Genomic DNA, 56,959 nt, shown 5'->3' with positions numbered 1-56,959 from the left:
GGAGATGATCGAATATCTGATGGAGCACCATTACGCGACGACCACGCGCTACACGACCAACGCCTTCCTGCGGCTGAAGATGCAGGAGGCGCTGAAGAAGCGCGGGCTCGCGCCGCATGTGTTCGAGCGTCAGGAGGACGCGCACGCCTTCCTGGAGCGGCACGACATGTTCAACGCCGCGATGGGCGAGGTCGAAGAGGACAACGAGGCGGCGGCGGCGGCCTGAGGCCGCCGCTCGCGCGAGGTCTCAGTCCGGCAGCGTCTGTTTGCTTCGTCCAGCCATCTTCAAGGATGAGCCGGTCTCCCTCGTAAAGCCAATAGCAGACCTCCATGCCGTCGAAGAGGTGATCGTCGATAAGCGCCTTCACCTCGACGACGCCCTGGAAGGTGTCCTGAACGACCTCTCCGGCAGCGTTGAGATATGAGGTCTCGCGCGCACGCCCGATGTCCGTTCCCTTGACGCGAGCCTCATCCTCGTTTTCCGCAAACACCAGGTGGATGGCGAGTTCTCGCGTCGGCTGCGGCGCATCTTCGGCATGCACTGTCAGCAGGAATGTCAACGACACAGCAAACAAAGCCACCGTACGGTTCCGGCCCGTGTGACAGTCTTCAAGCGAGATGCGTGGCCGTGAAGAGGCTGGACGCACTCCTCAGTCCGGCAAGCCGAACGCGATCACCGCGCCGCCCTGGCGGAAGCCCCAGATCTGGCTGCCGCCGGCGGCGACCGCGACATACTGCTTGCCGTCGACCATGAACGCGATCGGCGGCGCGTTGACGCCGGCGCCGCAGTTGAAGCTCCAAAGCCTGTCGCCGCTCTTCGCGTCGAAGGCCGAGAAATCGCCATTGCCCTCGCCCGTGAAGGCGAGACCGCCGGCGGTAGCCAGCACGCCGCCGATCAGCGGCTCATCCGTCTTCTTCTGCCACAACAGCTTGCCGCCGGCCTTCAGGTCGATCGCCGTCATCAGGCCGTACATGCCGGACTTCGCCGGCTCGATGTTGAAATAGCGCACCGCGGGCTTGTCGGCGGTCGCCGGGATCTCCTGCGCCCGGTAGGTCGACGGCCAATGCATCGCGGCCACGTAGGCGATCCCGTTCGCCTCGTCGATCGAGGCCGGCGACCAGTTGACGCCGCCGCCCACCCCGGGGGCGATCACGATCCCTTCGGGCGTGGGCGCCCGGAACATGTTGGACTGCGGAATGAAGGGCTCCGACCGGAACAGCAGTTCGCCGGTCGCGCGGTCATGCACGAAGTACCAGCCGAGCTTGCTCGCCTGTCCAACCACCTCTCGGGTCTTGCCGTCCACCTCGAGGCTGAACAGCGACGGCGGGCTGGCGACGTCGTAGCCCCACATGTCGTGCGGCGTCTGCTGGTAGTGCCAGGCGAGCTTGCCGGTGCGCGCGTCGAGCGCGACCAGCGAGGAGGTGTAGAGGTTGTCGCCGGGGCGGCTTTCGCCGGCGACCTGGGGCGACGGATTGCCGACGCCGAAGAAGATCCGCCCGGTTTTCGGGTCGAGCGCGGGCGCGTGCCAGATCGACCCGCCCCCATAGCGCCAGGCGTCCTTATGCTGGGGCGCGGCGGCCTTCTCGGCCGCGATGTCGCGCTCGAGCGGAACCCCATAGGGCGTCGCCTGTCGGAACGCGCCTTCCCAGCCCTCCTGGGTGGTGTCGAACTTCCAAACCTCCTTGCCCGACGAAGCGTCGAACGCGGCGATGAAGCCCGGCCGTCCGTAGCGGCCGGCGACGCCCACCACGGCCCCGAGCGGCGCGCCCGGCCTGTCGCTGTCGAGATGCAGCCCGTAGCCAACGCCCGTGATGCCGACGATCACCTTGCCGTCGAACACCAGCGGGGCGGAGTTCGCGCCGATGCCGGTCGAGCCCGACACTGCGCCCTTCAGCGCCGGATCTGCCTTGCCGAGCGAGGCGCGGTCCTCGGTCGGCTCGGGCTCGTCCGACGGCTCGGCGAGCGGCACGTCCCAGACGACCTCGCCGGTGTTCTGGTCGAGCGCCACCAGCCGGGCGTCGACGGTGGCGACAAACACCTTGCCGTAGCCGATCGCAACGCCGCGGTTCGCCGGGCCGCAGCACAGCTTCTTGGTCCGCGCCTTGTGCTCATAGCGCCAGAGCTCGCGCCCGGTCTTCGCGTCGACCGCCATGACGTGGGAGAACGGCGCGGACAGATACATCACGCCGTCAGCCACGATCGGCGAGGTCTGGAAGGTCGCCGCCGTGCCGGTCTGGTAGATCCACTTCGGGACCATCCGCTTCACCGTGCCGGCGTCGATCTGGTCGAGCGGCGAAAATCGTCGGTCGGCATAGTCGCGGCCCGGCAGCAGCCAGTCGGCGGCGTCGGCATCGGCCGCCAGCAAGCGGGCGTCATCCACGGGGGCCGCCGCTGCCGGGACCAGGGGCGCGAGGGCGAAGACCAGGGGCAGGAGGATCCTGACGCGGCGACTCAAGGGCGGCATCCTCTACTCCGAAACGGCGGCCGAACCATCGATCAACATAGGGCGCGCGCCAAGAGGGACCTTCGCCGCGTGAAGGCGGATGTGCGATGCTCTCCTCGCTTAACCGAGACACCGCCGCCCAGGAGGCTCCCGATGCTCCCGCTGCTTGCAGCCCTGCTCATCGGCCTTGTGGCCGGCCTCCGCAGCATGACCGCGCCCGCGGCCGTCAGCTGGGCCGCGCAGCTCGGCTGGCTCGATCTGGACGGGAGCTGGCTCGCCTTTCTGGACTATGCCTGGACGCCCGTGATCCTGACCGCCCTGGCGGCGCTCGAACTCGTCGGCGACAAGCTGCCCCAGACGCCGAGCCGCAAGGTTCCGCACGCCTTTGCGACGCGCATCGTGAGCGGAGCGATCTGCGGCGCCGCGATCGGCTTTCCCGCTGGCGTGACCACATTTGGCCTGCTCGCCGGCGTCGCAGGCGCGGTTCTGGGCACGCTCGGAGGCGCGGCCGCGCGCGCGCGCCTCGCCGCGGCGTTCGGACGGGACATGCCGGCGGCCCTGGTCGAGGACGCCGCGGCCGTCGGCGTGACAGCCGTAGCCGTCGGAGCGCTGCTGTGACGGCCCGTTTCGACGCCATCATCATCGGCGCCGGCCAGGCCGGGCCCGCGCTCGCCGGCCGGCTGACTTCGGCCGGAATGACGGTCGCGCTCGTCGAGCGCCATCTGTTCGGCGGCACCTGCGTGAACACGGGCTGCACGCCCACCAAGGCGATGGTGGCGAGCGCCTATGCGGCGCATCTCGCGCGGCGCGCCGCCGACTACGGCGTGAGATTGCCTGATGGCGTGAGCGTCGACTTCGCCGCCGTGATGGCGCGCAAGGACGCCATCTCGGGCAAGTCACGCGACGGCGTGGAGTCCTGGCTGCGCGGGATGGAGCGCTGCTCCGTCTACCAGGGCCACGCGCGCTTCGCGTCGCCGCGCGAGGTCAGCGTGGGCGACGAGTCGCTGACCGCCGACCGCATCTTCCTGAACGTCGGCGGCCGGGCGCTCGCCCCCGACATGCTGGGGCTGAGCGACATACGCTATCTCACCAATTCCTCGATCCTGCGGCTCCAGAACCTGCCGCGGCGGCTCGTGGTCATCGGCGGCAGCTATATCGGGCTCGAATTCGCGCAGATGTTCCGCCGCTTCGGCAGCGAGGTGACGGTGATCGAAAAAGGCGCGCGGCTGGCGAGCCGCGAGGACGAGGACGTCTCGGACGCCATCGGGGAAATCCTCGAGCGCGAAGGCGTCGAGATCAGGACCGGCGCAGAGTGCATTCGCTTCGAGCCGCGCGGCGAGGAGATCGCAGTCGGTCTCGACTGCGCCGCCGGCGCTCCCGAGATCGTCGGCGACGAGGTGCTGCTCGCCATCGGCCGCCGCCCGAACACCGACGATCTCGACGTGGAAAAGGCCGGCGTGGAGCTCGACGGGCGCGGTTATGTGAAGGTCGACGACGAGCTCAGGACCACTGCGCCAAACATCTGGGCGCTCGGCGATTGCAACGGCCGCGGCGCCTTCACGCACACCGCCTATAATGATTTCGAGATCGTGGCCGCGAACCTGCTGGACGGCGCCTCCCGCCGGGTGAGCGACCGCATCCCTGCTTACGCGCTTTACACCGATCCGCCGCTCGGCCGGGTCGGGCTGACGGAGGCGGCCGCCCGAGCCGCCGGATACAAGGTCAGGGTCGGCGTCAGGCCGATGACCCGGGTGGCGCGCGCCGTCGAGAAGGGCGAGACGGCTGGGTTCATGAAGATCGTGGTGGACGCCGAGAGGCAGGAGATCCTGGGGGCCGCCATCCTGGGCGTCGGCGGCGACGAAGCCATTCACGGCATCCTCGACGTGATGAATCTCGGCGCGCCCTATCCGGAGCTCGAAAAGGCCGTTCCTATTCACCCGACGGTGTCGGAGCTCATCCCCACTGTGCTTCAGGAAGCATTGCCGTAACCGCATGGCAAATGTTCCCGGTCGCTCGGGAAATAGTCGCCGCGCGCACGCGGGTTTCGACTATGAGATAATAATAATGTTGTAAATCAGCATCTTAAGCGCGCAAACCGACACCGCCACATCAGTGTTCGATTGATGGCGACTCTGCGGACGTTCTAAGAAAATCCTGGCTGCCGGGACAGGCAGGATTGGTTGCGTCAGGGGGACTGCGGGGGATGAGGCTCAGAAGATCGGCGGTGCTGCTCGGGACGGTCAGCCTGGCGACGCTTGCGTCGCTCGGGCCGGCTCTGGCGCAGGACGGGGGCGCGACGGCGCTGGAGGAAATCGACGTGATCGGCACGACGCCTCTCGGCGGCGACGCGCTCGACAGCGACAAGGTCCCGGCCAACGTCACCTCGATCACGCAGAGCGACCTCGCCAACGTTTCCGACCGCTCCGTCTCGGCGGCGATCGCCCGCAAGACGCCGTCGGTCAGCCTCAGCGACGTGCAGGGCAATCCCTACTTCAAGGACTTCTATTTCCGCGGCTTCGTGGCCTCGCCGCTCAACGGCATCCCGCAGGGCATCGCGGTCTACCAGAACGGCGTGCGCCAGAACGAGGCGTTCGGCGACACGGTGAATTTCGACCTGATCCCCGAGACGGCGATCGACCGCACGGACATCTGGACCAACAATCCGGTGTTCGGCCTGAACGCGCTCGGCGGCGCGCTCAACATCAAGATGAAGAACGGCTTCACCTATCAGGGGCTGGAGACGGAGTTCCAGGCCGGCTCATTCGGCAAGTTCTCCGGCAACGCGCAGTGGGGCCAGCAGTTCGGCAACTGGGCGACCTATCTGGCGGTCGAGGGCGAGCGCGACGGCGGCTGGCGCGACTACTCCGCCTCGAACGTCAAGCGCGTCTATGGCGATGTCGGCTACAAGGCCGACGCCGCCGAGATCCACCTGAACTTCGCGCTCGCGGACACGCATCTTGGCGTGGTCGGGCCGACGCCGCGTGAACTGCTCGCCCGCGGCGGGCGCGACGCGGTCTATACCGGGCCGCAGACCACGGACAACCAGGCCGCGCAGCTCAACCTGACCGGCCAGTTCGACCTCGGCAATTCGTGGTCGCTGCAGACCAACGCCTATTATCGCCGGTTCAAGCAGAAGCATGTCGACGGCAACGACACCGACGTGCGGCCCTGCGAGGACAATCCCGCGATCCTCTGCCTCGAGGCCGACGACATCATCGACCCGGCGACGGGCCAGAACCCGGACGAGGACGATCCCCGCCTGATCGTGCGCGACCGGAACGGCAATCCGGTCCAGACGCCGGCGGGCTTCGCCGACCGTCCCGGCTCGATCGAGCGGTCGCGCACCAAGTCGCAGACGGTCGGCGGCACGGCGCAGGTGACCAACACCAGCGAACTGTTCGGCAAGACCAACCATTTCGTGGCGGGCGTCAGCTACGACCACGGCTGGAGCGACTTCAGCGGCTACAGCGAACTCGGCATCGTCCCGAACAACCTGCAGGTCATCGGCACCGGCGACATCTATCACACCACCTTCCCGGGCGGCATCCTGCCGACCGACGTGAAGACCCGGAACGATTATCTCGGGCTCTACCTCAGCGACACGCTCGACATCACCGACCGTTTCTCGGCGACGCTCGGCGCCCGGCTGAACTACGCTCATATCCGGCTTAAGGATTACAGCCCGTTCTTCAATGTCGACGTCAACGGAAACCCCGTGGGGGCCGGCATCGACGGCTCGCACAACTTCACCCGCTTCAACCCGATGGCCGGCGTCACCTACAAGATCACGCCAGAGATGACGGCCTACGCCGGCTACTCGGAAAGCAACCGCGCCCCGACGCCGCTCGAACTCGGCTGCGCCGATCCGTCGAACCCCTGCCAGCTTGAAGGCTTCCTGGTCTCCGATCCGCCCCTGAAGCAGGTCGTCACCCGCACCGGCGAAATCGGCCTGCGCGGCCACACGACGCCCGGCTTCGGCGGCCTGCTGAACTGGAAGATCGGCGGCTATCTGGCCTACAACAGCAACGACATCCTGACGATCCCGAGCTTCATCACCGGCCGCGGCTACTTCAAGAACGCGGGCGACACGCAGCGAGCCGGCATCGAGCTTTCGGCCGACTACCAGACCGACATGTGGGGCGTTTACGCGAACTACAGCTACATCGACGCGACCTTCCGCAAGGCCGTGACGCTGGGCTCGCCGAACAACCCCTCGGCCAACGGCCAGGGCGAAATCCGCGTCCACAAGGGCGACAAGCTGCCCGCCATTCCGGCCCATCAGTTCAAGGCGGGCGTGGCGTTCCGGCCGATCCCGAAGCTGACCCTCGGCGCCGACGTGGTGGCGATGTCCGGCCAGTACTTCGTGGGCGACGAATCCAACCAGGAGAAGAAGCTCAAGGGCTATGTCGTCTTCAACGCCAACGCGTCCTATCAGGTCACCGACCAGATCCGCGTGTTCGGCCTCGTCGACAACGTCTTCAACAACAAGTACGCGACCTACGGGACGTTCTTCGAAAACGACGACATCGAGTTCCTGAACCTCAACGGCAGCCGGAGCATCACCCCGGCCCGGCCGCGCGGCTTCTACGGCGGCATCGCCTACAAGTTCACCGCGGACGCCGCTCCGGTGCTGACCACCAAGGACTGAGCGAAGGCTCCGAAGGAGCGACGCGGAGAGGCCGGCCCTACGGGGCCGGCCTTTTTCGTTTCAGCCCGGCTGTCGGACCTCGCCGACGCGCTCTTGCTCAGAGCTCGAGCAGCCCATAGGGCTTGCCGCCGGGCTTCTCGATGTGATGCGCGACGTTGAACACCGGAACCCCGCCGGGCGTGCGGCCCTCATAGACGCCGCGATGCGCGTGGCCGTGCACGACCGCCTTCACGGGAAACCGGTCGATGATCTCGGCGAGCCGGGACGATCCCAGAAACGGGAAGATTTCGAGCGGCTCGCCCGCGATGGTGTCCGGGATCGGCGCATAGTGCAGCACGACCAGCGAGCGCTCGGCCGAGACCTTGCGCATCGCGTTCTCGAGCCGCATCGCCTCGCTGAGGCTCTCGGCCACGATCGCCTTGATGGCCGGTTCGCCGAACGCCCCCAGCATCGCCTTGCCGAACCCGCCCACAAAGCCCTTCACGCCGACGAAGCCGACGCCCTCGATCTCGGTCGCCTGACCGTCGAGCAACCGGACGCCGGCCTGGCGCAGGATGACGGATATCTCCTCGACCGCGTCGGACTCGAAGTCGTGGTTGCCCAGAACCGCCACCACCGGGACCGAACAGGCGCGCAGATCCTCGGCGAGCAGCTCCGCCTCGCCCGGTTTGCCGAGGTCGGTGAGATCGCCGGCGAGCACCAGCGCGTCCGCTTCCCGCGAGATCTCGGCGAACATCTCCTTGAAAGAGCTGGTCGCCTCTTCCTTCACGTGCAGGTCGCCGATCGCCGCGACCCTGAGAACGCCGTCCGTCATCGCCTCTCCGCCCAGCTCACTCGTTGCGCCAGTCGCCCTCGCCGCCGACGTCGGCGAAGCCCCACTCGGCGACGTCGATCGCGTAGTCCACGCGCGAGAACATGCGGCCGCGGCAGACCTTCATCTGCGGCCGCGGCAGCTCCCGCTGGCGCGCGAGCCGCCCGAGCAGTTCGTCCAGCAGCCAGTCCGGGACCGCGTCGCGCTCGGTGGGGTAGCACCATCGGAAATTGATCAGATGGGCGAGCAGCACCTCCCAGTGCAGCTCCATGTAGTTGAGCAGCCGCCTCCAATCGATGTCGCGCCGGGCCTTCAGGATGACGTGGGCGATGTCCGGCCCGTCATAGCGGTGACGCAGCTGGATGAAGCACTTCGACCAGATCAGCTCGGTCGGCGAGACGATCCTGAGCGTCTGCCCGAAGAGTTCGACCGCGCGAGCGTGCTCGAACCACTCGTCGCCGACCGGCATCGTGCCGTTCGCGGAGGCGAAGATGACGTCGAAGAACAGATCGCCGCGCCGCACCTTGCCGAGCCAGCGCTCGTCCTCGACCACGATCTCGAAGCCGCTTCTCTTGAAGTGGCCGAGGATGCGGGAGAAGTCGCTGGCCTTGCAGAATACGTCGAGATCCTTGGTCTCGCGCGTGACGCCCGTATAGGCGCTGACCGCATAGGTGCCGGCCAGGAGGAACGGAATCGACGCGGCGCTGAGCTCCGCCAGGGCCTCTTCGTAGAACGCGGCGGCGCCCGGCTGCGACAGTTCCGGCTCCGCCTTGGCTTCGATGTGACGCACGCGCTGCTCGCTCGCTCCTGTTCCGCCTGATGTTGCGTCTATCGCAACACCCGTCGGGCGAGCTGGTTCCGCCGCCCGCATGCGGCGGCGCGGCGCGCCCGGGAGCAAGGCGGCGCGACCCCGAAGCTGTCACCCGGCTGTCAGGGAGGCGCCGTATGGGATGGGGTCGTTTGCGACCTCGGCGCTCGTGCTGGAGTGAATTTGGTCAGGGTCATCACCTACGGCACGTTCGACCTGCTCCGCGCCGTTCACCTCGACTTCCTGGAGCAGGTCGCGGCTCTCGGGGACGAGCTTTTCGTCGGCGTCTCGACAGACGCCTTCAGCCGGCTCAAAGGCGAGCGCTGCGTGATCGGTTTCGAAGCCCGCATCCGGCTCGTCTCGGCGCTGCGATGCGTCACCGCCGTGCTTCCCGAATATGGCTGGGAGCAGAAGTCGATGGACGTGCGGCGGCTCGGCGTCGACGTCCTCGGCATCGGCGGCGAGTGGACCGGCAGGCTCGACTTCCTGAGGCCATGGTGCAGGGTGGTCTACCTGCCGCGGGCGGAGATCCTGAGCACCGCGCTTCCGCGCCGGGCGGTCCGCCAGCGCAGGCCGAGCCCGGTGGTGCTGCCGGCGCCCTTCGAGCCGCGCGCGTCAGCCTGAAGGCCTCGCGTCGGCGCGCGGCGCAAGATCGCGGCTCGCGCGTGTGACGATTTCGTCATACGCACGACACCGCGGTTTGCTTATCTGCGGTCCAGCGCAATCGGAGAACCGAGCCTCATGAACGCTCCCGTCCAGAACCGACCCGAAGCCGTGGTCGACGTCGGCTCGGCGCGCTTCGGCGCCGAGCTGCCGCTGGCGCTGATCGCCGGGCCCTGTCAGCTCGAGAGCCGGGCCCACGCGCTCGAGGTCGCCTCCGCGCTGAAGGAGATGACGGCCAAGCTCGGGATGGGCCTCGTCTTCAAGACCTCCTTCGACAAGGCGAACCGCACCAGCGCCTCCGCGCAGCGCGGGGTCGGGCTGCAGGCGGCGCTGCCGGTGTTCGCCGAAATTCGCGAGAGCCTCGGCCTCTCGGTGCTGACGGACGTTCATGACGCCGCGCAGTGCGCCCCGGTCGCCGAAGCCGTCGACGTGCTGCAGATCCCGGCCTTCCTGTGCCGGCAGACCGATCTGCTGCTGGCCGCCGCCGCAACCGGCCGTGCCGTCAATGTCAAGAAGGGGCAGTTTCTCGCCCCTTGGGACATGCGCAACGTCGTCGACAAGCTGACCAGCGCCGGCAACCGCCGCGTCCTGCTTACCGAGCGCGGCGCGTCGTTCGGCTACAACACGCTGGTCTCCGACATGCGCGCGCTGCCCGAGATGGCGAAGACCGGCGCGCCGGTGATCTTCGACGCCACCCACTCGGTGCAGCAGCCGGGCGGACAGGGCACGTCCTCTGGCGGCCAGCGCGAATTCGTCCCCGTGCTGGCGCGGGCGGCGGTCGCCGTCGGCGTCGCGGGCGTGTTCATCGAGACGCATCCGGACCCGGACCATGCGCCCTCGGATGGACCGAACATGATCGCGCTCAAGGACATGCCGGCGCTGCTCGAGCGCCTGATGGCCTTCGACCGGCTCGCCAAGTCCGCCTGACGAAGGTTCGGGCGCTCGCGCGCCCGAACCTCAGGCTTCGCGCAGGGCCAGCACAGGTTCGACGGGGAGCAGGCGGCGGTCCCAGTCGACGTTCCGCCGGATGATCCCCGCCGGAACGCCCGCGATCAGCACATAGGGCTCGTGGAACGACTTGTTCACGAAGGACTTGGCGCCCACGATCGAATTGTCCGGAACCCGCACGCCCTTCGAGACGACCGCCTCCAGCCCGATCCAGACGTGATCCCCGATCGTCACCGAGCCCGGCCTGTTGAGCCGCAGGCCGGTCGCGCGGTCGACGATGGAATGGGAATCCGACGTCCGGATCTCGATGCGCTTGGAGAACATGCAGTCCTGCCCGATCGTCACGTCGCAGCCTTCGACGCTGTAGACGGAGACGTGCTGGAACGAGGTCCGGGCGCCGATCCGGACGGTCTGGGCGTCGCCCTTGATGATGATCCGGCCGTTCAGGATGCAGTCGTCGCCGATGATCAGCCGGTTGCGCGAGCCTTTGACGGTGACCTGCAGCCCGGCGAGCTTTCCGGCTGCGCCGAGATCCAAGCGGTTCGATTCCCCCACCACGGAGAGCACGGACGGCATCGCCGACCGGTCCCCGGAATAGGTCACCCGGTTGTTCCTGACATCGCTCTCGTCCACGAGCTCAATGTTCACATGCACCTCCTCGGCCGACGGCGAAACATCAGGAATCCGCAGCTCATCGCGCCTGGCTGCAGGCGTCGGCATATCCGAGCCCCTTGAACGGCATGATGCCGGCGGCGCAGCGGGCCTCGGACGGGGCCGCGTTCCGGCCGTTCAGCTCGTTCGCGCCAAACCCTGACGCCGAGGCCCCGAACGCGAACACATAGCCGTCCTTCTCGGACCGGCAGCGATTGCCGGCGACCACGACGTCCGTGACCGGGCGGCCGAGCTTCTCCGACCGGGGGCCTGTTCCGACCACCGCGCAGGATCCGGAGGCGCCGCTGATGACGTTGTCGACGAAGCGGTTCCCGTCGTCCTCGATCACGGCGGCGATGCCGACGTCCGAGAAGACGTTGCGGGCAATGACGTTGTTCGGCGCCCTGTCCAGCACGTATTTGCCGTCGCCGTAATACGGATCTCCGCAGTCCGACGAAGACAGGATGCGGCTTTGCCGCGACGCGGCCCAGACTCCGACCAGCGAGTCCTGGATCTTGTTGTCCTCGATCCGGTTGCGCTCGCTCGGCATCGTGCGTTTGAAGTTCCGGCCGTGGCCTGACACCATCTCCTGGCAGTTCTTGTAGAGATAGACCGCGCCGCCATTGCCCCGGATCGTGTTGCGGCGGATGACGTTGTCGCTCGAGGAATCGATCGCGACGCCCTCGCGCCGGCCGAGTCCCCGACGGGCATGGCGCGGCGATCCCAGCCCGTTCGAGGCAAGCTCGCTGTCTTCGACGGTCGTGCGCACCGACTGCGGCCCGATATAGACCCCGACGCCGGCGTTGCGGCTGAGATGAGCGCCCGTTATCCGCACGTCCTGTGAGTAGGCCAGGACATAGACGCCGGCCACGTCGTTGTCGTTTGAGGTGACATTGTCGAGCGTGACGTTCCGGGTGCCCGACGCGTAGCGCTCGTCTGCCGAATACTTCTTTTCCCGCACCGAGGCGGGCGACTGCCAGCCGACCAAGACGCCGCTGTTGGTGGCGTTCGCGATGCGGCAGTTCCTGACCGTGACGTCGCGCACGCCCGCCGCAACGCCGATCTCCACGCCGAACCGGTGGCGCCGTCCGACGTCGATTAGCGCGCCGCGGCAGTCGAGCGTGGCGCCGCTCTGTTTCAGGACGATCGGCGCGTCGTAGATGCAGCCGCCGTCGAGAACGATGCTCCGCTCGGAGACGCGGGGCGGCGGGCACGCGGCCGCTCCCACGGGTTCCGCAGCGCCCTCTCTGGCTTGCGCGATCTGGGGGAAGATCAGGGCGCCGGCGACCACGACGACGGCGGCGGCCCGGCCGTCCGTCGGGCGGGGTACGCCATGCTGCGCTGCACTCCCGCCCGGGCCGTAGCTGTTCCTCAAATTCCCACCTGCCTCAGTCGTCCGCGCGACCGTCAACCGACTCGCAGAATGTCCCGACAGTATACGCGAGCTATGACAGGTTTATGACATTCACAGATCTGTCGTAACTGTCATAATTGCGGCGTAGACGCGCAGGTAATGTGAATCATACTTGTGTATGACAGAATTGAACGCTAATGGGTGAATATAGGCGACGCCCGGCGCGTGCGGCTTTTGCGGCCTCCGTGCTGTCGGCGCCCGAAGATCTCACTCAGGGGATGGCGCAATGGATATGGCAGTGCAGCAGCCGCTCGACGCGCTGGCTCAAGGCCGGGCGTTCGCTGCTTCCGTGGACTCCGCGCTGCGGACAGTCGATGTCGAGGTCGCGGGCGTCGCCCGCCTCCGGAAGTCTCTCGAAGGCGCGCTCGGTCAGGCCTTCGCGGAGGCGGTCGATCTGATCGGCGACGCCGCGGGCCGCACGATCGTCACCGGCATGGGCAAGAGCGGGCACATCGCCCGCAAGATCGCGGCGACGCTCGCCTCGACCGGAACGCCGGCCTTCTTCGTTCATCCCGCAGAGGCGAGCCACGGCGATCTCGGCATGATCACCGCGAACGACGTGGTGCTCGCGCTGTCCTGGTCGGGCGAGACTGCGGAACTTCGCGACCTGGTGAATTACGCGGGCCGCTTCCGGGTGCCGCTGATCGCCATCACCTCGAACGGCCGGAGCGCGCTCGGCAAGGCGGCCGATCTCGCGCTTGTGCTGCCGACGGTCTCCGAAGCCTGTCCGCATGGGCTCGCGCCGACGACGTCGACGCTGATGCAGCTCGCGATCGGCGATGCGCTCTCGGTCGCGCTGCTCGAGCGGCGCAGGTTCACGCCGCTCGAGTTCAAGCGGTTCCACCCGGGCGGCAAGCTCGGCGGCGTGCTGACGCTGGTGAAGGACGTCATGCGCTCCGGCGATGCGGCGCCCGTCGTGCGCTCGGGGACCGGGATGGCCGAAGCCCTGATCATGATGTCCGCCAAGAGCCTCGGCTGCGTCGCCGTGACGGACGCGGCCGGGGCGCTGATCGGGGTGATCACCGACGGCGACCTGCGCCGCCACATGGGGCCGCACCTCACCGACATGGTGGTCGACGCGGTCATGACCGAGACCCCGCAGACGATCTCGGGCGGCGAACTGGCCGCGACCGCGCTGAGCGAGATGCAGGCCAACGTGATCTCCGCCCTGTTCGTGGTGGACCAGGGACCGGACATCGGGGTCGTGCATATGCACGATCTGATCAAGCTGGGCGTCGCCTGAGCCGTGGCGGCCGCCCTGCCAGCCTTGCAGCGCCTCCCCGCGGCGACGCCGCCCGTCCCGCCCGCGGCTCCGGAGGGCGGCGGCCTTGACCGGCCGCAGGCGCCTTTCGGCGCCGCCGTGGTCGCGCTGCGGCGCAGCAGGGCGTCAGCCGGCGCCCGGGCGCGGCTGGAATCGACCGCGCTCGCGCTGATGAAGGCCAAGAACTTCGCGGCCGCCGAGCGCAGGATCGTTCGCCTCGCGCTGTCAGGCGCGATCAGCGACATCTGCTACATGGAGTATATCCGCAAGATCGTCTATCCGCGGCACGCCACCAGAACTTCAGACATCGACCGAAGCCGCTACCTCAACGCTTTTCAGTCGCACATGACAAGGGCGTTTGTTCTCGCCGCGAAAGACGATGTGGCGGGCGCCCAGGATCGACTTCATGAGCTCCTGGCGATCACAGGGCCGAACGCCGACGTCTGGCACGCGATCTGGTTCATCTGCCGCTATGGCGGCGAGATCGACGCCTCCGTCACCGCGGGGCAGAAATATCTGGAGCTGACGCCCGGCATCAAGTTCCGCTTCGCGAAAGGCCTCGCCCTCGTATCGGAGCGGATTCGCAGGTTCGGCGTGATGAAGCTCGCGCTCAGGCGCGCGATGAAGGACGCCAAGGCGTGCGAGAAGCACCCCAAGGAGTTCAAGCGTGAGTATGTTCGGCTCGCGCGGTTCTGGCTCGATCTCTACGACCTCGAGCGGGCCGAACACGTCGTCGCGCTGGCCCGGAAGCGCAAGCTTTCAGGTGTGGACGATCTCGCGGCTACGGTCGCGCTCGTCCGGCGCGAGGCGGATGGCTGGCTGGACCAGGTCGAGGCCGCGCGAGTGGACCTCCAGCGGCGCATCCGGGGTCTCAAGCTGCCGACGCCGCCGGACGCGATCGAGGTGGTGCTGTCGTCGGCGGCGCTCACCTTCAAGCCGAACGAGAACCCGCTGTTCCGGTCGACGCTCCGGTTCGCGCATTCCGAGATCTTCGCCGCCGCCAAGGCCACGGGTCGGCCGATCCGGGTTCGCTCGAAGCTCGACAGCCAGACGGTCGTCCCGGGCCGGAAGGGCAGATGCCTGGTGTCCTATCACACCCAGGACGCGCCGGGCCTGAGCATCCACTTCAAGGAGGCCTACCACCCCGGCTACATGACCTTCGATCCGCAGGGATATGCGGGCTGGTGTTCGGTCGCCGATCTCGACCTCAACGACCTGAACCTCGGCGCCATCAGCCTGGAAAAGGCCGAAGCGTTCTTCCAAGAACGCGCCACCACGCTGATCTCGAAAAACATATCGAAGTACGAACAGCCCGACGCCGCCCAGCAGGAGCTTCCGACGCCGTATCTGTTCGTCGGCCTGCAGATCATCAACGACTCGGTGCAGCGCCTCGCGCATGTGCCGATGCTCGACATGCTGCAGGAGGTTTCGGACTACTGCCGCGCCAACGGCCTGAACCTGGTGGTCAAGCGGCACCCGCTCTGCACCTCGCCGGCGGTGGCGGAGCGCCTGAAGACCGGCGAGGCGGCGGGCGAGTTCATCGTCTCGTCGGCCTCCGTGCACGATCTCATCCGCAGGGCGACGGCGGTCTGCGTGGTGAATTCCGGCGTCGGCTTCGAGGCGCTGTTCCACCTGAAGCCGGTCTACCTGTTCGGCAAGAGCGACTACCGGCACGCCTGCTTCGAGGTCCGCCGGCCGGGCGAATTCGCGACGATGTTTCGGGGCGAGCTGCCGTTGCTGCCCTCGGCGACGCTGAAGCGCTACATCTACTGGATACATCATTCGCACTTCATCGACTGCAACGACCGGACGCGCGCCGGCGCCGAGATCCGCGCCCGGGTCCTGAAGTATATCGACAGCAAGAAGAGCGTGAATTTCTTCGGTTCTCTGCGCCGCGTGTTGGGGTCGCGGTTCTTCTGACCAAAGAAGTCACTGAGGCGGGGCATCAAACGTGACGGGGAACGATATGATCCGGATGGTCTCCGAGGCGCCGCTCTACAGGCGCGTCCATCAGAAAGCGGACTGCGCGCGGCCGACATTCATCGTCTGCGACGTCGACGAGATGGAGAAGGCCAGCAAATGGTTCAAAACCGCGGCGGGTCGCAAAGCCGAGTTCATCGGCGGGCTTGAGGCGCAGCGGAATCTCACCGTGATCGGCAATGTCGACGTCGAGCGGCTGCGCGAGCGGCCGGATCTGGCGGTCGTGGCCTTCGGGCGGCAGATCCGCCGCAAATGCATCGCGCTCGCGCTGAACGGCTTTCGCAACGTGCTGTTTCGCGAGGACCAGAAGTATCGCGGCGGCCGCACCCAGTTCGACTACCTGGAGAAGAACAGGTCAGCGCTTTCCGAGCTGTTCGGGCTGCTCGCGGACGACGAGAGCCGGCTGACCTTGAGCTCGATCATCCGGCACCGGATCTCCGGCGACCATGGCTATCTGCGGATCGCGGACTATCCGGAGTACAGCCACCCGAAGGTCCGGGCGCTCGACGGCTACGGCGTGATCGACGCAGGCGCCTATGACGGCCGGACATCGCTCGATTTCTCCCGGCGCGTCGGCGCCGGCGGCAGGGTCTATGCGTTCGAGCCGGACAAATCGAACATCAGGCGGATCGAACAGGCGCTCGCCGAGGAGCTCACGCCCGAGCACGGCGCGGTCGAGATCGTCGAGGCGGCGCTCACCGACCAGGAAGGCTTCGTGCGCCTCAAGGCCAGCGGATCGGGGTCCTCCAACATTGACGAGGACGGCGACACCATCGTCCGGTCGACCTCGATCGACGGCTTCCTCGCCGAAGACAGCTCACGCCGCTGCGACCTCATCAGCCTCGACGTCGAGGGTTTCGAGCAGGCGGTGCTCCACGGCGCCCGCGACACGCTGAACAACAGGCGGCCGATGCTGCAGGTCAGCATCTATCACACGATGGAGCATCTGTTCGAGATACCGCTGGCGCTCGCCCGCATGCTTCCCGAATACAAGTTTTATCTCGGTCACCACAACAGTTACAGCACGGAGACCGACCTTTACGCGGCGCCCGTCGAGCGGATCGTGAGCTGATCATGCTTACGCGGCTGTCGGAGCCCAAGCCGCTCGCCTTTCCGGCGGGGGTGAAGGCGCTGGTGATGGATTTCGACGGGGTGTTCACCGACGACCGGGTGCTGGTCGACCAGGACGGCCGGGAGGCGGTGTTCGCCAGCCGCTCGGACGGGATGGGGCTCGACCGGCTGCGCAAGCTGACCGCGATCCGCACGCTGATCCTGTCGAAGGAGGTCAACCCGGTGGTCTCGGCGCGGGCGAACAAGCTCAGGATCGAGGCCCGGCAGGGCATTCTGGACAAGCTGCCGGAGCTCGACCGCTGGCTCGCCGAGAACGGCGTGACGCGCGCCGAGACGGTCTATATCGGCAATGACGTCAACGATCTCGACTGTCTGAACGCGGTCGGCTTTCCGGTCGCGCCGTGCGACGCGCGGCCCGAGGCGCTCGCGGCGGCCCGCCACGTCACCGCCGCGCCCGGCGGCCGCGGCGCGCTGCGCGAGCTCTGCGAGGCGCTGATAAGGGCTGCGGGCGGGGAGACCGCGAGATCTTCGCTGCGTCCGCTTGTGCTGATTCCGGCGCGGCTTGGGGCGACCCGGCTGCCGAACAAGCCGCTGGCGGAGATCGCCGGCGAGCCGATGATCGCGCATGTCTGGCGGCGGGCGCGCGAGGCCGGCGTCGGGCCGGTGGTGATCGCGACCGATTCGGCCGCCGTCGCGGAGGCGGTCGCGCGCGTCGGCGGCCGGGCCGTGCTGACGCGCCCCGACCACGCCTCCGGTTCCGACCGCATCTACGAGGCGCTGACCGCGATTGATCCCGACCGTGACTTCAACCTCGTGGTCAACGTCCAGGGCGACCTGCCGACGCTCGACCCGCAGGCGATCCGCAAGAGCCTGGCGCCGCTCGATGACCCCGAGGTCGAGATCGCGACGCTGGTCGCCGAGATCGGCCGCGAGGAGGAGAAGACCGCGCCGAGCGTCGTCAAGATGGTCGGCGCCGAGGTCGCGCCCGGGCGCTTCCGCTGCCTCTATTTCACGCGCGCGACGGCGCCTGCGGGGCCGGGGCCGCTCTACCACCACATCGGGCTCTACTGCTACCGGCGGGCGGCGCTCGAGCGCTTCGTGCGGCTGCCGCCGTCGCCGCTCGAACGGCGCGAGAAGCTCGAGCAGCTGAGGGCGCTCGAGGCCGGCATGCGGATCGACGCCGTCGCGGTGGATGTCGTGCCGCTCGGCGTCGACACGCCCGAAGACCTCGAACGCGCAAGAGAGATCATGGCGGGGGCTGCGGCCGCGACGCCATAGCGAGCCGCCGGACGGAGGTTCAGCGGAGCCGATGCTGAAGCGACTGACCGTGGTGATTGACAACCATGACGGCGAGGTCGCCGCCGCGGGACCGGCCAAATATCACGTGACGGTCGCGTTCGGCGACGTCCTCGGGCTCATCGCGGCTCCGGTTTCGGTGGCGCGGTCGATCGGGGTGCGGCGGTCGATTTCGGCGCCGATCGAGACGCCGGATCGCGCGCCGAGCGTGGTCTACGTGCTCTGGGAAGTCAGCTGCGACAGGGACCAGGGCAAGCGGGCCGTTCGCCTTGACGTCGATTCTGCGCTGTTCGCCGGAGAGGTCCGTCTGACCGTGCGATGGTCGACCCTCAGGGTGCTCGACGAAGGCTATGAGATCGTCTCCGTCGCCGTGGATGAGCACGCTTCGGCGTCTGTCCCGGCCTGGCCGCCAAGCGCGGGACGACTGCTGCTTGAAAGCATCGACGCGCTGATCCGCACGCGCCGCTAGAAAGCCGCTTCGGCGCCTTTCATCGCGAGAGATTGAACGGCTCGGGCTCCCCGGGCGGTGATATGAAGGGCGCAGCTCGCTTGAGGAGGCGTTCGTGCTGCTGGATCCCAATGATCTGCGAGATCCCGTGGGCCGCGCCTGCGAAACGATCGGCGCGGCCGTGGGGGTCTTCCTGATCGCGCTCGGCATCGATCTCGGGGTCCAGCTCGCCGAGATCTGCCTGAGCTGGATCGCCGGCGAGGATCATCCGGGCGGCCTCTATTGGGCGCGCAGCGCTACGCCCGAGCTGCTTTAGCGGCGGCGGCGCGGCGCTCTGTTCCGCCGCCGCTGAAGGAAGCCTGCCGGCGACCTCAGGCGGCCTGCTTGAGCGACTTCATGTCGATCACGAAGCGGTATTTGACGTCGCTCTTCAGCATCCGCTCGTAGGCCTTCTCGATGTCCTGGATCGGGATGATCTCGATGTCGGACGTGATGCCGTGCTGGCCGCAGAAGTCGAGCATCTCCTGCGTCTCCGCGATGCCGCCGATCAGCGAGCCCGCGAAATTGCGGCGCGAGAAGATCAGGCTGAACACCGCGACCGCCAGCGGCTCCTCGGGCGCCCCGACCTGGCAGAGCGTCGCGTCGCGCTTCAGCAACCCGATATACTCGTTGATGTCGTGCTGCGCGGCGACGCAGTCGAGGATGAAATCGAAGCTCGAGGCGTGCGCCGCCATCTGCTCCTTGTCCCTGGAGATCACGACGTCGTCGGCGCCGAGCCGCTTGGCGTCTTCGACCTTGTTGGGCGAGGTCGTGAACAGAACGACATGCGCGCCCATGGCGTGGGCGAGTTTCACGGCCATGTGGCCGAGCCCGCCGAGGCCGACGACGCCGACCTTCATGCCCGGCCCCACCTTCCAGCGCCTGAGCGGCGAATAGGTGGTGATGCCGGCGCAGAGCAGCGGCGCGGCGGCTGCGAGGTCGAGGTTCTCGGGCAGGCTCAGAACGAAGTCCTGATCGCAAACGATCGAGTCCGAGTAGCCGCCATAGGTGTTCTCGCCGGTGTTCTTGTCGACGCCGTTATAGGTTCCGACGAACATGTTTTCGCAATACTGCTCGAGACCTTCCTTGCAGCTCGCGCAGGTCCGGCAGCTGTCGACCATGCAGCCGATCGCGGCGTTCTGGCCGACCTTGAAGCGGGTCACCTCGGCGCCGACGGCGACCACCTTGCCGACGATCTCGTGTCCGGGAACGCAAGGATAGACGGTGTTCTTCCACTCGTTGCGCGCGGTGTGCAGGTCGGAGTGGCAGACGCCGCAATAGGCGATCTCGATCTTGACGTCGGTCGGACCGACGTCGCGACGCTGGAAGTCGAAGGGCTGAAGCGGCTTGTCGGCCGCGCCGGCGGCGTATCCGGTGCAAGCGAACATGGAGAGATCCTCGATTTTGAGTTTGGCGCCGCGGGCGCGGCGCAGTGAGGCGGGCTCCAGCCCAGTATAGTTCACCGGCCACGAAAATCGCGTGCGGCGATGCAAGGCGCTGTCCGAACAGCCGCAGGCCCTGCGTCCGCCGCGCGCGGCGGTCGTCGCCGATCAAGCGTCTGGTCCTCGACGATGCCTCCGCGCCCGACGGAAGTGGTGAGACGGCTGGGGCGCATTCGGATCTGCGACGTTTTGCCGTCGGGCTGGCGTAAACGGCTCGTCGGCCTGGACTTAGAGCCGGCTAGGCGAAACCGGGGCTCTCGCTTTCGCGAATGGCGGAGTGGTCACCCGACCATCTGGGGAACATTTCCCCGGAGGCCTTGTTTCATTGCCCGTCGGCGCCCGGCGCCGCGTCGCCCGACGCAGCCTGCCCGCCCGCCACGGCCGTACTGCGCGTAGGGGACCAGCGGTGAAGCATCCTTGCCGGAGCCTTCTCGGCGAAACCGCCGTCGCTTTCCGTTCTCCGCGAACGCCGCCTCGCGGCGGCCGAACGAGGTGCCTGCGCGGCGCTCTGGCCACGGCCGCGTTCCTTGTGGCCGCGTCCGTACCTGCGGCGGCGCAGCCCAGCCTCGAGCAGCTTTCGGCCGATGACCACAACTGGGTCATGGCCGCGAAGAACTACCAGAACACCCGCTTCAGCCCGATGGAGCAGATCAACGCCGGCAATGTCGCGCAGTTGAAGCTCGCCTGGACCTTCTCGGTCGGGGTCGACCGGGGACAGGAGGCCGCGCCGATCGTCGTCGACGGCATGATGTACGTCGTCGCGCCATATGCGGGGCCGTATCCGAACCGTGTCTTTGCGCTCGACGCTACGACGGGCGAGCTCAAGTGGAGCTACGCGCCGAAGCCCAATCCTTCGGCCGCGGGCGTCGCCTGCTGCGACGTCGTCAATCGCGGCCTGGCCTATGACGCCGGCAAGATCTTCCTGAACACGCTGGACGACCACACGGTCGCGCTCGACGCCAAGACCGGCGAGGAGCTTTGGGTCACGCAGCTCGGGGAGATCAACCGCGGCGAGACCGTCACCATGGCCCCGCTGGTGGTGCGCGGGAAGGTGATGGTCGGCAACAGCGGCGGCGAGATGGGCGTGCGCGGCTGGCTCACCGCGCTCGACGAGAACACCGGCAAGATCGTCTGGCGCGCCTACTCGACCGGTCCCGACAAGGACGTGCTGATCGGGCCGGACTTCAAGCCGAAATACGACTGGATGAAGGGCAAGGATCTCGGCGTCAAAACCTGGCCGGCCGAGCAGTGGAAGACCGGCGGCGGCACCGTCTGGGGCTGGGTCTCCTACGATCCCGAGCTCAACCTGATCTTCTACGGCTCCGGCAATCCCGGGCCGTGGAACTCCAATCAGCGGCCCGGCGACAATCTCTGGACCGCCACGATCTTCGCCCGTGATCCGGACACCGGACAGGCCAAATGGGCCTATCAGGCGAGCCCGCATGATCTGTGGGACCACGACGAGATCAACGAAAGCCTCGTGATCGATCTCGAGATCGACGGCAAGCAGCGCAAGATCCTGCTGCACCCCGGCCGCAACGGGTACATGTACGTCATCGACCGCGCGACCGGCGAGGTGATCTCGGCCGACCCGTTCGACACCATCACCGCCTATAAGGGCGTCGACCTCAAGACCGGGCGCAGCATCCCGAACGAGGAGCTCCACCCCTCGCTCAATCGGAACGTCCAGAACGTCTGTCCGGCGCCGCCCGGCGCGAAGGACTGGCAGCCGACCGCCTGGTCGCCCAAGACCAAGCTGCTCTATGTGCCGCACCAGCATTTGTGCGCGAACTTCAAGACCTCCGAAGTCAGCTACATCGCGGGCACGCCGTATCTCGGCGTCGAGGCCGACATGTACGCCGGCCCGGGCGGGAACCGCGGCGAGTTCATGGCCTGGGACCCGGTCAAGCGGGAGAAGGTCTGGGCCATCAAAGAGAATTTTCCGGTTTGGAGCGGCGCGCTCGTGACCGGAGGGGACGTCGCCTTCTACGGAACCATGGATCGCCTGTTCAAGGCGGTCGACGCCCGCGACGGCAAGCTGCTCTGGCAGTTCCGGGCCGGCTCCGGCTTCATCGGCCAGCCGATCACCTATATGGGCGCGGACGGCACGCAATATGTGGCGATCATGTCGGGCGTCGGCGGCTGGCCGGGCGCGATCGCGAACGCCGAACTTGATCCGCACGTCCGCAACGGCGCGCTCGGCTTTGTGGGCGCCACGCAGGATCTGCCGCTTTATACCGCCGGCGGTAGCAGCCTGATGGTGTTCGCCCTGCCGAAGCCCGGCGACGGCGCCCCGCCGAACGCGCAGCCCGCTCCCCGGCCGGAGGCGCCGCAATGATGCGAGGGCTCAGGACATCCTCCCCCCTGCCGCGCGCCCGAGCCATCCTGGGGCTGACGGCGGGGCCTCTGGTCTGCGCGACTCTGTTGCTCCCGCGCCTCGCAGTCGCGCAGCAGCCGGCCGACCAGCCGGCGCCGTCCTCCGGCGAACCCTCCGGAAAGGTCGTCGAGGAGCCGACGCCGAGCGGCAGCGCAGGCGGCGGCCCGACACAGGTCGAGGAGGACACGGGCTCCTATGCCGGCGGCGCTCCGGCAGCCCGGCTGCTGCAGACGCCCGTCACCAATGTCTTCCCAGGCGTGGTGAAGCGGAAGCCGGGCGTCGCCAACCCTGTGGCCGGCGACGCAGAGGCCGCGACCCGCGGCATGCAGTATTTCAACGCCTTCAACTGCTCCGGCTGCCACGCGCCTAATGGCGGCGGCGGCATGGGCCCCTCGCTCAGCAACGCGCCGTTCATCTACGGCTCGGAGCCAGCGAACATCTACCTGTCGATCTATCAGGGACGGCCCGGCGGAATGCCGACATTCGGCGGCACGGTGCCCGACAGCGTCATCTGGGACCTCGTCACTTACATCCAGGGCATCAGCAAGCCCTGGCCCGGCCAGAAATGGGGCGTGACCGTCTCCGCCGAGACGATGAAGGTCGAGCAGGTCCCGACCGAGTTCGGCGCCTCGATCGATCCGTGGTCGCAGACGCAGAGCTTCAGCCACGGCCAAAGGCCGAATTCGGCGCGCTGAGAGTGCAGCGCCCATGACCCGGCCCCATCCAGTTTCGAACCCAAGACGAAGACGGTCCCGCTGGCCCGCGGCCTGGACCGCCGCGGTCACGGCCGACGCGCTCTGCTCGGTCGCAGCCTCGGCGGAGACGCCGCTCGGTTATCTGGAAGGCTTCGGCGTCAAGACGCGCGAGATCGCGCATCTGACCTGGGCGCTGCTGATCCTGTCGATCGTCGTGGTGGTGATCACCAGCGCGCTGGTGGTGGTCGGCGCGCTGCTTCGCCGATCCCGCGCCCCGGTCGGGAACATCGAGCAGGAGCCGGTGTCGCGCAGCGGCCGGGGCGTCGCCTGGATCACCATCGGGGTGTCGGTCTCGACGGTCGCGCTGATCGGCTCGATGGCGTGGACCGCCTACACGATGGCCGCCATCCGCGCGCCCTCCCAGAATCCTGCGGTGACCATCGAGGTGACCGGCCGTCAATGGTGGTGGCAGGTCCGATATCAGAGCGACGATCCATCGCGCGTCTTCGACACCGCGAACGAGATCCACGTGCCGGTCGGCAAGCCGGTTCGGGTCCGGGTGAAGACCGCCGACGTGATCCACTCCTTCTGGATCCCGGCGGTCAGCGACAAGATCGACCTGATCCCAAACCAGACCAACGAGACCTGGTTCCAGGCCGACAAGGCGGGGATCTATCGCGGCCAGTGCTCGGAATATTGCGGCAAGCAGCACGCCCATATGGGGCTGGTGCTGGTCGCGGAAGACGAGGCGAGCTTCAAGGCGTGGTGGGACGGCCAACTCACGCCCGCCGCCGAACCGGAAAAGTCGGAGCTCGTGCGGGCGGAAGGCGTCTTTCTGCAGCGCTGCGGCGCCTGCCATGGCGTGCGCGGGACCAGCGCCGGCGGCAGGTTCGGCCCCGATCTGTCGCATCTGATGAGCCGGCGCACCATCGCCGCCGCCACGCTGCCTAACGATACCGGACATCTCTCCGGCTGGGTCGCCGACCCGCAGCACGTCAAGCCGGGCAATCTGATGCCGAACCTCGGCATTTCCGGCCCCGAGCTCGCCAGCGTTCAGACCTATCTGGCGACGCTGAACTAGCGGAGGAGCTGAGCCTTGGCCGTCATCGACTACGATCGTGCGCCGGAGTTCGCGACCGCAGGCTACGACTCGCCCGCCGCCTCGAGGCTGCATGCGCTATGGGAGACCAAGCCGGGGCTGATCGGCTGGCTGTCGACCGTCGACCACAAGGAACTCGGCGTCCGCTATCTGGTGACGGCCTTCGCCTTCCTGCTGCTCGGCGGCCTGGAGGCGCTGATCATGCGGCTGCAGCTCGCCCAGCCGAACGAGCATCTGCTGAGCCCGGAGCAGTACAACCAGATCTTCTCGATGCACGGCATCACGATGATCTTCCTGTACGCGCAGCCGATCCTGTCCGGGTTCAGCATCTATCTGTTCCCGCTGATCCTCGGCACGCGCGACATGGCGTTTCCGCGGCTGAACGCCTTCTCCTATTGGGCCTATCTGGCGGCCGGGCTGTTCATGTATGCGAGCTTCCTGATCGGGGCCGCGCCGAACGACGGCTGGTTCAACTACGCGCCCTACGCCCTGAAGCAGTTCAACCCGAACCCGAACATGGACTTCTACGCCCTCGGGATGATCCTGCTCGGCGTGTCCACCACGGCGGGGGCCGTGAATTTCCTGGTGACCTTCCTACGCCTCAGGGCGCCGGGCATGTCGATCAACCGCGTCCCGATCCTCGCCTGGGGCACGACGACCACCTCGGTTGGTATCCTGTTGTCCGTGCCGGCGGTGAGCCTCGCCTTTTTCCTGCTATGGCTCGACCGGCAGTTCGGAACCCACTTCTACAATCCCGACGGGCAGGGGCAGCCGCTGCTCTGGCAGCACCTGTTCTGGATGTTCGCCCATCCCTGGGTCTACATCATCGTGCTGCCGGCGATGGGCATCGTCTCCGACGCCCTGCCGATCTTCTGCCGCCGCCCGCTGGTCGGCTACACGGTGGTGGTGCTCGCCACGATCACCACCATGGTGCTCGGCTTCGGCGTCTGGCTGCACCACATGTTCGCGACCGGACTGCCGTTCCTCGCCCTGTCCTTCTTCAGCGGCGCGTCGTTCATCATCACAGTGCCGAGCGCCGTCGCGGTGTTCGCGTGGATCGCCACGATCTGGGCGGGACGCCCGGTGTTCACCACCGCCTTCCTGTACTTCGCCGGCTTCGTCTCGATGTTCGTCATCGGCGGCGTCTCGGGCGTGATGACGGCCGCGGTGCCCGCCGACCGTCAGCTGACCGACACCTATTTCGTGGTCGCGCACATCCATTACGTGCTGATCGGCATCAATCTGTTCCCGGTGCTCGGCGGGCTGCACGTCTGGTTCCCGAAGATGACCGGTCGAATGCTGAGCGAGCGCCTCGGCCGCTGGTCCTTCTGGACGGTGTTCATCGGCTTCAACATGGCGTTCCTGCCGATGCACTGGACCGGCCTCGCCGGCATGCCGCGGCGCATCTACACCTATCCGGAAGGGATGGGCTGGGACACCGTCAACCTGATCACGACCATCGGCGCGTTCGTACTCGCAGCCGGGATCCTGATCTTCCTCGCCAACATCGCGCTCAGCCGCCGGAACGGCAGGGTCGCCGGCCCGAATCCGTGGGACGGGCCGACCCTGGAATGGTCCACGCCGTCGCCGCCGCCGCCCTACAATTTCCCGGTCATTCCCGCCGTCGCAAGCCGCCACCCGCTCTGGGAGGACCGGCTCGACGAAGGGCTCGGCCGCTCGTCGATCCGCCGCGGCGTCGTGCTCGACCACGGCAAGGAGGCGCTCGCGACCTCGACGCTGGACGGCGAGCCGGACGCGATCCTCAAGATGCCGGAGGACTCGCTCAGCCCCCTCGTCGCCACCATCGTAATGACGGCGGCCTTCGCCGGCCTTCTGCTCCACTGGTGGATGTTTGCAGGCGTCTGCGCCGCGCTGCTGCTCGCCGCCACCATCATCTGGCTGTGGCCGGAGCGCGAGCTCGGCCAGCGGGCGGAGGCGTCGCATGGCTGACGCGACCGATCTCGAACGGCTGCCGATCGGCAGCATCGGCCATCGCGCCTCCGGCTGGTGGGGGATGCTTGCGGTCATCATGACCGAAGGGGCTTTGTTCTCATACCTGCTGTTCAGCTACTACTACTTCGCCGTGCAGTACGGCCGCGCGTTCCTGCCGCCGGACCTGCCGAAGCTCCATCTCTCCGTGCCGAACACGGCGCTGCTGCTGCTCAGCAGCGTCGCGGTGTGGTGGGCCGAGCAGGGCGCGAAGCTTGGCGACCGTCGGCGGCTCGCGCTCGGGCTGGCGGCCGCCCTGATCATGGGCGTGGGGTTCGTCGCCGTTCAGGCGCTCGAATGGAGCGAGCAGTCCTTCACCATCGCCTCGAGCTCCTATGGCTCGCTGTTCTTCACGATCACCGGGTTCCACATGGCGCATGTGATCGCGGGCGATATCGTGCTCGCGGTCCTGCTCCTCTGGACCCTGCTCGGCTACTTCGACGCGCGGCGCAACGCGGCCGTCTCGATCGGCGCGATCTACTGGCATTTCGTCGACGCCGTGTGGCTCACGCTGTTCTTCACCTTCTACGTCACGCCACGGTTGAGCTGAGCCATGACGCGCTCCGTCCTTGACGCCTATCCGGTCGAACATCCCGCCCCGCATGCGCATCACGCGCGCATCGAGTGGCTCGCCGCAGCCCTGTTCACCGCGCCCGCCGCGTGGTTCCTGCAGCTGTGCGCCGTTTACGCGCTGGGCAGCCACGCATGCTATCCCCGGGCCGCGCCGCTCCAGGCGGCTCTGCCGGGCTGGGAATGGACCTGGGGCGCGTCGCTTGCGATCAACCTCGCGACGCTCGTGCTCGCGGTGGCCGCGACCGCATTTTCTTACTGGATCTGGCGCCAGACCCGCGGCGAGTCCGAGGGCGGACACCACCACGCCGTCGAGGCCGGCGAGGGCCGGACCCGCTTCCTGGCGGTGTTCGGATTGTGGTCCGGCGTCTGGTTCGCGCTGGCGATCCTGTTCGACACCATCGCGCTGATGGGCGTGCCGTTATGCGGAAGCTGACCCGGATTCTCGTCGTCGCCGCCGCCGGCCTGGCCTGCGCGTCGGGCCCGGCCGCGGCGCATGCGGGGTATGGGCGCCCGCTGTCATCGGCCCTCTGGGATTGGACCTTCGAGCCCTGGGTGACGATCTCCATGGGCGTCGCCTCGATCCTTTACCTGCGCGGCGTTCTCAACATGCGCGCTCGCTCGGAGCGGCTGATCCGGCTGCGCGAGCTGGCCGCATTCCTGGCTGGGCTCGTCGCGCTGCTGATCGCGCTGGAATCGCCGATCGACGCGCTCAGCGCGGACCTCTTCTCCGTGCACATGGTCCAGCATCTCATCCTCATGCTCGTCGCCGCGCCGCTGTTCGTGCTGGCGCGGCCTCATCTGGTGTTCCTCTGGGGCTTTCCTCCGGGCGGCCGCCGCAGGCTCGGGCGGTTCTGGGCGGCCGGGGCAGGCCGTATGATCCAGGCCCTGTCGTCGCCGGTCTCGGTCTGGCTCTGGTTCTGCGGCCTGTTCGCCTTCTGGCACCTGCCGGGCCCTTACGAATGGGCGCTGCGCCATGAGGGCTTGCACATCTTCGAGCACATCTGCTTCTTCGTCAGCGCCTTCGCTTTCTGGTCGGTGGTCATGGAGCGCGACACGGGGCGGCTCGGCTATGGCGGCCGGCTGATCTTCGTCGCGACCGCGGCGGTGCTGAGCGGGCTGCCCGGCGCGCTCATGGTGCTGACCGACAGGCCGTTCTACGGGATCCACGCGCAAAGCGCCGCGCTCTGGGGCCTGACGGCGCTGCAGGACCAGCAGCTCGCCGGCCTGATCATGTGGGTCCCGGCCGGGTTCGCCTATGTGGCGGCGATCATGATCCTGTTCGTCAAATGGATGGCGGCGGCCGAGGAGCGGGCTGGCGCCCGCGCCGCGCGGTTCGCCGGCCTCGCCTCGACGGCGATCGCCTGCCTGATGGTTCTGTCGGGATGCGACGACCAGAGCGTGGCGAGCGAAGCCCACAGAATTCCTGGCGGCGATCCCGAGCGCGGCGCCCGCCAGATCGTCGCCGCCGGCTGCGGGACCTGCCACATGATCCCGGGCGTCGACGGCGCCGAGGGCCTCGTCGGGCCGCCGCTCGACCACATGGACCGACGAATCCTGCTCGCCGGCCGGCTCAGCAACACCCCTGACAACATGATCCTCTGGCTGCGCCGCCCGCAGCTGGTCGAGCCGGGGACCGGCATGCCCGACACCGGCCTCTCGGACCAGCAGGCGCGGGACGTCGCCGCCTATCTCTACACGCTGAAGTAGGCGCGGCTCCGGGCCAACTCCGGCAAAAATCCCGCGTGTGGACGCGCGGCGGGTTCGAGTTTCGGCTGCCTTCCGCTAAGCTGGGCGCATGAACCTGATGCGTGCTCGCATCCGGGCGGCGCCGATTGTTCGCTCCGCGCCGTCCAACGGGAAGTTGATCGTCACGGCGGGGACGACCGTCGTGCGCCCTGCGCCTGCCGGGCTACAGTGGGCAGAGCCCTCTCCCCTACTGGAGCACGGCTCACCGAAACCGCGTCTTGCGCTGAGGACCCGTGCCAAGAGGACTTGGTCGGCGATGGTCGCTAAGCTCGCTGCTCTGGCTGCTCTGTTCGTTGTGGGCCTGCTGCTGATATTGGCTGGCCTTCACCAGCTGAACATCCACTATGGGTTCGATAACCCGGTGTTGGTCAGCTTCGGCGCCATGATGGCTTTCGGCCTCCTGGCCACCATCGTGGTGTGCGCCGTATTGAGCGATGAGCGCTAGACCGACCCAAGCCTCAAGGCCGCGGTTTCGCGCAAAGGGACGACCACATGAACATAGCAGCCTCCGCGAAGCTCCAGGCCAGGGTGGTGTTCGCGCTCATCGTGCAGCGCATCCGCACCCAACATGCCGGATCCCGCGCCGGCTACATCTGGGCGATTCTCGAGCCGATCATCTGGATTTTCGTTCTGAAGTTCGCGATCCGCGGCAAGGACAACAACCACCCGCCGATCGGAACCAGCTACGAGGTTTTCTACGCCACCGGCGTCGTGATCGCGCGCGGCTGGCGCACCACCTCCCAAAGCGTCGCCCGGGCAGTTCGCAAACGAACAAAATCAGCATTGCTGTTCAGGATAGATGCGGCTTACGCCGCCTGGCTTCTGAATACGGCGACATCAGCCGTCGCAATGCTTCTTATTCTCTTCATCCTTGGGTTGTTTGGCTACGACGTTATGCCGAACAGCCCCCTGATATGCATCGCGGCGTTTCTTGCCGCAGCATTGTTCTCATTCGGCTTCGGCCTGATGCTGGCTCTGCTGCTGACCGCCGCTCCCGGCATCTCTCATTTCCAGCACATCATCATGCTGGTTATCTTTATAACGTCCGGATTTTCGATGATTATCGATAGGGTTGCACCTCAGCTGCGTCAGGTGCTTCTCTGGAATCCGCTTGTCCATTGCATCGAGTGGTTCAGAGAGGGATTTTATAAGGGATACGTATGCGCAAATCTTGACCTTTTCTACTTGTTCTCTGTGTCAATTACGTTCATTTTGTGCGGCCTGGCAGGAGAGCGGGTGACGCGCCACCACTTCAATCGCGCCCCGATCCGCTGAGACGTCCGAGAGCTCGCCTCTCGCCTGAAAGGTCCAATCGGATAAACCGCCTACCGGCGGCGCCTGATTAGGACTCGCCCCGGCAGCGTGCGCATGCGGCGTTGATGTCTTGGGCGGGAGGGCTCCGCTCCCGCCCAAGTCCCGCGCGACGTCTCCTTGCGCCAGTCACTGCGTCGGTGGTTCTTACATACCCGCGGGACCGGCGCGGCCCAGAATGCCCGGGAGAGCCAAAAATGCGTCTCATGGAGGCCGCACCTGGCGGAAGCGTCGGCGTTCGACGAGTTGATATGGCTCTGGCATGCCAGATGTGATGGCCAGCGGCCGCAATCGCTGCTAACGTTAGAGCCGTTGCAAACTGCTGCTCCATATTGAGACGCGGGTGAAATGACCGGAGCGCCGCCTGCGGCGCGCCGCGGCGAGGTCCGCGATCCCGGGTTGGTGGTGTGAGGCTTGGAGAACCGCTCTCGATGTGCGATCCGCGAAGTTCCATAGATTGGCCGGCCGTCATCACCGACGCCTATGCGGCGGAGGCGCGACCGCCTCTGACGGAGCATCTTCGGGAGGAGATTCGCACCGCGCTCGGCGAAGCGCTGGCGCCTCAGGCGGGCGAAGAGACGGCGAACGTGGTTCAGCGGGCGAATGAGGCGCTCGACGCCTTCGAGGTCCGGCTGCGCTCGGTGGTGGGGCCGCGCGTCGACCGGATCGACGAACAGGCCGGCGCCGTGGCCATGAAGCACCGCTCCGAGGCTGATCATCCGTTGAGGGCCTTCGGGGGTCAGTAATTTCTGACGATTGCGCGCCGGTGCGGTAGAACCGCTCCGAATTTCCAAATGCGGCGAACGTACGTAGCGATATGAGCCAGGCTAACAACCAGAACGTCCAGCGTTTTTCGCATCCCGGCCGCGGCCGGAACGCCGCTCGCCCGGTGCCAAAGGGCCGCCAGGTCGAACCGCGCGCCAAGGTCGAGATCGAGACGCTGCTCGGCGACCGCTCGCGCCAGCGCGACCTTCTCATCGAGCATTTGCACCTGATCCAGGACACTTATGGGCAGATCAGCGCGGCCCACCTGGCGGCGCTCGCTGACGAGATGCGGCTCGCTTTCGCCGAAGTGTACGAGACGGCGACCTTTTACGCCCACTTCGACGTGGTGCGGGAGGGCGAGGCCGACATTCCGCAGCTGACCGTCCGGGTCTGCGACAGCATCACCTGCGCGATGTTCGGCGCGGAGAAGTTGCTGGAGACGCTGCAGGCGGACCTCAAGGGCGACGTGCGCGTCGTGCGCGCGCCCTGCGTCGGCCTGTGCGACCACGCGCCGGCGGTCGAGGTCGGCCACAACTTCCTGCACCGGGCGACGCCGGAAACCGTGGCGGCCGCAGTGGCCGCCGGCGACACCCACGCGCATGTGCCGGATTATGTCGACTACGACGCCTATCGCCGCGACGGCGGCTACGCGACGCTCGACCGGCTGCGCAGCGGCGCGCTCTCGATCGACGAGGTTTTGACGGCTCTGGACGACGGCGGCCTGCGCGGCCTCGGCGGCGCCGGCTTCCCGACCGGCCGCAAGTGGCGGTCGGTGCGCGGCGAGCCCGGCCCGCGTCTGATGGCGGTGAACGGCGACGAGGGCGAGCCCGGCACCTTCAAGGACCAGCTCTACCTCAACACCGACCCTCACCGTTTCCTCGAGGGCACGCTGATCGGCGCGCATGTCGTCGAGGCGACAGACGTCTACATCTATCTGCGCGACGAGTACCCGATCTCGCGCGAGATCCTGACGCGCGAGATCGCCAAGCTGCCTGCGGGCGGTCCGGTCATCCACCTGCGGCGCGGCGCCGGGGCTTACATCTGCGGCGAGGAATCGTCGCTGATCGAGTCGCTCGAGGGCAAGCGCGGGCTGCCGCGGCACAAGCCGCCTTTCCCGTTCCAGGTCGGCCTGTTCGGCCGCCCGACCCTGATCAACAACATCGAGACCCTGTTCTGGGTCCGCGACCTGATCGAGCGCGGCGCGGAGTGGTGGAAGAGCCACGGCCGTAACGACCGCGTCGGGCTGCGCTCCTATTCGGTCTCCGGCCGCGTGAAGGAGCCCGGCGTGAAGCTCGCGCCGGCGGGCCTCACCATCCAGGAGCTGATCGACGAATATTGCGGCGGCATGGCCGACGGTCACGTGTTTGCGGCCTATCTGCCGGGCGGCGCCTCCGGCGGAATCCTGCCGGCCTCCATGAACGACATCCCGCTCGATTTCGGCACCCTCGAAAAGTACGGCTGCTTCATCGGCTCGGCCGCCGTGGTGATTCTTTCGGATCAGGACGACGTCCGTGGAGCCGCCTTGAACCTGATGCGTTTCTTCGAGGACGAGTCCTGCGGCCAGTGCACGCCTTGCCGTTCAGGCACGCAGAAGGCGCGCATGCTGATGGAACAGGGCGATTGGGACACCGAACTGCTGGGAGAGCTGTCGCAATGCATGCGCGACGCCTCCATCTGCGGATTGGGCCAGGCGGCCTCGAACCCGCTGACGAGCGTGATCCGGTTCTTCCCGGATCTGTTCCCGGCGCCCCGGTCGATCGCCGCCGAGTGAACGAACAAACCTGCGCCGCCGCTTCGGGCGGCTCTGATCTATTTCCGACGCCAGATGTTGGAGCGGAATCATGAACGACGACGGCCACAAGAGCAGCGACGAGATCGGTTCGTCCAAGGCGGAGTTCCGCGCGCCCGGCGTGCAGGACGCCGGCGGCCAGGCCTCGGGAGATCGCCCCGACGCCGGCGGCGCCTATTCGGTAGGAACCAAGTCGGGCGGCCAGGCGTCGCCCGGGCCGAGCGGGCTCGACGGCATCAAGAAGCGCGCCGACGCCGCTCCCGGCATCGTTTTCGAGCTCGACGGGCAGCAGGTCGAGGCGCAGCCCGGCGAGACCATCTGGTCGGTGGCCAAACGGCTCGGCACGCACATCCCGCACCTCTGCCACAAGCCGGAGCCGGGCTATCGGCCCGACGGCAATTGCCGCGCCTGCATGGTGGAGATAGAGGGCGAGCGCGTCCTTGCCGCCTCGTGCAAGCGCACGCCCGGCGTCGGGATGAAGGTGAAGACGGCGACCGAGCGCGCGACCAAGGCGCGGGCCATGGTGCTCGAGCTCCTCGTCGCGGACCAGCCCGAGCGTGAGACCTCCCACGACCCGACGTCCCACTTCTGGGCGCAGGCCGACTTCGTCAATGTAGACCAGAGCCGCTTCCCGACCGCCGAGCGGTGGTCGAGCGACATCAGCCACCCGGCCATGAGCGTCAATCTCGACGCCTGCATCCAGTGCAATCTCTGCGTTCGGGCGTGCCGCGAAGTCCAGGTCAACGACGTCATCGGCATGGCGTACCGCTCGGCCGGCACGAAGGTCGTGTTCGACTTCGACGATCCGATGGGCGGCTCGACCTGCGTCGCATGCGGCGAGTGCGTGCAGGCCTGCCCGACCGGCGCGCTGATGCCCGCCGCCTATCTGGACGCCGAGCAGACCCGCACCGTGTATCCCGACCGCGAGGTGGACTCGCTCTGCCCCTATTGCGGCGTCGGCTGCCAGGTCTCGTACAAGGTCAAGGACGAGAAGATCGTCTACGCCGAGGGCCGCAACGGTCCGGCCAACCAGAACCGGCTCTGCGTGAAGGGGCGGTTCGGCTTCGACTACGTCCACCACCCTCACCGGCTGACCGCGCCGCTGATCCGGCTCGACAACATGCCGAAGGACGCCAACGACGAGGTCGATCCCGCCAACCCGTGGACACACTTCCGCGAGGCCACGTGGGAGGAAGCGCTCGACCGCGCCGCCGGCGGCCTCAAGGCGATACGCGATCAGCACGGCCCCAAGGCGCTGGCCGGCTTCGGCTCCGCCAAGGGCTCGAATGAAGAGGCGTATCTGTTCCAGAAGCTGGTGCGGCTCGGCTTCGGCTCGAACAATGTCGACCATTGCACGCGCCTCTGCCACGCCTCCTCGGTCGCGGCCCTCATGGAGGGTCTAAACTCCGGCGCCGTGTCGGCGCCGTTCTCGGCCGCGCTCGACGCCGAAGTGATCATCATCATCGGCGCCAATCCGACCGTGAACCATCCGGTCGCCGCCACCTTCATCAAGAACGCGGTGAAGGAGCGGGGCGCAAAGCTGATCGTGATGGATCCGCGCCGCCAGGCGCTGTCGCGCCACGCCTACAAGCACCTCGCCTTCCGGCCGGGCTCCGACGTCGCGATGCTCAACGCGATGCTCAACGTCATCGTGACGGAGAAGCTCTACGACGAGCAGTACATCGCCGGCTACACCGAGAACTTCGAGGCTCTGAAGGAAAAGATCGTCGAGTTCACGCCGGAGAAGATGGCGAGCGTCTGCGGCATCGACGCCGAGACCTTACGTGAGGTCGCGCGGCTTTACGCCCGCTCGCGCGCCTCGATCATCTTCTGGGGCATGGGCATCAGCCAGCACGTGCACGGCACGGACAACTCGCGCTGCCTGATCGCCTTGGCGCTGGTCACCGGCCAGATCGGCCGGCCCGGCACCGGACTGCATCCGCTCCGCGGCCAGAACAACGTCCAGGGCGCCTCGGACGCCGGACTGATCCCGATGGTCTATCCCGACTATCAGGATGTCGAAAAGGGCGCGGTCCGCGAGCTGTTCGAGGAGTTCTGGGGCCAGAAGCTCGACCCGCGGAAGGGCCTGACGGTCGTCGAGATCATGCGGGCGATCCACGCCGGCGAGATCAAGGGCATGTTCGTCGAGGGCGAAAACCCCGCGATGTCAGACCCTGACCTCAACCATGCGCGCCACGCGCTCGCGATGCTCGACCATCTGGTCGTGCAGGACCTGTTCCTCACCGAGACCGCGTTCCACGCCGACGTGGTGCTGCCGGCTTCCGCCTTCGCCGAGAAGGCGGGCAGCTTCACCAACACGGACCGGCGCGTGCAGATCGCGCGGCCGGTGGTCTCGCCGCCCGGCGACGCGCGGCAGGACTGGTGGATCATCCAGGAGCTCGCCAAGCGGCTTGGGCTCGACTGGAACTACACGGGTCCGGCGGACATCTTCGCCGAGATGGCGCAGGTCATGCCGTCGCTCAACAACATCACCTGGGAGCGGCTGGAGCGCGAAGGCGCGGTGACCTATCCGGTCGACGCGCCGGACGAGCCCGGAGACGAGATCATCTTCTACGCCGGTTTCCCAACGCAGAGCGGGCGCGCGAAGATCGTTCCGGCGCACATCGTGCCGCCCGACGAGGTGCCGGACGCGGAATTCCCGATGGTGCTGTCCACCGGACGCGTGCTGGAGCACTGGCACACCGGGTCGATGACCCGTCGCGCCGGCGTTCTCGACGCGCTGGAGCCGGAGGCCGTCGCCTTCCTGGCGCCGAAGGAGCTCTACCGGCTCGGCCTCGAGCCCGGTCAGTCGATGCGTCTGGAAACCCGCCGCGGCGCCGTTGTGGTCAAGGTCCGCTCCGACCGCGACGTGCCGATCGGCATGGTGTTCATGCCCTTCTGCTACGCGGAGGCCGCCGCCAATCTGCTGACGAACCCGGCGCTCGACCCGATGGGCAAGATCCCCGAGTTCAAGTTCTGCGCGGCGCGTGTGACGCCCGTCGAGCCGGCCATCATGGCCGCCGAATAGCGGACGCGCGATAAGTCAGAAAAGGCGGGAAGCCGAACGGCCTCCCGCCTTTTTTTGCGTTCTGAGCTGTCCTGGCGTGCGAGGCGGCGGTCGCTGGAGCCAGCTTGGCTACGTCCAGCGAACGCGGACGCGACGGGGACCGCGTCAGCGCGCCGCGAAAAACTTCAGATCGAGCGCTCCGAGGGCGAGCAGCGGGCTGGGCAACGTCACCCCCGCGCGCCGCATGCTCTGAACCGACGCGCGGCAGCCCGCGGGATCGTTGGCCGCCGCCGCGGCCTCGGCCTGCGCCACAGCCTCCGGACTGGGCTTGGTCGGAGGCGCAGGCGTGGTGGGGGCCGGCGTCGGCGCCTTCGCGGCGCTGTTTGCGGCGAGGCGCGCGTCGGCGGGCTTCGCGGCCGCGTCGCCGCCGGAGGCGCCGGAGCCGGAGCCCGACGCCTTGGAGTCATTGCTGACCGGCCCGCTGAGGCCCGAATTCTGCTGCACGCCACCGGCTGCGCCGCCCGGCTTCTCCTCGCCCTTCCCCGTCGGCGCGGAGACCGCCGTCTGCTGCTTCGGGTCGACCGGCGTGGTCGCCGGCGGGTTCGCAGGCGCGGGCGGCTTCACGAAGGCCAGAAGCTCCTGGCACAGATCCGCAGGCTGGCCATGGGGCGCGGGCGTTGCGGCAGGCTCCTGCGCCACGACCGGAGCGGCCGCGAAGGTCGCCGCGACGAGGACGACGACAGAAAGACGCTTGGTCATATCAGGTCCTCAAAACTGCCTCTGATGAGCGGGCGCGCGCCGAAGCGGCGGCCAGTTCAGGAGCCCTTGGAGTCCGCGCGGGCGTCCTCGGCCTTCTCTCTCGTCTCGTTCGTAAAGTCGGCCGGCGTCGGATCGCCGTTCCACTTGTGTCCGACGAGGTTCGTGCCCGGCTCGGAGATTCGGACGCCGGAGGTGGCGAACTTCTGATAGGCGAGTTGCTGGCTGCCGCTGAGCACGACGCTGGCGACGAAGCCGATCGCGACGGCGGCGACGAGCGCGATAAGGAACGCCTTCATTGTTCACTCCGATCCCAAGCGCCGCGGCTGCGCTGCCTTGCCTGTCCGCCTATTCGGCGGGTTGCGGATGACCTTTGAGGCGGGGGCCGCCGCCGGCCTTCGCCTGCTGCTCCTCGACCCAGAGATCGTGATGCGCGCGCGCCCACGCGAGGTCGACCTCGCCGCTGCCCATCGCGGAGAAGGATCCCTCGATGCCGACCGTGCCGGTGTAGATGTGCAGAATGATGCCAGCGATGAACAGCGCCCCGATCGAGGCGTGGACGATCTGCATCAGCTGCATGCCGTTGACATCGACCAGCGCGAACGGGAACAGCATGGCGATGCCGGTGACGCCCATCGCGAGGCCGAAGCCGACCACCATCCAGAAGATGACCTTCTGACCGGCGTTGAAGCGCTCCGCATGCGCGTGACCGCCGAGCACGCCGCCGCCCGCCTTGAGCCACGCCCAGTCGATCCGGTTCGGGATGTTGTCCTTCACCCAGACGAACAGCATCGTCAGGACGCCCAGCATGAACGGCCATGCCAGGTAGACATGCGCGTATTTCGCAAGCTGTGAGGCCGTCCCGAAAGCGTCCGGACCGATCAGCGGCATGAGCAGGCGCTTGCCGAAGATGTAGTTCAGCCCGGACAGCGCCAGCACGATGAAGCAGGTGGCCGTCATCCAGTGGTTGAAGCGCTCGAACGCGTTGTAGCGCGTGATCTTCTCCGCGCTGCGCGGCGACGCCATGCGGCCCTTGATCAGCAGGAACGCGGCCAACACGACGATCATGCCGAGGATCACCACGCCGGCGATCCAGGGCAGCGAGCGCTCATGGAAGGCGCGGTATTCGCGACCCTGCGGCTGGATCAGGTTTGCGGCCTTCTGGTCCGGAATGCTGACGCGGCCGTGGATCTTGGAATCCTGCTTGAACAGGTATTCCTCGTTGACCGAATCCGCCGTGGGGTTGTCCCCGGACGGGTTTTCGCCGACCTGCGTCGGGTTCTGCGCGAAGGCCGCGCCGACCGCGACCGGCGCGCCCGCGAGCGTCACGGCGACGACAAGAGTGCTGAGAAGCTTCAACGCTGAGCGCATCGGCCGTCCTCCCGAACGCGTCTTCATGGCCGCGCGGGCGCGAGCGCCCGCAGGGCGGTTCAGATCGTCACCGTCTCGCGATACGCCGTCTTCCAGCCCCAGGCGCCGGAGCCGTAGCCCCGCTTGACCACCCGCTGCTTGTAGATCTCGGCGATCATCTCGCCGTCGCCGGCGAGCAACGCCTTGGTCGAGCACATCTCGGCGCAGAGGGGCAGCTTGCCCTCGGCCAGCCGGTTCGAGCCGTATTTCTCGTATTCGGCGACTGAGAAATCCGGCTCCGGCCCGCCGGAGCAGTAGGTGCATTTGTCCATCTTGCCGCGCGAGCCGAAATTGCCGACGCGCGGATATTGCGGCGCGCCGAACGGGCAGGCGTAGAAGCAGTATCCGCAGCCGATGCAGATGTCCTTGGAGTGCAGCACCACGGCGTCGGCCGTGGTGTAGAAGCAGTTCACCGGACACACCGCCGCGCAGGGCGCGTCGGTGCAGTGCATGCAGGCCATCGACACCGACCGTTCGCCGGGCCGGCCGTCGTTCAGCGTCACCACGCGGCGCCGGTTGATGCCCCACGGCACCTCGTGCTCGTTCTTGCAGGCGGTGACGCAGGCGTTGCACTCGATGCAGCGGTCAGCGTCGCAGAGGAACTTCATCCGGGCCATTGCGCGTCGCTCCTCATGCCGCTCGGATCTGGCACAGGGTGGCCTTCGGCTCCTGCATGCCGGTCACCGGATCGTAGCCGTAGGTTGTGATCGTGTTGACGCTCTCGCCCAGCACGACGGGGTCGGCGCCCTGCGGGTAGTAGCGGCGCATATCTTCGCCCTGATACCAGCCGGAGAAGTGGAAGGGCATGAAGGCGACGCCTTTGCCCACCCGGTCCGTTACCAGCGCCTTGACCTTCACCTTGGCCTTCTCGGGGCCGTCGACCCAGACGAACTGGCCGTCCTTGATGCCCCGGTCGCTGGCGTCGCCGGTGTTGATCTCCACGAACATGTCCTGCTGCAGCTCGGCGAGCCAGGGGTTCGAGCGCGTCTCCTCGCCGCCGCCTTCGTACTCGACCAGCCGGCCGGAGGTCAGGATGATCGGGAAATCCTTGGCGACGTTGCGCTCCACCGCTTCCTTCTGGACCGTGAAGCCGATGTTCGGCAGGCGGAACTGCCGCTCGTCAGGCCGCGTCGGATATTTCGACACGAGGTCGGGCCGCGGCGTGAAGACCGGCTCGCGATGCACCGGCACCGGATCGGGCAGGTTCCAGGCGTTGGCGCGGGCTTTGCCGTTGCCATAGGGCGTGACGCCATGGTCGAGGCAGACGCGCTGGATGCCGCCGGAGAGGTCGTTGGCCCAGCTCACGGCGTCGATCTTGTCGCCGCCGATCTTCTGGATCACCGCCATCTCCTCGGGCGTCAGATCCTTGTCCCAGCCGAGTTTCTTGAACACCGCCATGGTGAATTCAGGATAGCCGTCGGTGAGGTCCGACCCCTTGGAGAAGCTGTCCTCCGCAAGCAGCGTGACGCCTTTGCGCTCCGTGCCGAAGCGCGCGCGGAAGGTGCCTCCGCCGTCTTTCACGTGCAGGTTCGTGTTGTAGAGGACATGCGAGCCGGGATGCCGGATCTCGGGCTTGCCCCAGCATGGCCATGGCAGACCGTAATAGTCGCCGCCGACCTCCGGATCGTCCTTCGGCGCCCTCAGCGTCACCAGGTCGAACTTGTGCTGGTTCTTCATATGCGCCTTGAGCCGCTCCGGGCTCTGGCCGCAATAGCCGGTTGACCAGCCGCCGCGGTTGATCTCGCGAAGCAGGTCCTCGGCCGAAGGAACGTTGTTCTCGACCTTGATGTTTTTGAACATCTTGTCGGCGAGACCGAGCTTCTTGGCCAGCAGGTAGAGCGCCTCGTAGTCGGTCTTTGACTCGAAGGCCGGCTTGACGATCTGCTCGCCCCACTGCAGCGAGCGGTTCGAGGCCGTGCGCGAGCCGTTCATCTCGAGCGAGGTGCAGATCGGCAGCAGGTAGGTGTTGTCCTGCCGCGCGTTGAGCGCTGCGAAGGTGGTCGGATGCGGATCCGCGACGACCAGCAGCTCCAGCTTGTTCATGCCCTCGATGGCTTCGGGGATGCGCGTCACGGTGTTGCCGCCGTGGCCGAACACCATCATGGCCCGGATCGGGCTCTTCTGGTCGATCTGCTCGGCGGGGAGGTTGACGCCGTCGAACCACCGGGTCGAGGTGATCCCCGGCGTCTCCATGTTCTCCTTGCGGGTGCGGGCCTTGCGGCCGGCCATCGCCGGAACCTCGTCAAAGCGCGACTGCAGCCAGTCGTACTCGACCTCCCAGACCCGCCCCCAGTGCTTCCAGGCGCCTTCGACCAGCCCGTAGTAGAGCGGCAGGGTCGTCACATCGAGCCCGAGGTCGGTCGCGCCCTGCACATTGGTGTGGCCGCGGAAGATGTTGGCGCCCGTGCCCGGCTTGCCGACGTTTCCGGTCGCGAGGCACAGGATGCAGAAGGCGCGGACATTCGCGGTGCCGACCGTGTGCTGGGTCGCGCCCATGCACCAGATCAGCGTGGCGGGCTTCTGCTTGGCGAACATCTCGGCGACGCGCTTCAGCTGCTCGCCGGGCACGCCGGTGACGCGCTCGACTTCGTCAGGCGTCCACTTCGCGACCTCCTTGCGGACGTCATCCATCGCGTAGACGCGCTGGCGGATGAACTCCTTGTCCTCCCAGCCATTCTCGAAGATGTGCCAGAGCAGGCCCCAGATCACCGGGATATCGGTGCCGGAGCGGATCCGGACATATTCGGTTGCGTGCGCCGCCGTCCGCGTGAAGCGCGGATCGATGACGATCATGTTGGCGCGGTTGAGCTCCTTGCCCGACAGGACGTGCTGCATCGAGATCGGATGCGCTTCCGCCGGATTGCCGCCCATGATGATCATGGTCTTGGAGTTGCGGATGTCGTTGTAGGAGTTCGTCTGGGCCCCATAGCCCCAGGTGTTCGCGACGCCCGCGACCGTGGTCGAGTGGCAGATGCGCGCCTGATGGTCGACCGAATTGGTGCCCCAGAACGCGCCGAACTTGCGGAACAGATAAGCCGCCTCGTTGGTGAACTTCGCGGAGCCGAGCCAGTAGGTGGAATCGGCGCCGTTCTTCTCGCGGATGGCGGTGAGCTTGTCGCCGATCTCGTTGATCGCGTCGTCCCAGGAGATCCGCTTCCACTCGCCGCCAACGAGCTTCATCGGGTATTTGAGCCGCCGGTCGCTGCTGACGAGCTCGCGGATCGCCGCGCCCTTGGCGCAATGCGTGCCGCGGTTGATCGGACTGCCCCAGGAGGGCTCCTGACCGACCCACACCCCGTTGACCACCTCGGCAGTGACCGTGCAGCCGACGGAGCAGTGGGTGCAGACGTTCTTCCTGATGACGACGTCGTCGCCGACCGCCGAGGAGCCCGCGGCCTGCGCCTTGCGCACCGCGCCGAGCTGAATCGAGCCGGCCGCCGCCAGCGCGCCCGCCGTCAGGCCGGACCTGCGGAGGAAGCCGCGGCGGTCGACCGCGCCGGCCGCCAATCCCGCGGCCGCCGCCTGGAGCCTGGTGGGAGCCGCGCCGCCATTCTTGCGCTTGATCAGCATGGCCGCCTCACTTGCTCTTGGCGTTGAACGCGTTGTTGGGCAGCGTCTCGTAGGCGTTGGTGCGGTAGAACGCCTTCACGTCATCGCTCTCCCGGTACCGCGCTTTGGTCTCTTCATTGCCGGGGTCGTAGGCCTGCGCCTCGGTCGCCGCCATCGGAGACGCCACTGCGGCCGCGGTCGCTACCGCGCCGCCGCTGAGCGCGCGGAAGAACTGACGGCGTCCAAGCCCCTGGTTCCGATCCTGCCCCATCGTCCTCACTCCTCCTCGGGCCGCTCGCGCCGGCGCATTGCAGGGAGCGCGTCGCGGTTCACGCCGCAACGCGCAGGACCTCACGCATCCATCGCGAACGCTTCCGCCTCGATCTCGATGAAGGCCCGGCCGAGCGCGCCGACCGAGCGATAGAAACGGGCGGCGTTCGCCGTCTCGAGATCGGCCAGAAACCGCTCGACCCAAGGCTGTAAATTCCGCTCGAAGAATCTTTGTTCCTCGCCGGGCCCGGCGTCGAAGCGGCCGGCCGCGAGACCCGCCATGGCCTCGAACAGCACCGCGACGTGATCTTCCGGCTCGCTCGCGAGTTCCTGTCGCTCGATCGCGAGCGCGGCGAAGTCGCCGCGGACCCGCGCCAGCGGCCGCTCGTTGAGAAAGCCCGTCAGATAATAGGACCCGTAGGGGAGCAGTTCGCCCCGCCCGACGCCGATGAAGAGGTTGAAGAATTCGCGCTCGACCGCCGCTGCGTCGGTCTGTGCGGCGGCGCGGGCGAGGTTCGCCGTAAGCCGGCCAAGCGCGCTGTCATCCCCGGAGAGGCGGGCCAGCCTGTCCAGCAATGGCTGGTCCGGCGCGCGGCCCAGAAGGACGGCCAGCAGATCGTAGTGCCGAGCGCGGAGCTGATCGACGTCGTCGACATGCCCGCAAGGCAGCGCGGCGAGCCCCGCTTCGCCTGGCACCCGGGCGTCCGACTCGGCCGCACCCACTTGGTCCGCTCCCCAAAGCCCCTGACGGGGCTCCGTTTTTAGCCTTGTTTTGAGGCATGATAAGAAGCGTTCGAAACTTGCGCAATCACGATTTCGGGTGGCGCGCGATCGTCAGGCGGGCGTGGCGCCGCCATGACGCCGAAACCGGCGCGGCCCCGTCTCGGCGGCGCGATCCGGCGCCTGCGGCGGGCGCGACGGGCGCAGATCAGCCGGCGCGGCCTCGCCGGCGGGCACCGCCGCGCCGGGCGCGGCGTCCGCCCGCGCGACCGGCACCTCTTGGAGATCCGGCGGCTCCGCCGCGAGCGAGTCGGACGCCGCATCCGCGGCCGCGGAAGGCTCTTGAGTCGGAGGCCCCTCAAGGCCGGCGGCGCTTTCTTCCTCCGCTTCCGCGCGCCGGCCACGGCCGTCGAAGACGCAGCGGGCCAAGGCCTTTACGTCGTCTGTCGGCAGCAAGGGTCCGAGCCCCGGCACGCCGCCGGGCGTGTTCCAGTCGTAGGCGTATTCACGGGCGTCGTTGAGAAAGTCGCGGATCGCGGGATCGACCGTCCACATCCGCCGGAGCGCAGCGTTGCGCAGCAGCGCCGGCACGCCGGCGCGCAGGAACGGCCCAAGGTCGCTGGTCGAGCTCAGCTCCTCGATCGGCGGCAGCGCCGCGATCTCCTCGGCTGTGATCTCGGCGACCGCTTCAGCCGGCTCGGCGCTCAACGAGTCGAGCGGCGGCGCGGCCTCTTCGGCGATCTCGCTGCTCGGATCGAGCTCGGGCGCCGGCGATGTCTCCTTCTGCGGAGAAGGCGCGGCCGCCTCGGCCTTCCGCCGGGACCAGCGGGAGAGGAAATCGCCGCTCACTGCTCCCCTCCGCCAGACCGGTTGTGGCCGCCGCGCGCCAACGCCTCGGGATCGGCGCGGTCGCGCTTCCGCTTCTCGAACTTGCGCTCGACGTGGAAGGCTTCGACGAAGGCCAGCACCTTCGCCTGCAGCTCGCGGGGCATCGGCACGGCCTCCACGACCTCGCCGTTCCCCTCGGCCATCGCCTCCCCCTCATAGGGGTCCGCCGTGACGGCCGCGACCGAGCAGCCCTCGCCATCCTCGCGCAGAAGGATCCAGAGCTTCGGCGGGTCCATGACGAGGTTGTCGCGGTAATGCGACGTCTCCGCCGGATGGAGCGACAGTTCATGGACGCCGGCGAAGAAGGTCTCGCCGTCCTCGTCCTCGGCGAGCTTGGTCCAGGGCGCGGCCTCCGGGGCGGCCGGAAGCGCCGCGACTGGGAGCCAGGCGTAGCTCGCCCATGGGCCCTTGAGACGCCGCCGCGCGACGATGACGCCGATCTCGAAGCGGCTGTCCGGCAGAGCGGGAGCTGGGCCTGGCGCGCCGTCCATTAGGCCGCCGCCCTGTTCGACGCCAGCGGCAGGCCGGCGATCAGGTTGTGGGGCTTTACGCGCAGGCTCTTCTCGGGGGTCATCGCAAGCAGCAGCGACAACGGTCGGTCGCCGATCCGGCTGTCGACGTCCCGCGCATCGGCGAAGGACAGGCTGAAAAGCCCGATCACCCGCTCCTGCTCATGCGCCGCGATCTCCTCGCCGCGCCAGAGCGCGTTGCCGATGCGGGTCGCCTCCGCGTCGAGGCCGACGAACCAGCGCCAGTCCGGGTCCTCCAGCCGGTCGAGCGGAGCGACGCGGACCTCGACGTCGAGCAGATGCCTGATCCAGACCTCGATCACCGTCGCAAGACCGGCGCGGCTCTTCGCGCTGGAGCCGAGGTTGAGCGCCATGGTGAAGGCGTCGGAGCGGCTCCAGTAGCTCCAGGCGTTCTCGTCGTTGAGCACGTCGAGCTCGTGCGCCGCCTCCTGCCCCAGCATGGCGACGAGCGGCGAGAGCGGCGCCGTCCCCTCGCGCGCGGCGATGATCTCGGCGTCGGCGAGCAGAGTCGCGCCGTCGAGCCGCGTCACCCGCTGTTCCCGGAAGAAGAGCTCGGCCGCGCGCAGCACGTAAGGATCGTCACAGCCGTCGAGCGCATTGCGCAGGATCAGATGGACGAGCTGGTTGACGAACAGCGACGGCACGCCCTGCAGGCCCTCCCGGACCAGCGCGAGATAGGCCGCCTCGATCGAGCGGGCGGCCAGCAGCCGGTCGCGGAAGGCGAGCATCACCTCCCAGTTCTCGCGCGCGTCCGCGTCCTCGATCGCAGCAACCTCCTGCGGCGCGACGGGCCGCCGCGGCTCGGCCAGCAGCGCCGCGTAGAGCGCGCGCTCGGCGGCGCAGGCTTCCGGCGGCGGCGCCAGCTCCGGGCGCGCCAGATAGGCGAGGATCAACTCGTCTGTGACGGCGAGGCCGCCGCCTTCCGTCCGCTGCGCCAGATGATGGCCGCTCGACACCCAGAACTCGGTCATCGCCGCGCCTCCCCGGCGCGCTGGAGGGCGAGCAGGTCGACATGCTCCTCCGGCTGCTCCTCATCGTCAGCCTCGATGAGGCGAAAGGCGCGGAGCCCGGCGTGCAGCCTGTCCTCGCCGGGCGCGCGCCGGCGCAGCGTCCTGAACGATTCGCGGATCTCGCCCTCCTCCGAGGTGCGGTGCATGGCGATCAGGGTTCCGACCGCCGGCCGACACAGCGAGGCCGCGACCTCGACCTCCTCGCGCGCAGCCGCCCGGGCTGTCTCCAGATCCGGCGCGCCGAGACGTTCATGGATGTGGCGGGCAAGATCCTCCACAGCCTCGTCGCGTTCGGCCTCGCTCGCCTCGACGATCACCACCAGGGTCGAGAAGCCGAGCGAGCGCACGCCGACGAAGCCCGCCCGGAAGGCCGCGCGCTGCTTGCCCGCAAGCGCGGCGACGTCCTGGTCCCAGAACAGGAACGAGCCCGGCACCGCCCATTCGCCAGGCTCGGCCGCACGTTCGAACACGAAAGTGTCGGAGGGATCGAAGCGGATCGTGCGGGGGAGCCTGAGGGCGGTCACAGCCGCACGCCTCCGGTCTCGGGGTCCCGCCAGCGGACGGCCTTCAGCGCGGGCGCGAGCGCAAGCCGCTCGCCATCCGGGCCGACCAGGCAGTCGCCGTTCAGGTCGATCCGCCGCGGCCGTCCGGGCGGCTCGGGCATGTAGCCGAGAAACCGCGCCGCCAGCGCGTCGAAACCGTCTTCGGTCCAGATCTCGAACGCCTTCATCAGATTGCGCGCGAAGCTCTCGAGGATGAGCTCGCGGGCGCCCGGCCCGAAGCTCTCCTCCTCCAGTGAGGTCGAGCCCGGGGTGAGGCCGGGGTCCCCGGCATGGGCCTTGGAGGCGATCAGCATGGCGCCGAAGACCAGCCAGTCGGGCGCCGCCTGCTCGGAGCAATCCTGCGGCCAGCCGAGCCGACCGCCGCCGAGTCGCGCGCCGTCATAGAGCAGCGTGTCCGGCCAGGCGATCGCGACCGGCATCTCCGCCGGTCCGGCCGCCCCGACAGCCTCGGCGAGCGCCAGCATCCCGGCGAACAGCGCCCGGCGGGCGGAGGCGAGCGGTTCGTCCGGCGCCAGCACGACCGCGAAATCGATGACGTCGTCCCGGTCCGTGACCACGAACGCGCCCGCCCCAGCGACGCCGGCCATCCGTCGCGCGGCGGCGAAGGCGTCCTCGCCCGCGGCCGCTTCGGCTTGCGAAAAAACCGGCGGCAGCGTGAGGCGCGAGGCCGGCCGGCTGGGCGCGAGCAGCGTCATGAGCGGCGGCCGCGTCGGGGTTGATTGCAGACTGCGGACACGCCCAGACCCCTGATGCCGATATCGGATCGCAGTTTCGAACGCTTCAAAGTATAGAGGACGCTTGGCGCTCCGCGAAGGGGCGCGCGTCGAACCTGGGACGCCGCCGCACCCGTGACCGACCGTATCGTGTTCGCCTGTTCCTGCGAGAAGACGATGCCGCTCGACGAAGCGGCGATCGCGCCGGCCTGCGGGGGGACGCTGAGAACCGCCGACCAGCTCTGCGGCCGTGAGCTGGATCGCTTCCGCGAGGCCGCTGCGGGCGGCGCCCCGATCACTGTTCCGTGCACGCTTCAGGCGCCCCTGTTCGGGGAGGTCGCGGCCGAACTCGGGGCCGAAGATCGCGTCGCCTTTGTGAACATCCGCGAGAACGCCGGCTGGTCGGCGGACGCGCGTCGGGCCGGGCCGAAGATCGCCGGCCTGCTGGCGGGGGCGGCCGAGCCGCTGCCTGAAGCCGCGATGGTATCGCTGGAAAGTCAGGGGGTGGCGCTCGTCTATGGGCGTGACGAGAGCGCGCTGGACGCCGCAAAGCGGCTCGCCGAGCATCTCGACGTCACGGTCCTGCTCAGCCGGCCCGGCGACGTCGCGCCGCCCTTGCGCTACGATTTTCCGGTGTTCCGGGGCACGATCCGGAACGCGGCCGGACATCTCGGCGCCTTCCAGGTGAAGGTCGACGACTATGCCCAGCCGGCGCCGTCGTCCCGCGCGCGGCTCGTCTTCGGCGCCCCGCGCGACGGCGCGACGTCGGCCTGCGACCTGATCGTCGACCTCTCCGGCGCGGCGCCGCTGTTTCCCGCCCATGAGGTCAGGGCCGGCTACCTCAGGGCCGATCCGCGCGATCCCGCCGCCGTCGAGCGCGCGGTCGCGGAGGCCTCCCATCTGGTCGGGACCTTCGACAAGCCGCGCTATGTCGATCTCGACGCCGGGATCTGCGCGCATTCGCGCTCGCGGATCACCGGCTGCACCCGTTGCCTCGAGGTCTGCCCGACGGGCGCGATCTCGCCGGCGGGCGATTCGGTCGCGATCGATCCTTACGTCTGCGCCGGCTGCGGGAACTGCGCTTCGGTCTGCCCGACCGGCGCAGCCGGCTATGCGCTGCCGACCGCCGACGCGCTGATGCGGCGGCTGCGGGCGATGCTGCTCGGCTATCACGCGGCCGGCGGCCGGGCGGCCATGGTCCTGTTCCATGACAGGGACCATGGCGAGCCGCTGATCCACGCGCTCGCCCGCTACGGCGAGGGATTGCCCGCCGACGTGCTGCCGGTTCAGGTGAACGAGGTCACGCAGATCGGTCCGGAGCAGTTTGCGGCGCTGTTCGCCTATGGGGCGGCGGGCGCCCATGTCCTGACCCGGGCGCGGCCGAAGCACGACCTCGACAGCCTTGAGCGCGGCGTCGCGCTCGCCAACGCCCTGGCCGTCGCGCAGGGCTATGCGGGCCAGGGGAGAGCGCTCCCGGTCTCGATCATCTCGGCTGACGATCCCGACCTGCTCGCAGCCGCGGTGGCCAGCGCCGCGCGCGGCGCGCCGGCGCCCAATCCGGCGAGCTTCATGCCGTTCGGCGGCAAGCGCGAGACGTTCCGGTTCGCGCTGCGCCAGATGCACGCGGTGGCGCCGGCGCCCGCGGCCTTCGTGCCGCTCGAGGCCGGCGCGCCGTTCGGCGGCCTCGCATTCCGCACCGAGGCCTGCACGCTCTGCCTCGCCTGCGTTGGCGCCTGTCCGACCCAGGCCCTTTCGGACAATCAGGAACGGCCGCAGCTGACGTTCAAAGAAGACCTCTGCGTGCAGTGCGGCCTGTGCGCGGCCACCTGCCCGGAAAACGTCATCAGCCTGAAGCCGCAGATCGACTTCGACGCCTGGGCCGCGCCGCGCCGCACGCTGAAGGAGGAGGAGCCGTTCGAATGCGTCGTCTGCGCGAAGCCCTTCGGCACGCGCAGCACGATCGAGCGGGTGATGGAGAAACTCCACGGCCGGCACTGGATGTTCGCCGGCGTGGAAGGCGAACGGCGGATCCGCATCCTGCAGATGTGCGACGACTGCCGCGTCGGGGCCGCGCTGAGCGAGGGTTTCGATCCGCACGCCGCGCCTCAGCGCGCGAGGCCGCGCACCACGGAGGATTATCTGCGCGAGCGCGCAGCGCCGGTCGAGCCGCAGCTCAACGCGACTCGGTCGCCTTCCGAAGGAACTGAACCAGCGCTTCCCGATCCGCCGCGCTCGTGATCCGCTGTTCGGGCATCTTCGTTCCGGGCGTGTAGCGCGCGGGACCGACCTCGAAGAGTTCGGCGATGGTGCGCTCGTTCCAGACGATGTCCATTTTCCGGAGCGGCTCGGAATAGCGGTAGTCGGGCGCGGTCGCGATCCGGCGCCCGAACACGCCGGCGAGACTCGGACCGGCGCGCTCGCCCTCGCCGCTTTTCAGCGTGTGGCAGGCGACGCAGGCGCGGAACACTTCCGCGCCGCGGTCGCCGGCATATTCGGCGAGCGGATCGGCGAGCTGGGACATGGCTGTAGGGCCGAGGGTCTCGCCCGTCTCGGCGCTCCAGCGCCGCACCAGCCGGTCGCTTCCGCCGGTGACGATCTCGGCGCCGCCCGGCCGCCAGGCGAGCGACCAGACCGGCAGCCCGGGGCCTACGAGCCTGTTCAGGATGCGTCCCGTCGCGCGCTCCACGATCGCGACCGCGCCGCCGGCGGTCGCGGCCGCGATCCGCACGCCGTCGGGCGACATCGCGAGCGCGATGACGGGCGCAGGCGCGATCTCGACCTCGGTCCGGACCGTCCCGTCCGACGCCAGGAACCGGAGCGTGAAGTCGGCCCCTGCGGCTGCGATCTCGCCGTCCGGCGCGACCGCGAGCGCATTCACCGGCGACGGCAGCTGGGCCACGGCGGGGGCGGCCGCGTCGCCCGCCTGCGGCCAGATCCGGACCGTGGCGTCGTAGCCTCCGGTGACCAGCCGCCCGTCGGGCAGGAAGGCGACCGCGTTGACCGGACCCTTGTGGCCCTTGAACACGCGCTCCGCGCCGCCGGCCAGCGGAAACGCCCGGGCCGTCCCGTCCCAGGAAGCGGAGGCCAGCGAGGACCCGTCGGCAGAGACCGCAAGCCCGGCGATCGGACCCTTGTGAGCTGAGATGACCCGGACCGGTTCCCCGCCGGCGCTTGTCCAGAGCGCGATGCGTCCGTCCTCCGACGCGGTGGCGAAATCTCCGTCCGGCAGCGCCGCGACTGCGTTCACCGCGCCATCGTGGAAGCGCAGCACCTTGCGGGCGACGCCGGCGTCTATATCCCAGAGGATCGCTGTCTGGTCGAAGCCGCCCGAGATCGCCGTCCGGCCATCCGGCGAGACCGCGACCGCCCGCACGGGACCGCCATGGCCGCGCATCTGCGCCTCGGCCGGCGCGCCGAGCAGCAGGAGGGCCGCCGCCAGCAGCCAGAGCATTACGCGCTTCGTTCGCACCGTGCCGTCGTCTCGCTGATGCGGTCGGGGCGAGCATAGACGATCCCGGCCGACCGCGCGCCCCGCGGGCGCGGCCTTGATCATCGGGCCGCCATGACGCATCGCTTGGCGATGATCTCGCGCGCCGCCCCTCCCCGATCCGCCTCGTCCGCCGGCAGCGCGCGCAGCGCATGAGCAGAGCGGCCTCCCGCGCGCTCGCGCCGCTCGACGAGGCGCTTGCGCTTCTCGCCCGCCTGGCCGCGCCGGTTGCGCCCCGAACGACGTCGCTCGCCGGCGCGATCGGCCTGGTCTCGGCGGCAGACGCGCTGGCGCCCGCAGACGTCCCCGCCTGCCGCACCGCGCTGCGCGACGGCTGGGCCGTCGAAGCGGCGTTGGTCACCGGCGCTTCTCCCTACGCGCCGGTCACGCCGCGGCGGCCGCCGGTCTGGGTAGAGGCCGGAGCGCCGCTGCCGGACGACGCCGACGTCGTTCTGCCGCCTGAAGCGCTCGTCGGGCGCGAGATCGTGGAGGACGCCCCTGCCCTCGAAGGCGTCCGCGGGATCGGCGACGAAATTCGCGCGGGGGCGTTGCTGCTCGCGGCCGGAGAGCGCCTGACGCCGATGCGCCATGCGGGGCTTGCGGCGGCGGGCGTCGCGTCGATCGCGATCCGGTCGCCTCGCCTGCGCCTGATCATGACCGGCGCTCCCGCCCCCGCCATGGCCGACGCCCTCTCGGCCGCTCTGGCCGCGATGAGCGCGGCGGCGGGCGCCTTGGTCGAGGCGGTCGCGGTCCCCGATGACGCGGAGCGGATCGCGGAGGCGATCGGGTCGGCGGGCGCCGACGCCATTCTGGTCGTCGGCGGCACCGGCGAGGGGCGCACCGATCGAAGCGCGGAAGCGCTCGAAACAGCCGGTGATCTGATGCTCCACGGGCTTGCCCTGAGGCCCGGTGAGACGGCCGGCGTCGGCGCCGCCGCCGGGCGGCCCGTGCTGCTGTCGCCCGGACGCCCCGAAGCCGCTCTGGCGGTGTTCATCACGCTTCTGCGCCCCCTCCTTGGAATGCTGTCCGGCGCCGAGGAGCCGGCGGCCGAGCGCGCGTTGCTGACGCGAAAGATCACCTCGACGATCGGGCTGGCGGAGGTGGTGTTCGTGCGCCGCGTGGCCGGCGGCGCAGAGCCGCTCGGAGGCGCCGGGCTGCCGATCGCGCAGCTCCTGCGGGCGGACGGCGCGGTTCTGGTCAACCCCGGTCGGGAAGGCTATCCAGAGCGCGCCGAAATCGAGGTGACGCCGCTTTGACCGAGCATCATCCCGCGAGGGACGACGCCTTTCTCGACCGTCTCGCGGCCGCCTCCCGGCAGGAACAGTTCCTGACGGTCGCCAGCCGCGAAGAGGCGCTTGAGCGGTTCCGGACCGCCGTTCCCCACCAGGCTCTGTCCTCCGAACAGGTTGATCTCGGCCTGGCTCTCGGCCGCGTGCTTGCGGTCGACGTGGCGTCGCCGATCGACGTGCCGCCCTTCGACAGGGCGCTGGTGGACGGTTTTGCGCTTCGCGCCGCTGACACCGAGGGCGCGAGCCAAGCGACGCCGCGCCGGCTTCGCCTGAACCACGAAATCCTCGCCTGCGGCGTCGCGCCGTCGCTCGCCGTCGCCGCCGGGACCGCGACCCCGATCGCGACCGGCGGCGTGATCCCGCGCGGAGCGGACGCCGTCGCGATGGTGGAGCACACCGAACTCGACCGCGAAGCGCTCACGATCGATCTGGCCCAGGCGGCCCGGCCCGGACAGTTCGTCGGCTATGCGGGCGCCGACATGGCGATGGGCGAGACGGTGCTGCGCAAGGGGACGCAGATCACCGCGCGCGAGATCGGCATGCTGGCCGCCTGCGGGCTTGCGCGGGTCGCGGTGGTGCGCCGGCCGAAGGTCGCGGTGCTCTCGACCGGAGACGAACTCGTCGCACCCGGGGAGGCTTTGCGGCCCGGCGCCATCTACGATTCCAACGGCGCGATCGTCGCCGCTTCGGTCGCCGAGAATGGCGGCGAGCCGCACCTGCTCGGCATCGTCCGGGACGACGAGGCGGCGCTTGAGACGGCCCTCGCGGGTGCGATCGACTCCCACGATCTGGTGGTGCTGTCCGGCGGCACCTCTAAGGGCGCGGGGGACGTGTCGCACCGGATCCTGTCGCGGCTCGGCGCGCCGGGCGTGCTTGTGCACGGCGTCGCGCTCAAGCCCGGAAAGCCGCTCTGTCTGGCGCTCTCCAGGGGCAAGCCGATCGTGGTGCTGCCGGGCTTCCCGACCTCGGCGATGTTCACCTTCCATGAGTTCGTCGCGCCGCTGGTGCGGGCGCTCGCAGGGCTGCCGCCACGCGAGGAACAGGCGATCGAAGCCACGCTGCCCCAGCGCACCGCGTCCGAGCTCGGCCGAACCGAATTCGTCATGGCGTCGCTCGCGCATGCGCCGGACGGGCTCGTCGCGCTGCCTTTGCCGAAGGGCTCGGGTTCGGTCACGGCGTTCTCGCAGGCCGACGGCTACTTCTCCATTCCGGCGAACCGCGCCGGTCTTGAAGCCGGCGAGACGGTCTCGGTCATCCGGCTCGGCGCCGGGGTGCGGCCCCCGGACCTCACCATCATCGGAAGCCATTGCGTCGGGCTCGACCGCGTCATCGGGATTCTGGCCGACCGAGGCGTTCGGGCGCGGGCCGTCTGGGTCGGCTCGGCCGGCGGGCTCGCGGCGCTGAAGCGCAGCGAATGCGACCTCGCCGCCATGCACCTGCTCGATCCGGAAACCGGCCGCTACAATGCGCCCTTCCTCGGCCAGGGGCTCGCGCTGGCGCAAGGCTGGCGACGCCTGCAGGGGATCGTGTTCCGGCCGGGCGACGAGCGCTTCGAAGGTCGTTCGGCGGCCGAGGCGGCGGCCGCGGCGATCGCGGACGAGACCGCCGTGATGGTCAACCGCAACACCGGGTCGGGCACCCGCGCGCTGGTCGACGGCCTCATCGGCGACGCCAGGCCCCCCGGCTTCTGGAACCAGCCGCGTTCGCACAACGCGGTCGCCGCGGCGGTGCGCCAAGGCCGCGCCGACTGGGGGGTCGCCATATCGAGCGTCGCGCAGGCCTACGGGCTCGGCTTCCTGCCGCTCACCGAAGAGCATTACGACTTCGCCTATGCGCCCGGCGTGAAATCCGAGGCGCTCGCCATCTTCCTCGACGTCCTGTCCGAGCCTGAGACGTCGGTCGCGCTCAGGGCGCTCGGCTTTTCGCCGGCCGCGGGCTCATGAGCGGCCCGCGCGTCATCGGACTCGCCGGATGGAGCGGCGCGGGCAAGACCACGCTGCTGGTCAAGGCGATCCCCCTGCTGGTCCGGCGGGGTCTGCGGGTCGCGACGCTGAAGCACGCGCATCACGCCTTCGACCTCGACCAGCCCGGCAAGGATTCCTTCCTCCACCGGCAGGCCGGCGCGAGCGAGGTGATCATCTCCTCGGCGCGGCGCTGGGCCCAGATCCATGAGGTCGGGGACGGCCCGGAGGCGACGCTGGCGGAGCTTCTCGGCAAGGTGACTGCGGCCGATCTCGTGATCGTGGAAGGCTTCAAGCGCGACGTCCACGCCAAGATCGAGGTGTTCCGCGCCGCGAACGGGCGGCCCCCGCTGCATCCCGACGACCCGCGCATCCTCGGCGTCGCGAGCGACGAGCCCTTTCCCGACGCGCCGGTTCCCGTGGTGCCGCTCGACGACATGGTCGCCGTCGCGGATCTGCTGATCGCCAGCGCCGAGCAGCTCGACGCCACCTTGGCGCGCCTTCGGACGGGAGGCGCGCATGGCGCAGCTCGCTGACGACTGCTTCGCGTTCGGCGGCAGGCTGATGACGATCGAGGAGGTCCTGGCGCTGATCCAGGAGCGGCTGCCGGTGGTGGCCGGCGTCGAGACGGTCCCGCTCGCGCTCGCCGACGGCCGCATCGCGGCCGAGGACATCCTCGCCCGGAACGACGTCCCGCCCTTCGCGAATTCCGCCGTCGACGGTTACGCGGTCCGCCACGCCGAGCTCGCCGCGGAGGGCGAGACGCTGCTGCCGGTGACGGCGCGGATCGCGGCCCGCATCTCGGGCGGCGACGCCCAGGCCATAAACGGCGCGGCGCGCATCTTCACCGGGGCGCCGATGCCGCCCGGCGCGGACACGGTCTTCATGCAGGAGGATGTCCGGCTCGAAGGCGGCCGGGTCGCCCTTCCGCAGGGCCTCAAGGCCGGCGCCAATATGCGCCCGGCCGGCGAGGACATCGCCGCCGGCGCGGTCGCGATCCCGGCCGGCCGCCGCCTGCGCCCGCAGGACGTCGCGCTCGCCGCAGCGACCGGCCATGCCAGCCTGCCGGTTAGGACACGCCTGCGGGTGGCGCTGTTCTCGACCGGCGACGAGCTCGTCGCGCCGGGAGAGCCGCTGCCGCCGGGCGCCGTCTACGATTCAAACCGCGCCATGCTGGGCGCGCTGTTGCGCCGGCTCGGAGCCGAGGTCAGCGACCTCGGCGTCCTACGCGACGACCCGCTCATGCTGACCGAGCGCATCGCCGACGCGGCGCGCGACCACGACCTGATCCTGACGTCCGGCGGGGTTTCGACCGGCGAGGAGGATCACGTGAAGGCGGCGGTCGAGGCCGCGGGCCAGCTGGTGTTCTGGCGGCTCGGCATCAAACCCGGCCGGCCGCTCGCGATGGGAGCCGTCGGCGGGGCCGCGTTCGTCGGCCTGCCAGGCAATCCGGTGGCGGTCTACGTCACGATGCTGTTCGTGGTCCGCCCGCTGATGGCGCGGCTCGGCGGCGCGCTGCACGAGCCGCTCGCGCCGCGCCTGGTGCGGGCCGCGTTCCCATACCGCAAGAAGTCCGGCCGGCGCGAATTCGTCCGCGTCAGCCTGGCGCCAGGGGCTGACGGCGTCACCGACGCGCACAAATTTCCGCGCGACGGCGCGGGCGTGCTGACCTCGCTCACCGAAAGCGACGGCCTCGCGGAGCTTGCCGACGACGTCACGCGGGTCGCGGAAGGCGACATGATCGCCTTCTATCCTCACGGGCTGCTTTGGTGAGGCGGGCCATAGCCAGGCGTCCCGCAAGCCGCGGAACGCGCCGCTCCGATCAGCGGCGCTAACCGTTCGGCCGGAACCGAGGCGCGCGCCGCAAGGAAGTAGATTTCCCAACCGAGCGGCTCGAAATCGAGCCGAAGGCCTCGGCCGCCGCGCGCGTGCCCATGCCGCAATCCGCCGCGCCTGAGGCGATCAGCGCCGCGACCGCCTGATGGGTGAACTCCTCGGTGTGGAAGCCTAAGATGTCGTCGGCCGCGACGCCCGCCTCCCGGCAAAGCCGCTCGAACCAGATGCGCGTGCCGGCGCCGCGCTGCCGGTTCACGAAGCGGGCGCGCCGGCTCGCCAGGTCAGGGATGCCCTGGATGCCGAGCGGATTGCCGGGCGCGAACATCAGCCCCTGCTCCCGGCGAAACAGCGGTTGGACCGTCAGCTCCGGGTCCCGGAAGAGCGCATCGAGCGGCGGCGGCGGCTCGCCTTCCGAGCCGTAGTGGAAGCCCGCGGCGTCCGCCCCGCCTGCGGCGAGCTTCGCCAGCGCGTCCATACTGCCGGCGACGGAGAACTCGACGCCGGACACGCGCGCGACCACCGAGAGCAGCAGCGGATCGTGGCTGCCGCAGACGCGCAGTCGCGTCTCGGCGGAGCCGAGAAGCGCGGCGAGGCGCCTGTCCAGCGCCGCCTCCTCCGCCGCGCGCGCGGGCTCGATCCGCTCGAATGCGGCGGCGAGAGTTTCGCGTAACTCGGAGCCGAACGCGGTCAGGGCGCTGCCATGTCCCTTGGTCTTCAGCACCACGGCGCGGCCGAGGACGGTCTCCAGCCGGGCGACCTGCCCCCAGGCGGAGCGGTATGAAACGCCGAGCCGCTTCGCCGCGCCCTGGAGCGAGCCGGTGCGATCGAGCCCGTCCAGCAGAGAGAGCGTCGCCGCAAGCGCGATCGCCTCATCGCCGACGCGGAATTCACCGTCGAGGCGTAAATGCACCCTCATATGCACGCCCTTTCCTATTGATCTGTCTGAACGCTCCATATCATTGGGAGCGGAGCCCGGCGTCCATGCTTGAAACCTTCAACGAAACGATCCTGCGGCTGGCGACGCTCGACCGCGGCGTGATCTCGATCGCGGCCCTGTCGCTCCGCGTCAGCCTGGCGGCGGTCGGGATCGGCCTGCTGTTCGGCGTGCCGCTCGGGGCGCTGGTCGCCGTGGCGCGGTTTCCCGGGCGGGCGGCGGCGGTCGCGCTGCTGAACGCCTTCATGGGCCTGCCGCCGGTGGTCGTCGGCCTCTTCATCTACCTGCTTCTGTCGCGCTCGGGGCCGCTCGGCGCCGCGGGCTTGCTGTTCACCCCGTCCGCCATGGTGGTCGCGCAAGCCGTGCTTGCGACGCCCCTGATCGCCGCCCTGACGCGCCAGATCGTGGCGGATTCCGAGGCCCAGCTCGGGCCGCAGCTGCGGTCGCTCGGCCTCTCCGCCGCCCGGCGCTCCGCCGTGGTGATCTACGACGTGCGCTTCTCGCTGGTGACGGTGGCGCTTGCGGCCTTCGGCCGCCTGATCTCGGAGATCGGCGCCGTGCTGGTGGTGGGCGGCAACATCGACGGCTACACCCGCACCATGACGACTGCGATCTCGCTCGAGACGCAGAAAGGCGATCTCAGCCTCGCGCTCGCCCTCGGCCTCGTCCTGATCGGCCTCGTCGTGGCAGTCAACGCCGCCGCCTCCGCGCTCCGCGGCTATGCCGCGCGCGCCTATGGGGCGGCGTGATGGCAGCGATCACGCTCGACGGCGTCGTGGTCGCGTTCAGCGGCAAGACCGTGCTCGACCGCCTGAGCCTTGAGCTCGCGCCGGGCGGCGTGACCGCCCTGATCGGCCCGAACGGCGCCGGCAAGAGCGTGACGCTGCGGGTGATCGACGGCCTCGTGGCGCCCGTCGCCGGCTCGGTGCGGATCTCCGGCGCGAAGCCCCCGCGGCGCGCTTTCGTGTTCCAGCGGCCCGTCCTGGTGCGCGCCAGCGCCGCCGCCAATGTCGAGCTGGCGCTGTCGCCGCTCGGGCTTGCGCGCGCGGAGCGGAAGGCGCGGGCTCGCGCCGCGCTCGACCGCCTCGGCCTGTCGGCCCGCGCCGAACATCCGGCGACGCTGCTGTCGGGCGGCGAGCAGCAGCGCCTCGCCCTCGCCCGCGCCTGGGCGACCGAGCCGGACCTCCTGCTGCTCGACGAGCCGACCGCCAATCTGGATCCGGCCGCGACCGAGCTCGTCGAGGGGCTGGTCGGCGAGATCAGCCGTCGCGGCGCCAAGGTCGTGCTGGTCTCCCACAATCTCGGTCAGGTCATGCGGCTCGCCGACGACGTCGTCGTGCTGTCGCGCGGCCGCGCCGTCGAACACGGGCCGACCCGCCTGGCGCTGACCTCGCCGCGCTCGGCCGAAGCGCAGGCCTACATCAAGGGAGAACTGCCTTGGACATTCTTCGCCGCGGCGTCCTGACGTTCGGCCTGATCGCCGCGCTGGGGCTTGGGCCGCAATTCGTCCGGGCCGAGCCGGCCTCGATCGTCGTCGCCTCGACGACCTCGACCGAACAGTCCGGCCTGTTCGGGCATATCCTGCCGCTGTTCAAGCAGAAGACCGGGATCGAGGTGAAGGTGGTCGCCCTCGGCACCGGCCAGGCGCTCGACGTCGCGCGCCGCGGCGACGCCGACGTGGTTCTGGTCCATGACCGGCCGGCGGAGGAGAAGTTCCTGGCCGAGGGGTTCGCCAAGGCGCGCCACGACGTCATGTACAACGACTTCG

At 68.7% G+C, this 56,959-nt stretch carries 53 protein-coding genes and 1 pseudogene (2 of these 54 only partly in view); 33 read left to right on the top strand and 21 right to left on the bottom strand.

What is annotated here, in order from left to right; genetic code table 11:
- A protein-coding gene (locus VM780_RS14955) for an acyl CoA:acetate/3-ketoacid CoA transferase (protein ID WP_325448690.1) crosses the window boundary here: on the top strand, positions 1-226 show its 3' portion. The gene continues 1,766 nt to the left of window position 1, outside the view; only the last 226 of its 1,992 coding nucleotides appear in the window; the start codon falls outside the window, past its left edge; its stop codon occupies positions 224-226.
- On the opposite strand, the gene VM780_RS14950 is transcribed toward VM780_RS14955, so the two are convergent.
- Positions 171-581, bottom strand: coding sequence for a DUF4288 domain-containing protein (locus tag VM780_RS14950; RefSeq protein ID WP_325448688.1), 411 nt, complete (start codon positions 579-581; stop codon positions 171-173). The genes VM780_RS14955 and VM780_RS14950 overlap by 56 nt on opposite strands.
- A 69-nt stretch (positions 582-650) precedes the next feature.
- Entirely contained in the window at positions 651-2,381 is a 1,731-nt protein-coding gene (locus VM780_RS14945; protein WP_325448686.1) for a pyrroloquinoline quinone-dependent dehydrogenase, read from the bottom strand.
- Between the two features lie 216 nt (positions 2,382-2,597).
- Here VM780_RS14945 and VM780_RS14940 point away from each other — a divergent pair, with 216 nt between their 5' ends.
- The 3 genes from VM780_RS14940 (at position 2,598) to VM780_RS14930 (ending at position 7,092) form a co-directional block, all read left to right on the top strand.
- Positions 2,598-3,062 carry a DUF4126 family protein gene (locus VM780_RS14940; protein WP_325448684.1) on the top strand — a complete coding sequence of 155 codons (465 nt, stop codon included), beginning with the start codon at positions 2,598-2,600 and terminating at the stop codon, positions 3,060-3,062.
- Positions 3,059-4,432 (top strand): FAD-containing oxidoreductase, encoded by a 1,374-nt coding sequence (locus tag VM780_RS14935; RefSeq protein WP_325448682.1) that lies wholly within the window; start codon positions 3,059-3,061, stop codon positions 4,430-4,432. Before VM780_RS14940 ends, VM780_RS14935 begins: the two co-directional genes overlap by 4 nt.
- Positions 4,433-4,647: 215 nt before the next feature.
- Complete coding sequence (locus VM780_RS14930; RefSeq protein ID WP_325448680.1) at positions 4,648-7,092, top strand: TonB-dependent receptor; 2,445 nt, start codon at positions 4,648-4,650, stop codon at positions 7,090-7,092.
- A gap of 97 nt (positions 7,093-7,189) precedes the next feature.
- Here the strand turns inward: VM780_RS14930 and VM780_RS14925 are convergent, their stop codons facing one another.
- Together VM780_RS14925 and VM780_RS14920 are read right to left on the bottom strand one after the other, a co-directional pair.
- Entirely contained in the window at positions 7,190-7,906 is a 717-nt protein-coding gene (locus VM780_RS14925; protein WP_325448678.1) for a metallophosphoesterase family protein, read from the bottom strand.
- A gap of 16 nt (positions 7,907-7,922) precedes the next feature.
- Positions 7,923-8,684: a hypothetical protein gene (locus tag VM780_RS14920; RefSeq protein WP_325448818.1), complete on the bottom strand. Its 762-nt coding sequence runs from the start codon at positions 8,682-8,684 to the stop codon at positions 7,923-7,925.
- A 204-nt stretch (positions 8,685-8,888) separates the two neighbouring features.
- On the opposite strand from VM780_RS14920, the gene VM780_RS14915 reads away from it, so the two are divergent.
- A complete protein-coding gene (locus VM780_RS14915) occupies positions 8,889-9,335 on the top strand; it encodes an adenylyltransferase/cytidyltransferase family protein (protein ID WP_325448676.1) in 447 nt (148 codons plus the stop codon).
- Between the two features lie 117 nt (positions 9,336-9,452).
- Complete coding sequence (kdsA, locus tag VM780_RS14910) at positions 9,453-10,301, top strand: 3-deoxy-8-phosphooctulonate synthase (protein ID WP_325448674.1); 849 nt, start codon at positions 9,453-9,455, stop codon at positions 10,299-10,301.
- 30 nt (positions 10,302-10,331) lie between these two features.
- Here the strand turns inward: kdsA and VM780_RS14905 are convergent, their stop codons facing one another.
- Together VM780_RS14905 and VM780_RS14900 are read right to left on the bottom strand one after the other, a co-directional pair.
- Entirely contained in the window at positions 10,332-10,970 is a 639-nt protein-coding gene (locus tag VM780_RS14905; RefSeq protein ID WP_325448673.1) for an acyltransferase, read from the bottom strand.
- Between the two features lie 43 nt (positions 10,971-11,013).
- Positions 11,014-12,348, bottom strand: a complete 1,335-nt coding sequence (locus VM780_RS14900) for a right-handed parallel beta-helix repeat-containing protein (protein WP_325448671.1) — start codon at positions 12,346-12,348, stop codon at positions 11,014-11,016.
- Positions 12,349-12,619: 271 nt separating this feature from the next.
- Here VM780_RS14900 and VM780_RS14895 point away from each other — a divergent pair, with 271 nt between their 5' ends.
- The 7 genes and pseudogenes from VM780_RS14895 to VM780_RS14865 all read left to right on the top strand — a co-directional run bounded on the left by VM780_RS14895 (position 12,620) and on the right by VM780_RS14865 (position 18,759).
- Positions 12,620-13,630: a KpsF/GutQ family sugar-phosphate isomerase gene (locus VM780_RS14895; protein WP_414652832.1), complete on the top strand. Its 1,011-nt coding sequence runs from the start codon at positions 12,620-12,622 to the stop codon at positions 13,628-13,630.
- A gap of 24 nt (positions 13,631-13,654) precedes the next feature.
- Positions 13,655-15,568 (top strand): hypothetical protein, encoded by a 1,914-nt coding sequence (locus tag VM780_RS14890; protein ID WP_325448667.1) that lies wholly within the window; start codon positions 13,655-13,657, stop codon positions 15,566-15,568.
- A 31-nt stretch (positions 15,569-15,599) separates the two neighbouring features.
- Positions 15,600-16,700 (top strand): FkbM family methyltransferase, encoded by a 1,101-nt coding sequence (locus tag VM780_RS14885; protein WP_325448664.1) that lies wholly within the window; start codon positions 15,600-15,602, stop codon positions 16,698-16,700.
- Positions 16,701-16,702: 2 nt separating this feature from the next.
- A pseudogene (locus tag VM780_RS14880) lies at positions 16,703-17,137 on the top strand (KdsC family phosphatase); the annotation flags it as partial.
- Between the two features lie 93 nt (positions 17,138-17,230).
- Positions 17,231-17,977: a 3-deoxy-manno-octulosonate cytidylyltransferase gene (locus tag VM780_RS14875; RefSeq protein ID WP_325448816.1), complete on the top strand. Its 747-nt coding sequence runs from the start codon at positions 17,231-17,233 to the stop codon at positions 17,975-17,977.
- A gap of 31 nt (positions 17,978-18,008) precedes the next feature.
- On the top strand, positions 18,009-18,464 hold the full coding sequence (locus tag VM780_RS14870) for a hypothetical protein (RefSeq protein ID WP_325448663.1): 456 nt from the start codon (positions 18,009-18,011) through the stop codon (positions 18,462-18,464).
- A gap of 94 nt (positions 18,465-18,558) precedes the next feature.
- On the top strand, positions 18,559-18,759 hold the full coding sequence (locus VM780_RS14865; protein ID WP_325448661.1) for a hypothetical protein: 201 nt from the start codon (positions 18,559-18,561) through the stop codon (positions 18,757-18,759).
- A 55-nt stretch (positions 18,760-18,814) separates the two neighbouring features.
- Here VM780_RS14865 and VM780_RS14860 read toward each other — a convergent pair whose 3' ends face one another.
- Positions 18,815-19,870, bottom strand: a complete 1,056-nt coding sequence (locus VM780_RS14860) for an NAD(P)-dependent alcohol dehydrogenase (protein WP_325448659.1) — start codon at positions 19,868-19,870, stop codon at positions 18,815-18,817.
- A 583-nt stretch (positions 19,871-20,453) separates the two neighbouring features.
- Between VM780_RS14860 and VM780_RS14855 the strand changes: the two genes are divergently transcribed.
- From VM780_RS14855 to fdhF, 12 genes are all read left to right on the top strand, one after another.
- Entirely contained in the window at positions 20,454-22,262 is a 1,809-nt protein-coding gene (locus VM780_RS14855; protein ID WP_325448657.1) for a methanol/ethanol family PQQ-dependent dehydrogenase, read from the top strand.
- Between the two features lie 86 nt (positions 22,263-22,348).
- On the top strand, positions 22,349-22,996 hold the full coding sequence (locus VM780_RS14850; protein ID WP_325448655.1) for a c-type cytochrome: 648 nt from the start codon (positions 22,349-22,351) through the stop codon (positions 22,994-22,996).
- A 13-nt stretch (positions 22,997-23,009) separates the two neighbouring features.
- Positions 23,010-24,077, top strand: a complete 1,068-nt coding sequence (gene coxB, locus VM780_RS14845; protein WP_325448653.1) for a cytochrome c oxidase subunit II — start codon at positions 23,010-23,012, stop codon at positions 24,075-24,077.
- Positions 24,078-24,092: 15 nt separating this feature from the next.
- Positions 24,093-26,045: a cytochrome c oxidase subunit I gene (gene ctaD / locus VM780_RS14840; protein WP_414652828.1), complete on the top strand. Its 1,953-nt coding sequence runs from the start codon at positions 24,093-24,095 to the stop codon at positions 26,043-26,045.
- Positions 26,038-26,634 (top strand): cytochrome c oxidase subunit 3, encoded by a 597-nt coding sequence (locus VM780_RS14835; RefSeq protein ID WP_325448651.1) that lies wholly within the window; start codon positions 26,038-26,040, stop codon positions 26,632-26,634. Before ctaD ends, VM780_RS14835 begins: the two co-directional genes overlap by 8 nt.
- Positions 26,635-26,637: 3 nt before the next feature.
- Positions 26,638-27,090, top strand: a complete 453-nt coding sequence (locus VM780_RS14830) for a hypothetical protein (protein ID WP_325448649.1) — start codon at positions 26,638-26,640, stop codon at positions 27,088-27,090.
- Complete coding sequence (locus VM780_RS14825; protein ID WP_325448647.1) at positions 27,078-28,364, top strand: cytochrome c oxidase assembly protein; 1,287 nt, start codon at positions 27,078-27,080, stop codon at positions 28,362-28,364. Before VM780_RS14830 ends, VM780_RS14825 begins: the two co-directional genes overlap by 13 nt.
- A 295-nt stretch (positions 28,365-28,659) precedes the next feature.
- On the top strand, positions 28,660-28,848 hold the full coding sequence (locus VM780_RS14820; RefSeq protein WP_325448645.1) for a hypothetical protein: 189 nt from the start codon (positions 28,660-28,662) through the stop codon (positions 28,846-28,848).
- 47 nt (positions 28,849-28,895) lie between these two features.
- On the top strand, positions 28,896-29,678 hold the full coding sequence (locus VM780_RS14815) for an ABC transporter permease (RefSeq protein ID WP_325448643.1): 783 nt from the start codon (positions 28,896-28,898) through the stop codon (positions 29,676-29,678).
- 467 nt (positions 29,679-30,145) lie between these two features.
- A complete protein-coding gene (locus VM780_RS14810) occupies positions 30,146-30,460 on the top strand; it encodes a hypothetical protein (protein ID WP_325448641.1) in 315 nt (104 codons plus the stop codon).
- Positions 30,461-30,531: 71 nt separating this feature from the next.
- Positions 30,532-32,250: an NAD(P)H-dependent oxidoreductase subunit E gene (locus VM780_RS14805; RefSeq protein WP_325448639.1), complete on the top strand. Its 1,719-nt coding sequence runs from the start codon at positions 30,532-30,534 to the stop codon at positions 32,248-32,250.
- 70 nt (positions 32,251-32,320) lie between these two features.
- Positions 32,321-35,296 (top strand): formate dehydrogenase subunit alpha, encoded by a 2,976-nt coding sequence (gene fdhF / locus VM780_RS14800; RefSeq protein ID WP_325448637.1) that lies wholly within the window; start codon positions 32,321-32,323, stop codon positions 35,294-35,296.
- A 144-nt stretch (positions 35,297-35,440) separates the two neighbouring features.
- Here fdhF and VM780_RS14795 read toward each other — a convergent pair whose 3' ends face one another.
- From VM780_RS14795 to VM780_RS14740, 12 genes are all read right to left on the bottom strand, one after another.
- On the bottom strand, positions 35,441-36,034 hold the full coding sequence (locus tag VM780_RS14795) for a hypothetical protein (RefSeq protein WP_325448635.1): 594 nt from the start codon (positions 36,032-36,034) through the stop codon (positions 35,441-35,443).
- Positions 36,035-36,090: 56 nt separating this feature from the next.
- Entirely contained in the window at positions 36,091-36,330 is a 240-nt protein-coding gene (locus VM780_RS14790) for a hypothetical protein (protein ID WP_325448633.1), read from the bottom strand.
- A gap of 49 nt (positions 36,331-36,379) precedes the next feature.
- Complete coding sequence (locus VM780_RS14785; protein ID WP_325448631.1) at positions 36,380-37,402, bottom strand: formate dehydrogenase subunit gamma; 1,023 nt, start codon at positions 37,400-37,402, stop codon at positions 36,380-36,382.
- A 59-nt stretch (positions 37,403-37,461) separates the two neighbouring features.
- A complete protein-coding gene (gene fdh3B / locus VM780_RS14780; RefSeq protein WP_325448629.1) occupies positions 37,462-38,058 on the bottom strand; it encodes a formate dehydrogenase FDH3 subunit beta in 597 nt (198 codons plus the stop codon).
- Positions 38,059-38,071: 13 nt separating this feature from the next.
- Entirely contained in the window at positions 38,072-41,011 is a 2,940-nt protein-coding gene (locus VM780_RS14775) for a formate dehydrogenase subunit alpha (RefSeq protein ID WP_325448627.1), read from the bottom strand.
- Between the two features lie 7 nt (positions 41,012-41,018).
- The gene (locus VM780_RS14770; protein ID WP_325448625.1) at positions 41,019-41,261 is read right to left on the bottom strand and encodes a formate dehydrogenase; all 243 of its coding nucleotides are present in this window, start codon (positions 41,259-41,261) and stop codon (positions 41,019-41,021) included.
- Positions 41,262-41,341: 80 nt separating this feature from the next.
- Positions 41,342-41,983, bottom strand: coding sequence for a TorD/DmsD family molecular chaperone (locus VM780_RS14765; RefSeq protein ID WP_325448623.1), 642 nt, complete (start codon positions 41,981-41,983; stop codon positions 41,342-41,344).
- A gap of 111 nt (positions 41,984-42,094) precedes the next feature.
- Positions 42,095-42,829: a DUF3306 domain-containing protein gene (locus VM780_RS14760; protein WP_325448621.1), complete on the bottom strand. Its 735-nt coding sequence runs from the start codon at positions 42,827-42,829 to the stop codon at positions 42,095-42,097.
- On the bottom strand, positions 42,826-43,359 hold the full coding sequence (locus VM780_RS14755) for a DUF3305 domain-containing protein (RefSeq protein WP_325448619.1): 534 nt from the start codon (positions 43,357-43,359) through the stop codon (positions 42,826-42,828). Before VM780_RS14755 ends, VM780_RS14760 begins: the two co-directional genes overlap by 4 nt.
- Positions 43,359-44,369, bottom strand: coding sequence for a DUF6352 family protein (locus tag VM780_RS14750; RefSeq protein WP_325448617.1), 1,011 nt, complete (start codon positions 44,367-44,369; stop codon positions 43,359-43,361). Before VM780_RS14750 ends, VM780_RS14755 begins: the two co-directional genes overlap by 1 nt.
- A complete protein-coding gene (locus VM780_RS14745; RefSeq protein ID WP_325448615.1) occupies positions 44,366-44,932 on the bottom strand; it encodes a DUF6505 family protein in 567 nt (188 codons plus the stop codon). The genes VM780_RS14750 and VM780_RS14745 overlap by 4 nt, the downstream gene beginning before the upstream one ends.
- The gene (locus VM780_RS14740) at positions 44,929-45,666 is read right to left on the bottom strand and encodes a biotin/lipoate--protein ligase family protein (RefSeq protein ID WP_325448613.1); all 738 of its coding nucleotides are present in this window, start codon (positions 45,664-45,666) and stop codon (positions 44,929-44,931) included. Before VM780_RS14740 ends, VM780_RS14745 begins: the two co-directional genes overlap by 4 nt.
- A gap of 195 nt (positions 45,667-45,861) precedes the next feature.
- On the opposite strand from VM780_RS14740, the gene VM780_RS14735 reads away from it, so the two are divergent.
- Positions 45,862-47,922 (top strand): 4Fe-4S binding protein, encoded by a 2,061-nt coding sequence (locus VM780_RS14735; RefSeq protein WP_325448812.1) that lies wholly within the window; start codon positions 45,862-45,864, stop codon positions 47,920-47,922.
- Here VM780_RS14735 and VM780_RS14730 read toward each other — a convergent pair.
- A complete protein-coding gene (locus VM780_RS14730; RefSeq protein ID WP_325448611.1) occupies positions 47,858-49,135 on the bottom strand; it encodes a c-type cytochrome in 1,278 nt (425 codons plus the stop codon). The genes VM780_RS14735 and VM780_RS14730 overlap by 65 nt on opposite strands.
- 188 nt (positions 49,136-49,323) lie before the next feature.
- Between VM780_RS14730 and VM780_RS14725 the strand changes: the two genes are divergently transcribed.
- The 4 genes from VM780_RS14725 to glp are packed head-to-tail and all read left to right on the top strand — an operon-like array spanning position 49,324 to position 54,194.
- Positions 49,324-50,427 carry a molybdopterin-binding protein gene (locus VM780_RS14725; RefSeq protein WP_325448609.1) on the top strand — a complete coding sequence of 368 codons (1,104 nt, stop codon included), beginning with the start codon at positions 49,324-49,326 and terminating at the stop codon, positions 50,425-50,427.
- Positions 50,424-52,403, top strand: a complete 1,980-nt coding sequence (locus tag VM780_RS14720; RefSeq protein WP_325448607.1) for a molybdopterin biosynthesis protein — start codon at positions 50,424-50,426, stop codon at positions 52,401-52,403. Before VM780_RS14725 ends, VM780_RS14720 begins: the two co-directional genes overlap by 4 nt.
- The gene (mobB, locus tag VM780_RS14715; protein ID WP_325448605.1) at positions 52,400-52,957 is read left to right on the top strand and encodes a molybdopterin-guanine dinucleotide biosynthesis protein B; all 558 of its coding nucleotides are present in this window, start codon (positions 52,400-52,402) and stop codon (positions 52,955-52,957) included. The genes VM780_RS14720 and mobB overlap by 4 nt, the downstream gene beginning before the upstream one ends.
- A complete protein-coding gene (gene glp / locus VM780_RS14710; RefSeq protein WP_325448603.1) occupies positions 52,941-54,194 on the top strand; it encodes a gephyrin-like molybdotransferase Glp in 1,254 nt (417 codons plus the stop codon). Before mobB ends, glp begins: the two co-directional genes overlap by 17 nt.
- Before the next feature lie 58 nt (positions 54,195-54,252).
- Here the strand turns inward: glp and VM780_RS14705 are convergent, their stop codons facing one another.
- Positions 54,253-55,173, bottom strand: coding sequence for a substrate-binding domain-containing protein (locus tag VM780_RS14705; RefSeq protein WP_325448601.1), 921 nt, complete (start codon positions 55,171-55,173; stop codon positions 54,253-54,255).
- 65 nt (positions 55,174-55,238) lie between these two features.
- Between VM780_RS14705 and VM780_RS14700 the strand changes: the two genes are divergently transcribed.
- The 3 genes in view from VM780_RS14700 to VM780_RS14690 are tightly spaced (each overlapping or abutting the next) and all read left to right on the top strand, a layout consistent with a single transcriptional unit that may run on beyond the window.
- Positions 55,239-55,940 (top strand): ABC transporter permease, encoded by a 702-nt coding sequence (locus VM780_RS14700; RefSeq protein WP_325448599.1) that lies wholly within the window; start codon positions 55,239-55,241, stop codon positions 55,938-55,940.
- Positions 55,940-56,656, top strand: a complete 717-nt coding sequence (locus VM780_RS14695) for an ATP-binding cassette domain-containing protein (protein ID WP_325448597.1) — start codon at positions 55,940-55,942, stop codon at positions 56,654-56,656. The genes VM780_RS14700 and VM780_RS14695 overlap by 1 nt, the downstream gene beginning before the upstream one ends.
- A protein-coding gene (locus VM780_RS14690; RefSeq protein ID WP_325448595.1) for an extracellular solute-binding protein crosses the window boundary here: on the top strand, positions 56,629-56,959 show its 5' portion. The gene runs 500 nt beyond the window's last position; 331 of the gene's 831 nt are visible here — the first part of the coding sequence; it begins with the start codon at positions 56,629-56,631; the stop codon falls past the right edge of the window. Before VM780_RS14695 ends, VM780_RS14690 begins: the two co-directional genes overlap by 28 nt.

Source organism: Hansschlegelia sp. (assembly GCF_035538955.1).
GTDB lineage: Bacteria > Pseudomonadota > Alphaproteobacteria > Rhizobiales > Methylopilaceae > Methylopila.
The sequence above is the reverse complement of the archived record's forward strand: the minus strand, read 5'-3'. Positions and strand labels throughout refer to the sequence as shown.

Excerpts from the sequence above, each read along its gene's own strand:
- fdh3B (WP_325448629.1), bottom strand. The coding sequence starts at position 38,058 with ATGGCCCGGATGAAGTTCCTCTGCGACGCTGACCGCTGCATCGAGTGC.
- VM780_RS14735 (WP_325448812.1), top strand. The coding sequence starts at position 45,862 with ATGCCGCTCGACGAAGCGGCGATCGCGCCGGCCTGCGGGGGGACGCTG.
- VM780_RS14795 (WP_325448635.1), bottom strand. The coding sequence starts at position 36,034 with ATGACCAAGCGTCTTTCTGTCGTCGTCCTCGTCGCGGCGACCTTCGCG.
- VM780_RS14830 (WP_325448649.1), top strand. The coding sequence starts at position 26,638 with ATGACGCGCTCCGTCCTTGACGCCTATCCGGTCGAACATCCCGCCCCG.
- VM780_RS14820 (WP_325448645.1), top strand. The coding sequence starts at position 28,660 with ATGGTCGCTAAGCTCGCTGCTCTGGCTGCTCTGTTCGTTGTGGGCCTG.
- VM780_RS14790 (WP_325448633.1), bottom strand. The coding sequence starts at position 36,330 with ATGAAGGCGTTCCTTATCGCGCTCGTCGCCGCCGTCGCGATCGGCTTC.
- VM780_RS14870 (WP_325448663.1), top strand. The coding sequence starts at position 18,009 with ATGCTGAAGCGACTGACCGTGGTGATTGACAACCATGACGGCGAGGTC.
- VM780_RS14705 (WP_325448601.1), bottom strand. The coding sequence starts at position 55,173 with ATGAGGGTGCATTTACGCCTCGACGGTGAATTCCGCGTCGGCGATGAG.
- fdhF (WP_325448637.1), top strand. The coding sequence starts at position 32,321 with ATGAACGACGACGGCCACAAGAGCAGCGACGAGATCGGTTCGTCCAAG.
- VM780_RS14730 (WP_325448611.1), bottom strand. The coding sequence starts at position 49,135 with ATGCTCTGGCTGCTGGCGGCGGCCCTCCTGCTGCTCGGCGCGCCGGCC.
- VM780_RS14775 (WP_325448627.1), bottom strand. The coding sequence starts at position 41,011 with ATGCTGATCAAGCGCAAGAATGGCGGCGCGGCTCCCACCAGGCTCCAG.
- VM780_RS14695 (WP_325448597.1), top strand. The coding sequence starts at position 55,940 with ATGGCAGCGATCACGCTCGACGGCGTCGTGGTCGCGTTCAGCGGCAAG.
- VM780_RS14805 (WP_325448639.1), top strand. The coding sequence starts at position 30,532 with ATGAGCCAGGCTAACAACCAGAACGTCCAGCGTTTTTCGCATCCCGGC.
- VM780_RS14925 (WP_325448678.1), bottom strand. The coding sequence starts at position 7,906 with ATGACGGACGGCGTTCTCAGGGTCGCGGCGATCGGCGACCTGCACGTG.
- VM780_RS14930 (WP_325448680.1), top strand. The coding sequence starts at position 4,648 with ATGAGGCTCAGAAGATCGGCGGTGCTGCTCGGGACGGTCAGCCTGGCG.
- VM780_RS14815 (WP_325448643.1), top strand. The coding sequence starts at position 28,896 with ATGAACATAGCAGCCTCCGCGAAGCTCCAGGCCAGGGTGGTGTTCGCG.
- VM780_RS14835 (WP_325448651.1), top strand. The coding sequence starts at position 26,038 with ATGGCTGACGCGACCGATCTCGAACGGCTGCCGATCGGCAGCATCGGC.
- VM780_RS14750 (WP_325448617.1), bottom strand. The coding sequence starts at position 44,369 with ATGACCGAGTTCTGGGTGTCGAGCGGCCATCATCTGGCGCAGCGGACG.
- mobB (WP_325448605.1), top strand. The coding sequence starts at position 52,400 with ATGAGCGGCCCGCGCGTCATCGGACTCGCCGGATGGAGCGGCGCGGGC.
- VM780_RS14725 (WP_325448609.1), top strand. The coding sequence starts at position 49,324 with ATGAGCAGAGCGGCCTCCCGCGCGCTCGCGCCGCTCGACGAGGCGCTT.
- VM780_RS14940 (WP_325448684.1), top strand. The coding sequence starts at position 2,598 with ATGCTCCCGCTGCTTGCAGCCCTGCTCATCGGCCTTGTGGCCGGCCTC.
- VM780_RS14810 (WP_325448641.1), top strand. The coding sequence starts at position 30,146 with ATGTGCGATCCGCGAAGTTCCATAGATTGGCCGGCCGTCATCACCGAC.
- coxB (WP_325448653.1), top strand. The coding sequence starts at position 23,010 with ATGACCCGGCCCCATCCAGTTTCGAACCCAAGACGAAGACGGTCCCGC.
- VM780_RS14895 (WP_414652832.1), top strand. The coding sequence starts at position 12,620 with ATGGCAGTGCAGCAGCCGCTCGACGCGCTGGCTCAAGGCCGGGCGTTC.
- VM780_RS14740 (WP_325448613.1), bottom strand. The coding sequence starts at position 45,666 with ATGACGCTGCTCGCGCCCAGCCGGCCGGCCTCGCGCCTCACGCTGCCG.
- VM780_RS14755 (WP_325448619.1), bottom strand. The coding sequence starts at position 43,359 with ATGGACGGCGCGCCAGGCCCAGCTCCCGCTCTGCCGGACAGCCGCTTC.
- VM780_RS14770 (WP_325448625.1), bottom strand. The coding sequence starts at position 41,261 with ATGGGGCAGGATCGGAACCAGGGGCTTGGACGCCGTCAGTTCTTCCGC.
- VM780_RS14700 (WP_325448599.1), top strand. The coding sequence starts at position 55,239 with ATGCTTGAAACCTTCAACGAAACGATCCTGCGGCTGGCGACGCTCGAC.
- VM780_RS14825 (WP_325448647.1), top strand. The coding sequence starts at position 27,078 with ATGCGGAAGCTGACCCGGATTCTCGTCGTCGCCGCCGCCGGCCTGGCC.
- kdsA (WP_325448674.1), top strand. The coding sequence starts at position 9,453 with ATGAACGCTCCCGTCCAGAACCGACCCGAAGCCGTGGTCGACGTCGGC.
- VM780_RS14785 (WP_325448631.1), bottom strand. The coding sequence starts at position 37,402 with ATGCGCTCAGCGTTGAAGCTTCTCAGCACTCTTGTCGTCGCCGTGACG.
- glp (WP_325448603.1), top strand. The coding sequence starts at position 52,941 with ATGGCGCAGCTCGCTGACGACTGCTTCGCGTTCGGCGGCAGGCTGATG.
- VM780_RS14860 (WP_325448659.1), bottom strand. The coding sequence starts at position 19,870 with ATGTTCGCTTGCACCGGATACGCCGCCGGCGCGGCCGACAAGCCGCTT.